The organism is Acidovorax sp. SRB_14 (genome assembly GCF_012932145.1).
Classification (GTDB): Bacteria; Pseudomonadota; Gammaproteobacteria; order Burkholderiales; family Burkholderiaceae_C; genus Simplicispira.
In genome coordinates, this window is the sequence record NZ_MWOK01000006.1 from 1 (window position 1) to 55,996 (window position 55,996).

The window sequence follows — 55,996 nt, forward strand, 5'->3', positions numbered from 1 at the left end:
AACCCGGCCGGCGGCCCCGTGGCCGCCGCCCCCGCAGCGCCGGCGTGCCTGCTGACCGAGCCGGCCGCGCGCGCCCTGCAGTCGGCCCAGGAAGAGCTGCGCGCGCAGGGGCTCTCGCTCAAGGTCTTGGGGTGCGACGGGTTCCCGAACGCGCTGCCCGAGCGCAGCGACACCGCCCCGGGCACCGCGGTCGACCTGACGCTCGTCGTGGTGCGCGCCCAGCGCGCCAGCGCCGCCGTGCGCGGTCCGCTGGCCGAGGGCGAGGAGGTGGACATGGGCACGCCGTTCGGCAGGCTCGGCGCACCCGCGCACACCGACCACCCCGCGCTCGCGCCCGACGTGCAGCACAACCGGCGCTGGCTGCGCGCCCTGCTGCAGCGCCACGGCTTTCGCAACCTGCCCCAGGCGTGGTGGCACTACACGCTGCACCGCGCGTCTTAGCGCGCGTCCCAGAGCGCGGACCTGGCCTTGCCCGGGCGCGGCCCTTTTTGCGGGGTGCTGTGGCTGCCTAAAATTTGTGCAGGTACAATTGCCGCCTCTTTTTTCAGCAATCCACCCGACTCCTTTTCATCCATGCAGATCGGCCCGATTCCCCTGGCGAACGCGCTGTTCGCCGCCCCCATGGCCGGCGTGACGGACCGCCCGTTCCGCCAGCTGTGCCGGGCCTTGGGCGCGGGCTATGCGGTCAGCGAAATGGTGACCTCGCGCAAGGACCTGTGGAACAGCCTCAAGACCTCGCGCCGGGCCAACCACGAGGGGGAGCCGGGGCCGATCGCCGTGCAGATCGCCGGCACCGATGCGCAGATGATGGCCGAGGCCGCTGCCTACAACGTGGCGCGCGGTGCGCAGATCATCGACATCAACATGGGCTGCCCGGCCAAGAAGGTCTGCAACAAATGGGCCGGCTCGGCGCTGATGCAGAACGAGGCCCTGGCGGTCGAGATCGCCGCCGCCGTGGTCGAGGCCTGCGCGCCGCACGGCGTGCCCGTCACGCTGAAGATGCGCACCGGCTGGTGCCAGCAGCACAAGAACGCCGTCGCGCTGGCGCGCCAGTTCGAGGGCGTGGGCATCCAGATGCTCACGGTGCATGGCCGCACGCGCGAGCAGGGCTACAAAGGCCAGGCCGAGTACGACACCATCGCCGCCGTCAAGGCGCAGGTCGCCATTCCGGTGGTGGCCAATGGCGACATCACCAGCCCCGAGAAGGCGCGCGACGTGCTGGCCGCCACGGGCGCCGACGCCCTCATGGTGGGCCGCGCCGCCCAGGGGCGGCCATGGATCTTCCGCGAGATCGGCCATTTCCTCGCCACGGGCGAGCATCTGGCGCCGCCGCGCGTGGCCGAGGTGCGCGCGCTGCTGCTCGAGCACCTGCAGGACCACTACAGCCTGTACGGCGCCTTCACCGGCGTGCGCACGGCGCGCAAGCACATTGCCTGGTACGTGCGCGCACTGCCGGGCGGCGAAGCCTTCAGACAACACATCAACACCATCGAGGACTGCGACACGCAGTGGCATGCGGTGGCCGCCTATCTGGACGCCCTGGGCGACCGGATGGAGCGCCTGCCCGCCGCCAGCGCCCACGCGGCCATCGATGAAGAACCCGAGGGATTGGCAGCATGAGCAAACAACACATAGAAGAATGCGTGCGCGAGAGCTTGCAAGGCTACTTTCGCGACCTGGACGGCGAGGCGCCCGATGGCATGTACGACATGCTGGTGCGGCTGGTCGAAAAACCGCTGCTCGAAGTGGTGATGGGCCACGCCGACAACAACCAGTCGCGCGCCGCCCAGTGGCTCGGGCTCAACCGCAACACGCTGCGCAAGAAGCTGGTCGAGCACAAGCTGCTCTGACGCCAGGCTTCAGACTCACTTATTTATAGCTGCCAGCGCTTTCCCCATAAGTGCTGGAGCCCGATTTCATTCCAATTTCAAACTCTGGCAAACCCCATGAAAGCACTTCTTTCCGTCTCCGACAAAACCGGCATCGTCGCGTTCGCCCAGCAGCTGCATGCGCTGGGCGTGCAACTGCTGTCCACCGGCGGCACCGCCAAGCTGCTGGCCGACGCCGGTCTGCCCGTCACCGAGGTGGCCGAGGTCACGCGCTTCCCCGAGATGCTCGACGGCCGCGTCAAGACGCTGCACCCCATGGTGCACGGCGGCCTGCTGGCGCGCCGCGACCTGCCCGCGCACATGGCGGCGCTGCAAGAGCACGGCATCGCCCCCATCGACCTGCTGGTGGTCAACCTCTACCCGTTCGAAGCCACGGTGGCCAAGGCCGGCTGCACGCTGGCCGACGCGATCGAGAACATCGACATCGGCGGCCCCGCCATGGTGCGCAGCGCCGCCAAGAACTGGAAGGACGTGGGCGTGCTGACCGACGCCTCGCAGTACGCCGACGTGCTGGCCGAGCTGCAGGCCACCGGCAAGCTGTCCGACCAGCTGCGCTTTGCGCTGTCGGTGGCCGCGTTCAACCGCATCGCCCAGTACGACGGCGCGATCAGCGACTACCTCTCGTCCGTCACCTTCGAGTCCGAGAAGCTCGCCGAGACCTACGTGCCCCGGCGCAGCCTGTTCCCTGGCCAGAGCAACGGCATGTTCACCAAGGTGCAGGACCTGCGCTACGGCGAGAACGCGCACCAGCAGGCCGCGCTGTACCGCGACCTCTACCCGGCCCCGGGCTCTCTGGTCACGGGCGTGCAGTTGCAGGGCAAGGAACTGTCGTACAACAACATCGCCGACGCCGACGCAGCCTGGGAGTGCGTCAAGAGCTTTGACGAGCCCGCCTGCGTGATCGTCAAGCACGCCAACCCCTGCGGCGTGGCCGTCGGACAGGATGCGCACCAGGCCTATGCCAAGGCCTTCCAGACCGACCCGACCAGCGCCTTCGGCGGCATCATCGCGTTCAACCGCTCGGTCGACCGGGCCGCGGCCGAGGCCGTGTCCAAGCAGTTCGTCGAAGTGCTGATGGCGCCCGACTTCACGCCCGAGGCCCTCGACATCTTCAAGGCCAAGGCCAACGTGCGCCTGATGAAGATCGCCTTGCCGGCCGGCGGTGCCAGCGCCTGGGACCAGGGCCGCAACGCCATGGACGCCAAGCGCGTGGGCTCGGGCCTGCTGCTGCAGACGGCCGACAACCACGTGCTGCAATTGGCCGACCTGAAAGTCGTCACCACCGTGCAGCCCACGCCCGCGCAGCTGCAGGACCTGCTGTTCGCCTGGAAGGTGGCCCAGTACGTCAAGAGCAACGCCATCGTCTTCTGCAAGGACGGCATGACCATGGGCGTGGGCGCGGGCCAGATGAGCCGCCTCGACTCGGCGCGCATCGCCAGCATCAAGGCCGAGCACGCCCAGCTGTCGCTGCAGGGCACGGCGGTGGCGAGCGATGCCTTCTTCCCGTTCCGCGACGGCCTCGATGTGGTGGTGGACGCGGGCGCGACCTGCGTGATCCAGCCCGGCGGCTCGATGCGCGACCAGGAGGTGATCGACGCCGCCAACGAGCGCGGCGTGGCCATGGTCACCACCGGCGTGCGCCACTTCCGCCATTGAGATACGGAGAAGGGGCCTTCGCCCCGCACAACAAAAAGCGGCCAGGGGCCGCTTTTTTGTTGCGCTGCAGGGCAGGGTGCCAGCGCGGAATCCGTATGGGGTTTGAGGTAAAAAGTGCCTAAAACACAAGACAGGCCTTCGCAGGCAGCTATCTATTCAGGAGTTGTGGAGTGCTGCGCGAGCAGCCGGTCAATGGCCCGGTCCTTGTCCTGCCAGATGCCGTCGAGCCAGGCCTGCAGAAGCGCGCGCTGTTTGGCATTGGCTTTGAGCAGCTCGGCGGGAATCGGCTGCTGGCGCACGAGCACTTCCACATCGCCCAGGCGTCCGCACAGCGCGTCGAGGAAGGTTGGCACCTTGCCGGGGTAGACGATGGTCACGTCGACCAGGCCGTCGAACAGCTCGCCCATGGTGCCCAGCGCCATGGCCATGCCGCCGGCCTTGGGCTGGAGCAGATGCCGGTAGGGCGATGCCTGCTGCGCATGCTTGGCGGCGGTGAAGCGCGTGCCTTCGGCAAAGCTCATCACCGAGGTCGGCAGCAGGCGGAATTTCTCGCAGGCCTGGCGCGCGTCGCGCAGGTCCTTGCGCGCGCTGCCGCCGCCGCTGCCGCGGCGCATGAACGGAAAGTCGAGCGCCCACCAGGCCAGGCCGAGCACGGGCACATAGATCAACTCCCGCTTGAGGAAGAACTTGAGCATGGGGATGCGCTGGTTCAATACGCGCTGGATCACCACGATGTCGACCCAGCTTTGGTGGTTGCAGGTCACCAAGTACCAGCCATCGCGGCGCAGGCCTTCGAGGCCCGAGACCTGCCAGCGGCCGCGGTTGACGGCGCTCAGCCAGAAGCTGTTGATGGCGATCCAGCCCTCGGGGATCTTGTTGAGCACGCGGTCGGTGAGGCGGCGCACGGGCGTGAACGGCAGCAGCAGCTTGGCCAGCGCGAACGGCACCATCAGGGCGCACAGGGCCAGGGTGTTGAGCACCAGGACCAGGGTGGCAAAACAGAACTTCAGTGCAGCAAGCATGGGCGGGCAGGGCGAAAAAAAGGCCGCCGGCGCGGGCCGACGGGGTTTGGAGCAGTTTTGGCCTCCAGCGCTTGCGCAGCAAGCGGGGGCAGCTCTTATTTTGCGAGCGACTTGAACACGTCCTGGGCGATGGCCACGGTCTCGGCAATGTCGGCCGGCGTGTGCGCGGCGCTCACGAAGCCGGCTTCGTAGAGCGCCGGGGCGATGTAGATGCCGCGCTCGAGCAGGCCGTGGAACAGCCGGTTGAAGCGCGCGCCGTCGCTCTGCATCACGGTGGCGTAGTTCTGCGGCAGCGTCGGCAGCAGGAAGAAGCCGAACATGCCGCCCTCGCAGTCGGCACTGAACGGCACGCCTTCATACGCCGCAGCGGCCACGAGGCCCTCGACCAGGCTATGAGTGGACGCCGACAAAGCCTCGAAGAAACCTGGTTTGCTGATCTCGCGCAGCGTCGCCAGCCCGCAGGCCGTGGCGACCGGGTTGCCCGACAGCGTGCCGGCCTGGTAGACCGCGCCGAGCGGCGCCAGCTGCTCCATGACGGCGCGCTTGCCGCCGAAGGCCGCCAGCGGCATGCCGCCGCCGATGACCTTGCCCATGACCGTGATGTCGGGCTCGAAGCCGGGAATGTCGCGCGCATAGACGCTTTGCGCGCCGCCGAGCGCCACGCGGAAGCCGTTCATGACCTCGTCGAACACGAACAGCGCGCCGTGCTGCGTGCACAGCTCGCGGCAGCGCTTCACGAAGGGCACGCTGGCGCGCACGAAGTTCATGTTGCCGGCGATCGGCTCGATCATCACGCAGGCGAGGTCGGCGCCGTACAGCGCAAAGGCTTCTTCGAGCTGCGCGACGTTGTTGTATTCGAGCACCAGCGTGTCCTGCACCACCTCGGCCGGCACGCCGGCGCTGGTGGCGTTGCCGAACGTGGCCAGGCCCGAGCCGGCCTTGACGAGCAGCGCGTCGGCGTGGCCGTGGTAGCAGCCCTCGAACTTGAGGATCTTCTTGCGCCCGGTGGCGCCGCGCGCCAGGCGGATCGCGCTCATGCCGGCCTCGGTGCCCGAGCTGACCAGGCGCACCATCTCGATCGAGGGCACGAGGGCGACGATGGCTTCGGCCAGCTCGACCTCGCGCTCGGTCGGCGCGCCGAACGAGAAGCCTTCGAGCGCGGCCTTTTGCACCGCTTCGAGCACGGCCGGGTGGCCGTGGCCCAGGATCATCGGGCCCCAGGAGCCGATGTAGTCGATGTAGCGCTGGCCGTTGGCGTCCCACATGTAGGCGCCCTGCGCGCGCTCGATGAAGCGCGGCGTGCCGCCGACGGCCTTGAAGGCGCGCACGGGCGAGTTCACGCCGCCGGGGATGAGCGCCTGGGCGCGTTGGAAGAGGGCGAGGTTGCGGTCAGTGCTTGGTGTCATGGGGAGGGAGTACAAAGCCGTCCACGGACGGCAGGTCAATGTCCTGGCCGGGCGCTGCGTCGTCGGCGCCTTCGGCGTCGTCGTCGGGCTCGGCCCAGAACAGGCGGTCGGGCACGATGTGGCCCATGCCGGGCCGAAAGCCATTGTCGAGGCAGCGGTCGAGGTAGCCGAGCGCTTCGCTGCAGGCTTCACCCAGGTCGCTGCCGCACGCGACCAGCGCGGTCAGGGCCGCCGACAGGGTATCGCCGGCGCCGGTGAAAGTGGCATCGAAAAGTTCGAAGCGTCCGTTGCCGAGCACGGTCTCGGGCGAGGCGAGCACGTTGTCGACGAACTGCTCGGGCAGCGGTATGCCGGTCACCAGCGTGTAGGGGGTGCCCATCTCGGCCGCGGCGGCCGCCAGGTCGCGCGCGGTCGGGCTGTGCTCGCGCCCCCATTCCGGCAGCAGCCAGCGCCAGAGCGTACTGTGGTTTCCAACCAACACCGTGGTCTGCGGCAGCATCAGTTCGCGAAAGGCGTCCAGGTACTGGTCGATCAGGCTGTCCTGCCACCACGACAGGTTGGGCATGTAGCTGATCACCGGCAGGTCGGCGTAGTCGGCGGTGAGCTCGGCAATGGCGCTGATGTTTTCCGGGCTGCCGACGAAGCCGACCTTGATCGCCTGGACCGGCAGGTCTTCCAGCGCGGCGCGCGCCTGGTCGGTCAAGGCCTCGTCGTCGAAGCTGTAGTGGTCGAAGATCTCGCTGGTGTCGCGCACATAGGCGCCTGTCACCACGGCGACCGGGTGGCCGCCGACCGAAGCGATGGTGGCAATGTCTGCCGTCAGGCCGCCGGCGCCGCTCGGGTCGCTGGCATTGAACACCATCACGCAGGCCGGGCTGGCGCCTTCGGGCGCCTCTTCCGGTGCGTCGCTCGTGGGGGTGGAAGGGCTGTGTGTCATGGACCAGTTCCGGGGTTGGGGGTGGCGCGGAAACGGCAGCCGACAGTGATGACTAGATACAATCGTTGCATTCTACGTGAAGGCCCTTTAAGCTGTGACAGACTCTAAAACTTGGATGTGTTTGATTTGCGGTTGGATTTATGACGAGGCTGCGGGTTCTCCCGAGCACGGCATCGCACCCAACACCCCATGGGAGCAGGTGCCCATGAACTGGACCTGCCCTGAATGCGGCGCCCGCAAGGAAGACTTCGAGATGATTGAGATTTGAAGCGCAGGCATTCGCCTGCGTTGTTTATTTTCCATCCGGAGTGCAGATAATTGACTACTACTGGTGCATGTTTCAAGGTTCTCGTGGTAGACGACAGCAATACCATTCGCCGCAGTGCAGAAATTTTTCTCAAGCAGGGCGGCCACGAGGTGTTATTGGCCGACGACGGATTTGACGCTTTGGCCAAGGTCAACGACTACCAGCCGCACCTGATCTTTTGCGACATCCTCATGCCCAAGCTCGATGGCTACCAGACCTGCGCCATCATCAAACGCAATGCGCGTTTTGCCGATATCCCGGTGGTCATGCTTTCGTCCAAGGACGGCGTTTTCGATAAGGCACGCGGACGCATGGTGGGCTGCCAGGAATATCTCACCAAACCATTTACCAAAGACCAGTTGCTGCAGGCTGTGCAGCAATTTGGTAATCGAAATCAAGGAGCCATGTAATGCCCATTCAGAAAGTTCTGGTCGTTGACGACTCGAAAACCGAGTTGATGTTTTTGACCGACTTGCTGCAAAAGAAAGGCATGCAGGTGCGCACCGCTGAAAATGCAGAAGAGGCATTCAAGCGGTTGGCAGAAGAAAAGCCCGACCTGATTCTCATGGACGTGGTAATGCCCGGGCAAAACGGGTTTCAGCTCACCCGCTCCATCACGCGGGACCCTTTGTACGCCGATGTGCCCATCATCATGTGCACCAGCAAAAACCAGGAGACCGACCGGGTTTGGGGCATGCGCCAGGGCGCGCGGGGCTACATCACCAAGCCGGTGGATGCGGCCGAGCTGCAGGCCAAAATCGACGCACTGAGCTGAGCAGCCCGCCCCTGCCATGGCCAACCGCGAAGCCCTCCGAGCGCTCCAGATACGCCTTGCCGATCGCCTGCAGGCCGCCAGAACTGAGGGCCTGACAGTATCTTCCTGGCTGGCCGTCGAGTCGGCCGGGCAGTTCTACCTGCTGCCGCTGGGCCATGCGGGTGAAATCTTTCCCTGGTCTGCGGTGCAGCCGGTCCCTTACACCCAGGAGTGGTTTTTGGGCGTCGCCAACCTGCGTGGCGGCTTGGCCGGGGTGGTCGACCTGGCCCGGCTGCTGGGTGCTGCGCCGGTGCGCTCTGAACAGGGCTTGGCCGAAGCCAGCCTGCTGGCTTTCAATGCGGCGCTGGAGGTCAACGCCGCCTTGCTGGTCGATCGGCTCGCCGGCTTGCGCGGCACCGAGGCCTTTGTCTCGTCCGAGCCTCCGGGCGAAGGCGCGCCCGCATTTTTTGGCACTGCCTACCTCGACTCCAGCGGTGTCCGCTGGCAGGAGCTGAATTTGCAGGTTCTCTCTCAACATCCCGAGTTTTTGAGCATCAGCGCTTGAGTTCTTTATTAAGGCCGCACCATGTCTGTCGTCAAACAATTTGGAAAACTGTTCAACCGCGTGCCGCAGAACTCGGACTCTGGCATGGGCACGGCCTCGGCCATGGACCAGGCTCTGCTGAGCGATGCGCCGCTGGACACGGCGCAGCTGCGCAGCACCTACCAGGGGGATGCGCTCCACAGCGTCCAAGGTGACCCGGGGGCCGTCGGTGGTGCGTCCGGCGGCGCGGTGACGGACGGGGACAGCGACCTCCTTTCCCTGCCGCTGCTGGGCCAGGCCAGCGCGAGCGCGCACCAGCGGCACTTGCTGATCCTGCTGGCCGTTGGCGTGGTGCTGTTGGCCCTAATTGCCGGGTGGGTGCTGCGGCAGGCGGACCGCTCAGCGCAGCAGTTGGCGGCGACCGGGCAGTCCCTGATGCAGTCGCAGCGGCTGGCCAAATCGGTGTCGCAGGCCTTGGTGGGCAGTCCCCAGGCGTTCCCCGACGTGGTGGAAAGCTCGGGGGTGCTCGCGCGCAACGTGCGTGCGCTCAAAGGTGGCGATGCCGAGCTCGGGGTTCAGGCCCTGGGTGAGTCCTTCCAATCGGACCTGGAGTCCATCAAACCCTTGATGGAGCGCGCAGAGCGCAATGCCAGCGTGGTCATGGGGCAGCAGAAAATCCTGATGCAGGTCGGCGACGCCCTGCGCACCATCAACCGGCAGTCGTCCGACCTGCTGGAGATCGCCGAGACCGTGTCTTCGCTCAAGCTGCAGCAGAACGCGCCGGCATCCGAGATTTCGGCTTCCGGCCAACTGGTGATGCTGACGCAGCGCATTGGCAAGTCGGCCAACGAGTTCCAGACCACCGAAGGCGTGAGCCCCGAGGCCGTGTTCCTGCTGGGCAAGGACCTGAACTCGTTCAAGGAAATCGCCCAGGGCCTGCTCGACGGCAGCGCCGAACTGCGACTGGCGCCGACCAGGGATGCGCAGACGCGCGAGCAACTCGACGCGCTGGTGAAGCTCTACGAGGATACGCGCACCCAAGCCAGCGCCATCCTGGGCAATCTGCAGGGCTTGGTGTCCGCGCGCGAAGCGCAGTCTGCCATCGTGGCCGACAGCGAACCGCTGCGCCGCCAGCTCGAAGGCCTGCAAAACAAGCTCTCGGCCCAGACCGGCATGGGTGCCGGGCAGTTTGCGGCCCTGACGCTGGCCGGCCTGTTCGTTCTGCTGTGCGGTATCGGCATTTCGCGCGTGCAGCTGCTCGACAGCCGCGGCCGCCAGCAATCGGCAGAGTTGCAGCACCGGGATGCGCAGCGCCAGGAGCAGGAAGCCAAGCGCGTCAACGATGCCAACCAGGCTGCCATTTTGCGGCTCATGAACGAGTTGCAGTCCGTGGCCGAGGGCGACCTGACGCAGGAGGCGACCGTGACCGAAGACATCACGGGTGCCATTGCCGACTCGGTCAACTACACGGTGGAAGAGCTGCGCCAGCTCGTGGGCAGCGTGCAAACCACCGTCACGCGGGTGGCGCAGACCACGGCTCAGGTGGACAGCACGTCGACCGAACTGCTGGCTGCGTCCACCGAGCAACTGCGCGAGATTCGGGAGACCGGCCGCTCGGTGCTCGACATGGCATCGCGCATCAACGAGGTGTCTGCGCAGGCGCAAGAGTCCGCCACGGTGGCGCGCCAGTCACTGCAGGCGGCCGACTCGGGTCTGCAGGCGGTGCAGAACGCCATCGGCGGCATGAACTCCATCCGCGACCAGATCCAGGACACCTCCAAGCGCATCAAGCGGCTCGGCGAGTCGTCGCAGGAGATTGGTGAAATCACCGAGCTGATCTCGGACATTACCGAGCAGACCAACGTGCTTGCGCTGAACGCCGCCATCCAGGCCGCATCGGCGGGCGAGGCTGGGCGGGGCTTCTCGGTGGTGGCCGAAGAAGTGCAGCGGCTGGCCGAGCGCTCGGCCGACGCCACGCGCCAGATCTCTGCGCTCGTGAAAGCCATTCAGACCGACACCCAGGATGCCGTGGCCGCCATGGAGCGCTCCACACAGGGCGTGGTGGAGGGGGCCCGCCTGTCCGACAGTGCCGGCACGGCGCTGTCCGAGATTGACCGCGTGTCGCGCCGACTGGCAGATCTGATCGAGCAGATTTCTTCGTCCACTTCACGCGAGGCCACGCTGGCCAACGAGGTGGCCGACAACATCCAGCACATTTTTGCCGTGACCGAGCAGACCGGCGAGGGCACGCGCACCACCGCCCAGCAGGTGCGTGAACTCTCGCACATGGCCGAGGAGCTGCTGCAGTCGGTGGCGCGGTTCAAGATTGCCTGACGCAGTGAACAACGAATGGGCTCTGTGCCGTCGGGAATGAATCCATGTCCTCCATTGATGCTGTAAACGCCGCCCTGACCGAGGGGGCCCAGGACGAGCAGGACCTCGGGCCGCTCGCGTGGGTCCTGGACGAATTGCGCAAATCGCTTGATGGTGCCGTCAAGGCCCTGCGCCGTTTCGTGCACGATGCCGAGCTGGCACGGGGCTCGGACCTCGCCGCGCTGGATGCGTCTGCCCTGCGCATCGCGCGCCAGCAGCTGCACCAGGCCTGCGGGGCGCTCGAAATGGTAGGCATGGCGTCTCCGGCCTTGGTGCTGCGGGCCATGGAAACAGCGGTGCAGCGCTTTGTGCAACGCCCCGAAATGTGCACCGACGACGCAGCAGGGGCCCTTGAACGCGCCAGTTTCGCGCTCAGCGAGTACCTCGAAAGCGTGCTGGCCGGCAAATTCGTCTCCGCGGTGACCCTGTTTCCCCAGTACCGCGATGTGCAGGCGCTGGCCGGCGCGGACCGCGTGCACCCGGCCGACCTGTGGCCTGCCGAGCGCCGTTTCCGTGAGCCGCAGAGCGATGCCTCGGCCGCTCCCGTGGCGTACGGGGTGCAGGCTCGCGCGCGCCTGGACCAGGCGGTTCTGCGCATGGTGAAAGAAGGCGATTTCGATGCGGCACGCGACCTGCGCGATGCATGCCTGGGCTTTGTCGCGGGGCAGAACGAACCGCAGGCGCGCGCCTTCTGGAAGATCGGCGCCGGTTTTTTCGAGGCCTTCAGTCTGGGCCTCTTGGCGCCCGATGTATACGTTAAGCGCGTGGCATCGCGCATCCTGATGCAGTACGCCACGCTGGCCAAGGGCGACCCGGACATCTCTGATCGGTTGGTGCAGGACCTGCTGTTTTTCTGCGCCCAGGCGCGCCCCACAGCGCCAGACCAGGCGCCGGCACTCGGCGCCGTGCGCGCGGCTTTTGCGCTGGATCGATTTGCTCCGGTGGACTACGAAGCCCGGCGTTTCGGCCGGTTCGATCCGGCCGTGTTGGCACAGGCCCGCAAGCGTATCGCTGCGGCCGCCGAGACCTGGTCCGCCTTGGCCGGCGGCGATCGCAACAAGCTCAAGCCGGCGGTCGATCAATTCAGCCTGGTGTGCGACTCGCTGCGCAAGCTCGATCGCAACAGCGAAAGCCTGGCGCAGGCTTTGACCCAGGCGGTGGGCCTGAGCACGCAGTCTGGCGAACCGCCGCCGGCGGCGTTGGCCATGGAGGTCGCCACCGCGGTGCTGTACCTGCAGGCCGTGCTGGAAGACCTCGATACATCCGACGAGCAGATGGCGGACCGGGCGCAGCGGCTGGCGGAGCGCCTGGACAGCGTATGCGGCGGTGCCGAGCCCGAGCCGCTGGAACTGTGGATGGAAGAGCTGTACCGCCGTGTCAGCGACCACCAGACCATGGGCAGTGTGGTCGATGAGCTGCGTGCGACGCTGGGCGAGGCCGAAAGGGCGATGGACCAGTTCTTTCGCAATCCCCAGGATGCCGCCCCTTTGACGGTCGTTCCGGGCCATATGGCTCAGATGCGCGGCGTGCTCTCGGTGCTGGGGCTGGACCAGGCCTCGCTGGCGGTGGTGCGCATGCGCGACACCGTGGAGCGTCTGCTCATCAACGAGCCCAGCGAGGAGGCACAGCGCAGCCAGACGTTTGAAAAGCTGGGCAACAGCCTGGGCGCCCTGGGCTTTCTGATCGACATGCTCAGCTACCAGCGCGCGCTGGCGCGCAAGCTGTTCGTCTATGACGAAGAGCTGGGCGAATTGCGCGCCCTCATGGGCCGCACCCGTTTGCATGCGACCGAGGGCAGCGGCATTGCACCGCAGCCGTTGCCAGAGCGCGTGCCTGTCCCCTTGCCAGAGGTTGCGCCACCGGTGCCGGCCCCGCCGGTTACCCCGGAAGCCGTGGACTTTGACTGGATCTTGCCGTCCGATGCCCCGACGGAGTCCGGCATGGACGCGGGTGCGCTGGCCGAGCCCGAACCGCTCGCAGTGCTTGTGCAGGAGGACCCACAGCACGGCCAGGGCGTTGACTCCGCCCCGGTGCTCGGCGCGGCTGCAGTGTCCAACACCGTGCCAGACACGGAGGACGATCTGCAGGAGGTCTTCCTGGAAGAGGTGCGCGAGGTGGTGGCAACCGGTTTTGCCGCCATCGAGGCCCTGCGGCAAGAGCCCGCTCAACTCTCCGAGCAGACGAGTTTGCGCCGCGCCTTCCACACGCTCAAGGGCAGCTCGCGCATGGTCGGGCTGCAGGAGTTCGGCGAAGCAGCGTGGTCGCTCGAGCAGTTGCTCAACGCCTGGCTGGCCGAGCAAAAGCCCATGCAGCCGCCTCTGCTGGACCTGGCAGCGCGTGCACTGCACGGCTTCAGCCGGTGGGCCGATGACATCGCGGCCGGCGATGCCGGTGCCTGGCAGGCGGCGCCGTTCGGCCATGCGGCCGATGGTCTGCGGCTGGAGGGCGCGGAGTTGCCCCTGATGTTGCCCGGCGACGAGGTGGGCGATGGACTTGTGGCATTTGCGCTAGAGGTGCCAGAGTGGAGTGCTGGCGCTGCCGAACCTGCCGCACCGCCTTTTGCCGAAGCGCCCTCCCGCGCCATGGATTTCTCCCAGACTGAACCCGAAGACGTTGCCGGCATGGACGCGTTCGACGGACCCGCCGATGACGAGATGGTGCTGGCGCTGGAGTTCCCGCCGCTTCCCGTGTCCGTGGAAGAGGCCGAGACGGCATCTGAACTGTCCATGCGGCCTGCCGAGGCGCAGGAGATCGACTTTGCCGCGTTCTCCGCAGCCTTGGAGGACACGGCGCAGCCCCCAGTGTCTGATGTCGATTTCTCTCCGAACATGGTGCCGTGGGCAGACGACGAGCACGCTGCCGCACCGACCACCGCGCAGACCGACGAACCAGCAGAGCTGGAAGCGCTCGCGTCTCCCGAGGCGCCGCCGCAAGGCTTCGACCCCCTGTCGGATGTGGAATTCGGGTTGGAGCCTTCGCCCGACGGCCTGGCCGCCAACGACAGCTCCGTCGCACACGCAGCGCAGCGCCCGTTCCTGCATGTCGTGGGCGACGGTGCCGAGCGCCTGGTGCAAGAAGCCAGCGATGAGGCAGTGAAGGTCATTGGTTCGCTGCGCATCGGCATACCGCTGTACAACGTCTACCTGAACGAGGCCGACGAATGGTCGCGCCGCTTGGTGACAGCGCTGCAAGAGTGGTCGCTGGAACTGGACCGACCCTTGCCCGATGTGGCCGTGGCGTTGGCGCATTCGATGGCCGGCAGCTCGGCCACCGTCGGTTTCACGGCGCTGTCGGATACCGCGCGGCTGCTTGAGCATGCGTTGGCCCATGTGCAACTGCAGCCCCAGGGCCTGCCTGAGCATGCGGCGGTGTTCACGGCAGCGGCCGACGAAATCCGCCGCTTGCTGCACCAGTTTGCGGCCGGCTTCCTCAAGGAAACCCAGGCACAGGTCCTGCATGATTTGCGCCAGATTCTCGCCACCGAGGTGGCGCATACGCTGTCGCCGCCCCTGGACGACAGCTCGAGCGCATCGGAAGCGGAGCTCACTGCCTGGCTGGACGGGCGGGACGATGGCCCAATCGTGCCTGCGGAGGCCCAGGCCCCGGCGCCCGTCGTGCAGACCGGCCATGTCGCTCCGCCCCTGTCGATCGTTCCCCCTGCGCCGAGCGCCGAGCCGGGGCAGCAAGGCGATCAAGCGCTTGCCCGTGCGGTGTCTTTGGGCACCGACATTGACGACGACATGGATGCGGTCGACCTCATTGACCCCGACCTGTTCCCCATTTTCGAGGAAGAAGCGACCGAACTGCTGCCCCATCTGGGCATGGCCTTGCGCCAGTGGACGGCCCGGCCCGACCACCAGGGTGCACGCAGCGAAGTGCTGCGCGCCCTGCACACCCTCAAGGGCAGCTCGCGCCTGGCCGGGGCCATGCGCCTGGGCGAAATGTCGCACCGCCTCGAATCGGCCATTGAGCAGCTCGGCGCGGACACCGTGCGCGCCGAGCAGATCGAGCCCCTGCTGGGCAGCTTCGACGGCCTGCAGGCCAGCTTTGACGCACTGCGCGCGATCAGCGCCCAGGCGTCTGCCGACGCCGAGGCAGCGATCGCACCGACAGCGGCAGCGGGTGAGCCGTCGCCAGCGCCCGAGGCAGCCCGGGTACTGGCACGCCCTCAAGGGCCGCTGGCGCTGGCGCCCTCGCGCGCCGCAGCCCACCAGTCGGTGCGCGTGCGCGCGCAGCTGCTCGACCGCCTGGTCAACCAGGCGGGTGAGGTCATGATCTCGCGCTCGCGGCTGGAAGCGCGCCTGGGCCAGCTCAAGGGTTCCATGGCGGACCTGTCGGGCAACCTCGACCGCCTGCGCCAGCAACTGCGCGATATCGAAGTGCAGTCCGAATCGCAGATGCAGTCCCGGCTGGCCCTGTCCAAGGATTCCGCTGCCGGTTTCGACCCCCTGGAGTTCGACCGTTTCACGCGCGTGCAAGAGCTCACGCGCATGATGGCCGAGTCGGTGAACGACGTGGCCACGGTGCAGCGCAACCTCCAGCGCGCCCTCGAAGGGACGGAGGACGAGCTGGTTGCGCAGGGCCGCCAGGCGCGCGAGCTGCAGCGCGATCTTTTGCGCACGCGCATGGTCGAGTTCGAGGCCATCTCGGAGCGCCTGTATGCCGTGGTGCGCCAGTCGTCCAAGGAAGCGGGCAAGCAAGTGAAGCTGGACATCACGGGCGGTTCGATTGAAATGGACCGCGGCGTGCTCGACCGCATGACGCCCGCCTTCGAACACCTGCTGCGCAACTGTGTCGCCCATGGCCTGGAGTCGCCCGAACAGCGGCTGGCGGCCGGCAAGAGCGCGGTCGGGACCATCACAGTCGATTTGCGCCACGAGGGCAACGACGTGTCCGTGGAATTCCGCGACGACGGCGCAGGACTGGACCTGGAGCGTATCCGCGCGAAGGCGCTCGCACAGGGGCTGATCGTGCCGGGCGATGCCGTGGGCGACGCGGAGGCGGCCAGCCTGATCTTCATGCCCGGCTTCACCACGGCCGCCGAGGTGACCGGGCTTTCGGGCCGCGGCATTGGCATGGACGTGGTGCGTTCGGAAATCAACGCCTTGGGCGGCCGCATCGAGACCCGCACGCAAAAAGGGCAGGGTGCCGCGTTCCGCATGGTGCTGCCCCTGACCACCGCAGTGACCCAGGTCGTGATGCTGCGCGCCGACCACCTGACGGTGGGCGTGCCGGCCAACGTCGTGGAAATCGTGCGCCGCGTGGCGGGGCCCGAGCTCGACGCGGCCTACCGCACGGGCTTTTTCGAGGTGGCCGGCGAACGCTTGCCGTTCTACTGGGCCGGCGCGTTGCTGCAGGCCTCGCAGCGCAGCAGCGAACCGGGGGGCAAGACCCGTCCGGTGGTGGTGTTTCGCAGTGCCTCGCAGCGCATGGCCCTGCACATCGACGAAGTGCTGGGCAACCAGGAAGTGGTGGTGAAGAACCTGGGGCCCCAGTTGTCGCGTTTACCGGGCCTGGCAGGCATGTCGGTGCTGGCGTCCGGGGCCGTGGTCCTGATCTACAACCCGGTGGCGCTCTCCACCGTCTATGGCGAGCAGGTGCGCGCCGCGGGCAGCGTGGCCCCCGAAAGGGCAGAGCTTGCAGTCACCGACATGCCGGCCGACAAACCGCCTGTGTTGCCCGCGCTGCCTGCAGCGGGCCAGGTGCCTCTGGTGCTGGTGGTGGACGACTCCATCACCGTGCGGCGCGTCACCCAGCGCCTGCTGCAGCGCGAAGGCTACCGCGTGGCGCTGGCGGCCGATGGCCTGCAGGCCCTCGAGCGCCTGCAGGCAGAGCGCCCCGCCGTGGTGCTCTCGGACATCGAAATGCCGCGCATGGACGGCTTCGACCTGGCGCGCAACATCCGTGCGGACGAGGCGACACGCGACCTGCCCATCATCATGATCACCTCGCGCATTGCCCAGAAGCACCGCGAGCATGCCCTGGAGCTGGGCGTCAACCACTACCTGGGCAAGCCGTATTCGGACGAAGAGCTGCTGAGCCTCGTGCAGCACTACGCCCGACTGGCGATCGCCCAGGCAGAGGCCTGATTCGGGCCTGCACGCCGCGCGGTGCGTGCAGGTTGCGGGTGCTGGCGCCTTCCCGGAGGGGCGGCGGGTTCGCCGCTAAAATTGGCCCATGCCAGCCAATAGCGCGTCCATGAACCTGACGCACCACTTCCTGATCGCCATGCCGGGCCTGGAGGACTCCTCCTTCGCGCGCAGCGTGGTGTACCTGTGCGAGCACAGCGACCGCGGCGCGCTGGGCCTGATCATCAACAAGCCCACCGACATCAACCTCAAAAACCTGTTCGACAAGGTCGACCTGACTCTGGGGCGCAGCGACCTGTTGGAGGCGCCGGTGTTCCTCGGCGGCCCGGTGCAGACCGAGCGCGGCTTCGTGCTGCACGACCCGATGCGCGGCGAGGCCCAGACGGACGAGGAATCCGCCTATGCCTCCACGATGCACATCCCCGGCGGGCTGGACATGACCACGTCCAAGGACGTGCTCGAAGCCCTGTCCACGGGCGCCGGTCCGCGCCGCGTGCTGGTCACGCTGGGTTACGCCGCGTGGGGCGAGGGCCAACTCGAATCGGAGCTGGCCGAAAACAGCTGGCTGACCGTGGCGGCCGACCTGGCCGTGATTTTTGACACCCCGGTGGCCCAGCGCTACGACAGCGCCCTGAGCCTGCTGGGCCTGCAGGCCTGGCGCCTGTCGCCCGGCGCGGGGCACGCATGAGCGCCGCGGCGTCGCCCGCGGCGGTCCCAGCGCAATTCCAGACCTTTCTCGCCTTTGATTTCGGCCAGAAGCGCACGGGCGTGGCGGTGGGCAACCGCATGCTGGGCACGGCCAGCCCGCAGGCCACGATCCGCGCCGAGGGCGATGCGCGCTTTGTCCAGGTGGCCGAGCGCATTGCCGAGTGGCAGCCCGACGCGCTGGTCATCGGCGTGCCCTTTCACCCCGATGGCGCGAGCCACGAGAACACGGTGCGTGCGCTCAAGTTCGGCCGCCAGCTGCGCGGGCGCTTTGGCCTGCCGGTGTTCGAGGTCGACGAGCGCTACAGCACCACCGAAGCCCTGGCGGGCGGCGCGCGCGACGCCGACGCGGCCTCGGCCTGCATCATCCTGGAACAGTTTTTGAGGAATCTTTCATGACCGCAGAACCCTCTGCCCGCGGCGGCAGCCTGGTGCTGGACGCCGAGGCCCTGTACGGAGAGCTGCTGCGCGGCGTGCGCAGCCTGCGCGCCGGCGAGACGCGGCTGGCCGGCATTGCCTCGGGCGGCGCCTGGCTGGCCGAGCGCCTGCAAAAAGACCTGGGGCTCGAAGGTGCCGCCGGCGTGCTGTCCTCGGCCATGCACCGCGACGACTTTGCCCAGCGCGGCCTGGCCGCGAGCGCCCAGACCAGCCTGCCGTTCGACGTGAACGGCGCCGACATTCTGGTGCTCGACGATGTGCTCTACACCGGCCGCACGGTGCGCGCCGTGCTCAACGAGCTCTACGACTACGGCCGCCCGGCGCGCGTGCGCCTGGCCGTGCTGGTGGACCGCGGCGGGCGCGAGCTGCCCGTGCAGGCCGATTTCGCCGCGGCGCGCGTGGCCCTGCCCGCGAGCCAGTCGCTGGCGCTGGCGCGCACCGACGCCGGCGCCTTCCATTTCCAAGTCCAAGAGGCCTGAGCCGTGCTGCACCAGCGCAACCCCCAACTCAACCGCCACGGCGAGCTGATCCACCTGCTGTCCATCGAGGGCCTGCCGCGCGACATCGTCACGCACATCCTCGACACCGCCGCGAACTTCGTCAGCGTCAACGACCGCGAGGTCAAGAAGGTGCCGCTCCTGCGCGGCAAGAGCGTGTTCAACCTGTTCTTCGAGAACAGCACGCGCACGCGCACCACGTTCGAGATCGCGGCCAAGCGGCTGTCGGCCGACGTGCTCAACCTCGACATCGCGCGCAGTTCGGCGAGCAAGGGCGAGTCGCTGCTCGACACCATCGCCAACCTCTCGGCGATGGCGGCCGACCTGTTCGTGGTGCGCCACAGCGAGTCGGGCGCGCCCTACCTGATCGCCCAGCACGTCGCGCCACATGTGCACGTGATCAACGCCGGCGACGGCCGCCATGCCCACCCCACGCAGGGGCTGCTGGACATGTACACCATCCGCCACTACAAGAAGGACTTCAGCAACCTCACGGTGGCCATCGTCGGCGACGTGCTGCACTCGCGCGTGGCGCGCTCGGACATCCACGGCCTGACGACGCTGGGCTGCGCCGAAGTGCGCGTGGTCGGCCCGCGCACGCTGGTGCCGTCCGACATGGCGCAAATGGGCGTGCGCGTCTGCCACACGCTCGAGGAAGGCATCCGCGACGCCGACGTCGTCATCACGCTGCGCCTGCAGAACGAGCGCATGAGCGGCGCGCTGCTGCCGTCGAGCCAGGAGTATTTCAAGAGCTTCGGCCTCACGCCCGAGCGCCTGCAGCTGGCCAAGCCCGACGCCATCGTCATGCACCCCGGCCCGATCAACCGCGGCGTCGAGATCGACTCCGCCGTGGTCGACGGCCCGCAGAGCGTGATCCTGCCGCAGGTCACCTTCGGCATCGCGGTGCGCATGGCCGTGATGTCCATCGTCGCCGGGAACGAAGCGTGACCCCGTGCGTCGCTTCGCGCCTTCCCCCAAGGGGGGACGCCACCGGTGGCCCGGCAAAGCCGGTTCCACGGTGGCGCTGGCCTGGTGTCTGCTGCGGCGCAGACCGCGTCTGGCATGGCTGCAAGCGATGGATTTACTCTGTTTTCATAGCTGCTTGCGCTTGCTGCATAAGCGCTAGAGGCCCATTTGGCACCAAACCATGAAGATACTGATCCAGAACGGCCGTGTGATCGACCCGGCCAGCGGCTTCGACCAGACCTGCGACATCGCACTGGCCGCGGGCCGCATCGTCGCCATCGGCCGCGTGGCGCCCGACTTTGCGCCTTACCGCACCATCGACGCCACGGGCTGCCTCGTGCTGCCCGGCTTGGTCGACCTGGCCGCGCGCCTGCGCGAGCCCGGCCACGAACATGAGGGCATGCTCGAGTCCGAGATGGCGGCCGCCGTGGCCGGCGGCGTGACCAGCCTGGTCTGCCCGCCCGACACCGACCCGGTGCTCGACGAGCCCGGCCTGGTCGAGATGCTCAAGTTCCGCGCCGAGAAGCTGCACCAGGCGCGCCTGTTCCCGCTCGGCGCGCTCACGCGCGGCCTGGCCGGCGAGGTGCTGACCGAGATGGCCGAACTGACCGAGTCGGGCTGCGTCGGCTTTGGCCAGGCCGAGGTGCCGCTCTCGAGCACCCAGGTGCTGCAGCGCGCGCTGCAGTACGCCGCCACCTTTGGCTACACCGTGTGGCTGCGCCCGCAGGAGCTGCACCTGGGCCGTGGCGTGGCCGCCAGCGGCGCGCTGGCCACGCGCCTGGGCCTATCGGGCGTGCCCGTCGCGGCCGAAACGATTGCGCTGCACACCATTTTCGAGCTGCTCAAGACCACCGGCGCGCGCGTGCACCTGTGCCGCCTCAGCAGCGCCGCCGGCGTCGAGCTGGTGCGCCGCGCCAAGGCCGACGGCCTGCAGGTGACCTGCGACATCAGCATCAACACGCTGCACCTGACCGAGAACGACATCGGCTTCTTCGACAGCCGCGCACGCCTGTCGCCGCCGCTGCGCCAGCAGCGCGACCGCGACGCGCTGCGCGCGGCGCTGCTCGACGGCACCGTGGACGCGCTGGTGTCCGACCACACGCCGGTCGACGAAGACGCCAAGACCCTGCCGTTTGCCGAGGCCGAGCCCGGCGCGACCGGGCTCGAGCTGCTGCTCTCGTTGGCGCTCAAGTGGTCGCAGGACAGCGGCGTGCCGCTGGCGCGCGCGCTGGCGGTGGTGACGAGCGCGCCGGCGCAGGTGCTGGGCAGCGCTTTGGGCACGCTGCAGGCCAGCGTCGGCCGGCTGGTCGAAGGCGGCGTGGGCGACGTCTGCATCGTCGACCCGCGCGCGGCCTGGACGGTGCAGGACGCGGCGCTGCGCAGCCAGGGCAAGCACACGCCGTTCACCGGCTACGAGCTGCCCGGCCGCGTGCGCCATACGCTGGTGGCGGGCCGGGTGGCGTTTGAGCGCGGCTGAGCGCCGCGGCGCACTCGGCGCCCGGGGCCGCGCATGAGGCAGCTGTGCGCCTGCTGGCGCCTGCTGCGCGTGCTCGGCCACATCGGCATCGGGCTGTGGACCGTGGCGCTGCGCTTTCCACGGCTGTCGCCCGACCAGCAGGGCGTGCATGTGCAAGCCTGGTCGATGGCGCTGCTGGGCCACCTGGGCATTGCGCTGCAGGTGCGCGGCCAGCCGCCGCTCGCCGGCCCCGTGCTGCTGGTGGCCAACCACCTCTCCTGGCTCGACATCACGGTCATGCACGCGGCGCGCCACTGCCGCTTTGTCTCGAAATCCGACGTCCAGGGCTGGCCGCTGATCGGCGCGTTGGCCACGGCCGCGGGCACGCTCTACCTCGAACGCGGCACGCGGCGCGACGCAATGCGCGTGGTGCACCAGATGGCCGACGCGCTGCGCGCCCGCGAGGTGCTGGCCGTGTTCCCCGAGGGCACGACGGGCGACGGCCGCAGCCTGCTGCCCTTCCATGCCAACCTGCTGCAGGCGGCGGTGTCGGCCGACGCGCCCGTGCTGCCGGTGGGCCTGCGCTTCGTCGACCGTGCCTCGGGCGCCGTCAGCCATGCGCCCAGCTATGCGGGCGACGAGACGCTGTTGGGCTCGATCTGGCGCACCGCATGTGCGCCGCCCCTCATGGCGGTCGTGCACTACGGTACGCCGCAGCACGCGCAGGGGCGGGACCGGCGCGCGTGGAGCGCGCACCTGCAGCGCATGGTGGACGGACTGCGCCAAGGCTGAATCCAGTGAGTGCGGGCTCAGAGCCGTGGGCACGGAGGCTCAAAACGCCGCCGGCCGCCATTTCAACAAGCGTTTTTCGATCTGGCTGAGCAGGTAGTCTGCCGCCAGCGCCACCACCGCCAGCACGATCATGGCGGCAAACACGCCGCTGGCATTGAAGGCGCCTTGCGCGGTGGCGATCAGCAGGCCGATGCCTTGCTTCGCCCCCAGGAATTCGCCGACCACCGCGCCCACCAGGGCAAAGCCGAAGCTCACGTGCAGGCTGGCCAGAATCCACGACATGGCCGATGGAATCACCACCGACGTTGTGACCTGGCGCGGCGAGGCGCCGAGGATGCGCGCGTTCGCGATCAGGTATTTGTCGGCCTCGCGCACGCCCTGGAAGGCGTTGCCGAAGACGACGAAGAACACCATCACCACGGCCAGCGCCACTTTGGACGCCATGCCCAGCCCGAGCGCGATCACGAACACCGAGCCCAGCACCACGCGCGGGATCGAGTTGGCGATCTGGATGTAGAGGCTGAACACGTCCGACAGCAGCTTGTTGCGGCCCAGCAGGATGCCGCAAACGATGCCGCCGATGCCGCCGATCAGGAAGCCGATCACAGTTTCCTCCAGCGTCACCGCCACCTGCACCCACAGCGGGCCTTGCGAGGTGCCGTCGCGCGTCCATTCAACGATCTGCGCCCAGATCAGCGAGGGCTGGGAGTAGAAGAACGGGTCTATCCACTTGCGGGCGGCAGCCAGTTCCCAGCCGCCGAGCACCAGCACCAGCACCAGCACGCGCAGGCCGATGATCATGTGGCGGTAGCGGCGCATGCCGGCTTGCGCCGCGGCGGACTCGCGCGCCAGCGCCTCGTCGCTGAGAGAGGTGGGCAGGGCAAGATCGGTCATGGAAGGCTCCGGTGGCGGGCTTTACTGGATCACGACCTCTTCGCGCAAATCGTCCCAGATCTGCCGGGACAGCGCGATGAACCGCGGGTCGTAGCGCACCTCGGACATGGCACGCGGGCGCGGCAGGTGGATGTCGTAGACGCGCTTGAGCCGGCCCGGGCGCGCCGACAGCACGAACACGCGGTCGGCCAGCGCGATCGCCTCGTCGATGTCGTGCGTGACGAACACCACCGAGCCACCGGTGCCCGACCACAGCTTGAGCAGCTCGTCCTGCATCAGCGTGCGGGTCTGCATGTCGAGCGCCGAGAAGGGTTCGTCCATCAGCAAGATCTCGGGCTGGTTGATGAAGGTCTGCGCCAGCGCCACGCGCTTGCGCATGCCGCCCGAGAGCTGGTGCGGGTAGTGCTGGGCGAACTTGGACAGGCCCACGCGCTGCAGCCACTGCTGTGTGAGCGCCATGGTTTCTTTGTGGGATTTGCCCCGGAACTGCGGGCCGGCGGCGACGTTGTTTTCGACGCTGCGCCACGGGAATACGGCGTCGGCCTGGAACACAAAGCCAATGCGCGGGTCGATGCCGGTGACCGGCTGGCCCATCACCCGCACCTCGCCCACGGTGGGGCGCAGCAGGCCGGTGACCATGTTCAGCGTGGTCGACTTGCCGCAGCCCGTCGGGCCGACGATGGCCACGAACTCGCCGCGTGCCACCGACATGCTGAAGTTGCGCAGCGCCACCGTGGCATTGCCGTCCTGCGAGATGAAGCGCAGCGACACATCGTGGAAGTCGATGGCCGATGCCGCGGCCACGCTGGCGGCCGCCGTGTCTGCGGGCAGATCGTTTTTCATGGCTGCCGGGCTGTCAGGTAGGCGTTGGTGTAGGTCTTGGACAGGTCGATGTTCTTGCCCTTGACCTGTGGCTTGTAGGTGGCCAGCACCTTGAGCACGGTTTCGGGGCCGCCGACGGGCATCTTCGCGTCGGTGGTGAACATGGGCAGCGAGGCTTTGAGCGCCTGCACATACAGCTCCTTGTCGCTGCCGTAGTAGTCGCGCGGCACCAGCTCGGTGATCTGCTCGGCCGTGTGACTGTGGATGTAGGCCATGGTGCGGGCAAAGGCGCGGGCCAGCTTGCCGGCCTGCTCCGGGTGGGACGCGGCCCATGCGTTTTGCACGTAGAGGCTGGCGGCCGGGTACAGCCCGCCAATCGCCGCGTTCGTGCCCTGCTCGGTGCGCAGGTCCACCAGCACCTTGGCGTCGCCGCTCTTGAGCAGCTGCGAAACCGTCGGCTCGGTCGTCATGCCGCCCTGGATGCGGTCTTGCTTGATGGCGGCGATGAAGGTGTTGCCGGCGCCCACTGGCAGCAGCGAATAGTCCTTCGAGGCCACACCCTGGCGCGCGGCCAGGTAGCGCGTCAGAAATTCGGTCGACGAGCCCAGGCCGGTCACCCCGAGCGTCTTGCCCTTGGCATCGGCCATTGACTTGAACGTGGGGGCCGCCTTGGTCGACACCATCTCGACCTCGCCCGGCACCTTGCAGAACACGGCGATGGCCTCGATCTCCTTGCCCTTGCTCTGCAGGTCGATGGTGTGGTCGTAAAAGCCCACCACGCCCTGCACGGCGCCGGCGATCAGCTGGTTCTCGGCGTCGACGCCAGCCGGCTGCGATTGCAGCTCCACCGCCAGTCCCTCGTCCTTGAAATAGCCCAGCGCCTCGGTCAGCTTGGCCGGCAGGTAGATGATCTTGTTGATGCCACCCACCATGATGATGAGGGGCGCATCGGCCGCCTGCGCCCACGGCGTGGCCGCGGCAAGGGCGGTGCAGAGGGCGGCGGCCAGCAGGGTACGGCGTGAGGCGGTCATGGTGACTCCTGGGGTGCGAGAGACAACCTGCGCGCAGCGGCCGCAGGACGAATCCAGTCTAGAAAGCCGTACCCTTCGGCCAGCTTTCGCTGCACTGCGGCATTTGCTGGGGTTAACCCTGATTCCAAGACGCTGGATGGCACCGGCTCCTAGAATCGGTCGCCGCCCCGCCCATGCCATGAAGCTCCTGCTCATTGAAGACAACCTGCAGCTCGCCCACTGGCTGGCCAGCCTGCTGCGCGAGCAGGCCTTCGTGGTCGACCATGTAGCCGAGGGCGACGCCGCCGACCTGTTGCTGCTGCGGGCGCGCTACGACGTGGTGCTGCTCGACCTGAACCTTCCGCAGCTTTCGGGCAAGGCCGTGCTGCGGCGGCTGCGCGAACGCGGCGATGCCGTGCCGGTGATCATCCTGACGGCCAGTGCCTCGCTCGACCAGAAGGTGCTGTGCCTGGAGATCGGCGCCGACGACTACCTGGTCAAGCCCTTTGAAGCGAGCGAGCTGGTGGCGCGCATCAAGGCGCTGGTGCGCCGGCAAATGCCGGGCAAGACCAACGACATCGCCTGCGGCGATCTGCACTACGACCTGCGTACGCGGCAGTTCGCGCTGGCGGGCGTCGAGCTGGCGCTGCCGCCGCGCGAACGCAGCGTGCTCGAGACGCTGGTGCTGCAGGCCGGCAGCACCGTCCCCAAGCAGGTGCTGATCGACAGCATCTTTGGCCTGGACGACGAACCCAGCGCCGATGCGCTCGAGCTCTACATCCACCGCCTGCGCAAGAAGCTCGAGGCCAGCGAGGCCACCATCATCACTCTGCGCGGCGTGGGCTACCTGCTGCGCACCCGCGATGATGGCTGAGCTGTTCGGGCCGCACGTTCGGGCCAGCCTGCGCCTGCGCCTGGCGCTGTGGCTGCTGCTGCCGCTGTCGGTGTTCGTGGCGCTGTGCGGCTATCTGAGCTGGCGCAACGCGGCGGCGGTGGCCGACTATGTGCAAGACCACGACCTTTTGTCTTCCGCCAAGGTGTTGGCCGACCGGCTGATTTGGGAAGACGACAATGTGCAGGCCAGTGTGCCGCCCTCGGCCCTGAGCCTGTTCGTATCGCCCGACCGCGACCGCGTCTTTCTGAGCGTGACCAGCGCCGCGGGCGAGCTGCTGGCGGGCTCGCCGGATTTCCCGCTGCCCGCGCAGCGCCGGCCCGAAGGCGTGGACCATGCGCAGTGGTACGACACGCGCCTAGAGGGCCTGCCTTTGCGCGCGGTCATCACGACGCGCTCGATGTTCGACGTGGCAGGTGCGCGCGAGATCACCATTGCCGTGGGCAAGACCACTGCCAGCCGCGACCACATGCTGCGCCGGCTGTGGTGGCCCACGATGGAGTACTTGCTGGTGGCGCTGCTGCTGGCCATTGCGCTCGCCACCCTGGCCCTGACGCTGGAGCTGCGCTCGCTCGTGCGGCTTGGCCGACAGCTGGCGCAGCGCGACCCGCTGCACCTGGACCTCGTGGTGGACGCAGGCAGCCTGCACACCGAGCTGCGCCCGATCGCCGACACCCTCAACCACTTCGTGCAGCAGCTCAAGGCGCATTCCGAGGCACAGCGGCGCTTCATTGCCGACGCCGCCCACCAGCTGCGCACGCCGCTGGCGCTGCAGGCCTCGCAGATCGAGTACGCGCGCTACATGCGCCAGCACCGGCAGGAATGGGACACCCGGCGCGCGGACATGGATGCGCTGTGGCTGGCCATGCAGACCAGCAACCGCCGGCTGATCGATGTGACCAACAAGCTGCTGCTGCTGGCCCAGGCCGAGCACAGCGATGCCCACACCCAGCTCGAACCGGTCGATCTCGCCGCCGTGGCGCTGCGCGCCGTGGAGCAATTGGCCGCGCTGGCCGATCGCCGGCGCATCGACCTGGGACTGGACCTGGCGGCCGCGCCGGCGCACGCCCTGGTGATGGCACAGACGGCCCTGCTCGATGCGCTTGCGGCCAACCTGCTGGACAACGCGCTGCGTTATACGCAGGAGGGCGGCCGCGTCACCGTGGGGGTGCGCCGTTGGGACGCGCACGACGGTGCGGTCGTCGAGCTGTGGGTGGAGGACAACGGCCCGGGCATTGCGTCCGAGGCGCGCGAGCGCGTATTCGACAGCTTCTACCGCGCTTCGCACGACACCGAGGGCACCGGGCTGGGGCTGGCCATCGTGCAGCAGATCGCGCGCGCCTATGGCGCCAGCGTGAAACTGTCGAGCAACCCGCACGAGATCCATGGCCTGCGGGCAACGGTGCGCTTTGCTGCGGCTTGAGGCTCAGATCTCGCGCGCGAAGGTCACCACGTGGTCCATCTGCGCACGGATGCCGATCCACTCGCCCAGCTCGTGGTCGTGGTGGCTGGGCACATGGGCCAGCATGGTCTGGCCGCTGGCCAGGCGCAGGGTGTAGAGGAATTCGGAGCCGCGAAACGCCTTGCGCAGGATCTGCGCTTTCACTGGCGCGTCGTCGTCGTGCACGATGTCGTCGGCGCGCAGCAGCAGGTCGCATTCGCCGCCGGGGTAGAGCGAGGGCAGGGGGCATTCGGTCAGGTTGGCCAGGTCGCCCAGGGGCGTGTGCACGACCACGCCGCTGTCCTGCTGCTCGAGCGTGGCCGGCGCGAACACGCCGTGGCCGATGAAGTCGGCGACGAAGCGCGTGTCCGGGCGGTGGTAGAGCGTGTAGGCATCGTCCCACTGGTGCAGCATGCCGTGGTGCATGACGCCGATCACGTCGCCGATGGCAAACGCTTCGAGCTGGTCGTGCGTGACGAACAGCGCCGTGGCACCGGCCTCTTTCAGGATGCCGCGCACCTCGTGCGCCAGGCGCTCGCGCAGGTCCACGTCGAGGTTGGAGAAGGGCTCGTCGAGCAGCATCAGTTGCGGGCGCGGCGCCAGGGCCCGCGCCAGCGCCACGCGCTGCTGCTGGCCGCCCGAGAGTTCGTGCGCAAAGCGCCCCTCGCTGCCCTCGAGGCCGACGAGCTGCAGCACCTCGGCCACGCGCGCGGCCTGCTCGGCGCGCGGCAGGGTGTGAATGCCGAAGGCGACGTTGCGGCCCACGCTCAGGTGCGGGAACAGCGCGTAGTCCTGGAACACCATGCCGATGCGCCGCTCCTCGGGCGCCAGGCTGTGCCGCGGGCTGCCCACCAGCTGCTGGCCCAGGTGGATGGTGCCGGCGCTCACGGGCTCGAGCCCGGCCACGGCACGCAGCAGCGTGGTCTTGCCGCAGCCCGAGGGGCCGATCAGCACGCCGATATCGCCGGCGCGCAGGCCCAGCGTGACGCCGCGCACGGCCGGTTGCGCCTGTCCGGCATAGCGCACGTCGAGTTGGTTGACCGCCAAAAACATGCTTGCCATTGTAGGGCGGGGCGAATGCTTAGAATTCGCATTTGCATTGCTGAGCAGCGGGGGCGTCCCCCACCGTGCGCTGCGCCAGCGTCTGCGCCCGTCCGATTTCCCACCGAGTCCATCCCTTGCCCCGCTCCACTGCACCCGCGCGCGCCCTTCCCATGATGCTGCTGGCGGGCCTGCTGGCCTTGCCCATCCTCGCGCTGCTGGCGTCCTGGCTGCCCTGGGGCCTGGCCGAGGCCGACAGCGGCGCCATCCTGCGCGAGATGGCCGCCACCGTGCTGCCCGGCTACCTGTGGACCACGCTGTGGCTGGGCCTGTGGGTGGCCGTGGGGGCGGCCGTGGTGGGCACGGCGACGGCGGCGGCGGTGACGCTGTTCGAGTTCCCGGGGCGGCGCGTGTTCGAGTGGCTGCTGCTGCTGCCGCTGGCCATGCCGGCCTACGTCACGGCCTATGCCTACACCGACTTTCTGCAGTTCAGCGGCCCGCTGCAGGTCGGCCTGCGCGAGGCCTTCGGGCTCGAGGGGCGCCTGCTGCCCGAGGTGCGCAGCCTCTGGGGCGCGATCTGGGTGTTCACCTTTGCGCTCTACCCCTATGTGTACCTGCTGGCGCGCTCGGCGCTGGGCGAGCGCGCGGCGCACCTGATGGAGGCCGCGCGCCTGCTGGGCGCGCCGCTGTCCCGCCGCATCGCCACCATTGCGCTGCCGCTGGCGCGCCCGGCCGTCGCCGCCGGCGTGGCGCTGGCGCTGATGGAAACCCTGGCCGACTTCGGCGTCACCAGCTACTTCGGCATCCAGACCTTCACCGCCGGCATCCTCAAGGCCTGGCTGTCGCTGGACAACCGCACCGCCGCCGCCCAGCTGTCCACCATGCTGCTGGCGCTGGTGGTGCTGCTGCTGTGGCTGGAGCACCGCGCCGAGCGGCGCATGCGCTTCACCGCCAAGGGCGCGGGCCACGCCGGCGCCACCGAGGCCCAGCCCGTGGCCCTGCGCGGCGCGGCGCGGGCCCTGGCCTGGGGCGTGTGCGCGCTGCCCGTGCTCATGGGCTTCTTCGCGCCGGTGGCCTTCATGCTGCGGCCGCTGGCGTCCGACTGGTCGGTGCTGCCCTGGGACCGTTTCGTCGAATGGGCCTGGAACAGCGTGCGCCTGGGCGGCATCACCGCCGGCCTGGCCGTGGCCGTGGCGCTGGCGCTGGCCTTTGCGGTGCGCCGCCGCCCCGACCTGCCCACGCGCGGCGTGGTGCAACTGGCGAGCCTCGGTTATGCCGTGCCCGGCGCGGTGATCGTCGTCGGGCTGCTGCTGCCCGTGGGCTGGCTGCAGCAGGCCGCGCCGCAGTGGGGCGTGGGCGCGCTCGTCACCACCACGGCGGTGGGCATCGTCTGGGCCTACCTGGTGCGCTTTTGCGCCGTGGCGCTGCAGTCGGTGCAAAGCGGCTATGCGCGCATTCCCGCCAGCCTCGACGATTCGGCCCGCATGCTGGGCGCCGGCAGCGCGCGCCTGATGGCGCAGGTGCACTGGCCGCTGCTCAAGCGCTCCACCGCCGCCGCCGCGCTGCTGGTGTTCGTCGACGTGATGAAGGAGCTGCCCGCCACGATGGTGCTGCGCCCGTTCAACAGCGACACCCTGGCCGTGGTCGCCTACCAGCTCGCGCGCGACGAGCGCCTGGGCGAGGCCGCGCTGCCCTCGCTCGCGCTGGTGGCCGTGGGCCTGCTGCCGGTGCTGCTGCTCAGCCGCACGCTGCGCGCCGCGCCCCCGCCTGCACGCGCCGGCGCCGCCGCAGCGGTGGACGCGGGCAGCGCGCAGGAGGCCGCCGTGGACGAGACGCGTTCGCTCGTGGCCTGAGCCGGCATTGGATTTTTTGACCTGTTGAGGGGAGCCCGTCCATGGACGACCAGATCACGATCTACCACAACCCGCGCTGCAGCAACTCGCGCGCCGCGCTGGCCCTGCTGCAGGAGCGCGGCCTGGCGCCGCGCATCGTCGACTACCTGAAGACCCCGCTGGACCGCGCCGCCCTGCAGGCCCTGGTGGCGGCCACTGGCGTGCCGCTGCGCGAGCTGCTGCGCAGCAAGGAGGCGGCCTACGCGGCGCTGGGCCTGGGCGATGCCGCCTGCACCGAGGCACAGCTGCTCGACGCCGTGGTGCAGTACCCCGAGCTGCTCAACCGCCCCATCGTCGTGGCGCCGCGCGGCGCGCTGCTGTGCCGCCCGCCCGAGCGCGTGCTGGAGCTGCTGCCCCCGCTGTGATTCGGGGTCTTTTTGGCTACGGGCGCTGTCTGGGCAAGCGCTGGCTGCTATCACATTGGATGCCAGCACAGCCTGGCAAACGGTCTAAGCCTCGCCTAAGTCTGCCGGTTCAGACTGCCTTCCATTGCTCCTGTTTTGGAAAGGCACACACCATGAACTCCCTGCTTTCTTCTCCCCGCCGCCTGGTGCTGGCCCTGGTCGCCGCCGGCGTGGTGGGCGCTTCGGGCGCGGGCCTGGTCAGCGGCATGCACGCGCACGCCATTGCGGGGCCCGCTGCGCCCGTGGCCGCCGCTGCGGCGCCGGCCCCGATGGCGCTGCCCGACTTTTCGGACATCACCGCGCGCAATGGCCCGGCCGTGGTCAACATCAGCGTCAGTGGCATGACCAAAACCGCACTCGACGGCGGCGAGGGCGCCGGCGCCCAGCGGCGCGGCGTGCCGGGCATGGACCCGAACGACCCGTTCTATGAATTCTTCCGCCGCTTCGGCATGCCCGGCAGCATGCCGAACCAGCGCCCGGTGCCCACGCGCGGCGAAGGCTCGGGCTTTATCCTCAGCCCCGATGGCGTGATCCTGACCAACGCCCACGTGGTCGACGGCGCCACCAATGTCAGCGTCAAGCTCACGGACCGGCGCGAGTTCCAGGCCAAGGTGCTGGGCACCGACCCCCGGACCGATGTGGCCGTGCTCAAGATCGATGCCAAGAACCTGCCCGTGGTCAAGCTGGGCAGCACAAGCGACCTGCGCGTGGGCGAATGGGTGCTGGCGATCGGCTCGCCCTTCGGCTTCGAGAACAGCGTCACGGCTGGCGTCGTCAGCGCCAAGGGCCGCTCGCTGCCCGACGACGGCTTCGTGCCCTTCCTGCAGACCGACGTGGCCGTGAACCCCGGCAACTCGGGTGGCCCGCTGTTCAACGCGCGCGGCGAGGTCGTGGGCATCAACTCGCAGATCTACAGCCGCAGCGGCGGCTACCAGGGCGTGTCGTTCGCGATACCGATCGAGGTCGCAAGCCGCGTCAAGGACCAGATCCTGGCGACCGGCCAGGCCAGCCATGCGCAGCTGGGCGTGTCGGTGCAGGAGGTCAACCAGGCCTTTGCCGACTCGTTCAAGCTCGACAAGCCCGAGGGCGCGCTGGTGGCCAGCGTCGAACCGGGCAGCCCTGCGGCCAAGGCCGGGCTGGAGCCGGGCGACGTGATCCGCCGGCTCGACGGCAAGCCCATCGTGGCCTCGGGCGATCTGCCGGCCCTGATCGGCCAGGCCCTGCCGGGGCAAAAGGTGCAGCTGGACATCTGGCGCCAGGGCCAGGGCAAGCAGCTCACCGCCACGCTGGGTGACGCCGGCGACAAGGCGGCCAAGGCCGAGCGCACCGCGCAGGCCGCGGACCAGGGCAAGCTGGGCCTGGCCCTGCGGCCCCTGGCCACCGAAGAAAAGCGCGAGGCCGGCGTCGACTCCGGACTGCTGATCGAAGACGCGAGCGGCCCCGCCGCCAACGCGGGCGTGCAGGGCGGCGATGTGCTGCTGGCCATCAACGGAACGCCGGCACGCAGCGTGGACCAGGTGCGTGCGGCCGTGGCCAAGGCCGGCAAGACGGTGGCGCTGCTGGTGCTGCGCGACGGCAACAAGATCTTCGTGCCGGTTCGCATCGGCTGAGCGCCCGCAGCGCCGCCGCCCGGGGTCGGGGGCAGGGCAGCACGGTTTCAAGCCAAAACAGGCCGCAGCGCAATGCCAGCCAGCGCGGGCAGCTATGGTTTTTGCCTTCGGTGCGCGCGCTTGGCCCGCAGCACGCTATGCTGGGGTGTGCCCCGCGGCCGCCCGGCCGGCCGGGGCGCAGCACTGGACAAGGTGGGCCCATGCGACTGTTGCTGGTGGAAGACGACGCCATGATCGGCGAGGCCGTGCAGGACCTGCTGCGCGCCGAGCACTACGCCGTGGACTGGGTGCGCGATGGCGACCTGGCCGAGACGGCGCTGCGCACGCAGGCCTATGACCTCGTGCTGCTCGACCTGGGCCTGCCCCGGCGCGACGGACTGGAGGTACTGCGTTCCCTGCGCGCGCGCAAGAACCGCACGCCGGTGCTCGTGCTCACCGCGCGCGACGCAGTGGCCCAGCGCATCGCCGGGCTCGACGCCGGCGCCGACGACTACGTGCTCAAGCCCTACGACCTCGACGAACTGCTGGCGCGCATCCGTGCGCTGCTGCGCCGCGCCGCCGGCCGCTCCGACACGGCCTACACCTACCAGGGCGTGGCCATCGACCCGGCCACGCGCGAGGCCGCGGTGGACGGCGCCCCGGTGGGGCTGTCGGCGCGCGAGTGGGCCGTGCTCGAAGCGCTGCTGGCGCGCCCGGGCAGCGTGCTCTCGCGCAGCCAGCTCGAAGAAAAGCTCTATGGCTGGGGCGACGAGATCAACAGCAACGCCGTCGAGGTCTACATCCACGGCCTGCGCAAAAAGCTCGGCGCCGCGCTGATCCTGAACGTGCGCGGCGTCGGCTACATGGTGCCCAAGCCATGAGCCTGCCGCTGTCCCACTCGCTGCGCACGCGCCTGCTGGCGTTCCTGCTGGCGGCCATCGCGCTGGCCGCGCTGGCGCAGGTGGCCGTGGCCTACCGCACGGCGCTGGCCGAGGCCGACGAGATCTTCGACTACCACATGCAGCAGATGGCGCTGGCGCTGCGCTCGGGCCTGCCCGCGGGCGGCGGCGCAGGCGGAGCGCCGGCGCACGAGGAAGAGAACACCGAATTCGTCGTCCAGGTCTGGTCCGCCGATGGGCTGCGCGTGTTCGAGTCGGCCGCGCGCGTTGCGCTGCCGCAGCGCGCGGTGCTCGGGTTTTCGAACGTGGCCGCGCACGGCACGACCTACCGCGTTTTTTCGGTGCAGACGCGTGCCCAGGTCATCCAGGTGGCGCAGGACATGGCGGCGCGCCGCGCCATGGCGCGCACGCTGGCGCTGCGCACGGCCGCGCCCATCGCCTTCATGGCGCCGCTGCTGGCGCTGGCCATCTGGTGGGTCGTGAGCCGGTCGCTGGCGCCGGTCGAGCGCGTGCGCCGCCAGGTCGCCAGCCGCCAGGCCGACGACCTCTCGCCCGTCAGCGACGCCGACCTGCCCGACGAGGTGCGGCCCCTGGTGCAGGAGCTGAACCTGCTGTTCTCGCGCGTGCAGCAGGCCTTTGCGGCGCAGCAGCACTTTGTCGCCGACGCCGCGCACGAGCTGCGCTCGCCGCTGGCCGCGCTCAAGCTGCAGGTGCAAGGGTTGCAGCGCGCGGGCGACGACGCGGCGCGCGGCGTGGCCGTGGCGCGCCTGGCGGCCGGCATCGACCGCGCGGCCCGCCTGGTCGCGCAGCTGCTGGAGCTCGCGCGCAGCGAGGCCGGCGCCGCACCCGAGTCCGAGCCCGAGCCCGTGGCGCTTGCCGAGGTGGCGCGCCTGGCCCTGGCCGATGCCATGCCCGCGGCTCAGGCGCGCCAGATCGACCTGGGCCTGGGCGCGGCCGACGCCGCCACCGTGCCCGGCCAGCGCGAGACGCTGCGCATCCTGGTGCGCAACCTGCTCGACAACGCCGTCAAGTACACGCCCGCGGGCGGCCGCGTCGACGTGGGCGTCCGTGCCGACGCGGGCGCGGTCGTGCTCACCGTGGAAGACAGCGGCCCCGGCATCGCGCCCGGCGAGCGCGCGCGCGTGCTCGACCGCTTCTACCGCTGCGAAGAGGCCCAGGCCGGCGAGGTCCAGGGCAGTGGCCTCGGCCTCGCCATCGTGCAGGCCATTGCGCAGCGCCACGGCGCCGAACTGGCGCTGGACGCCTCGCCGCGCCTGGGCGGCCTGCGCGCGACCGTGCGCTTTGCCGGGGCCGCGGCCCCGCAGGGCGCGGCATGACGCGGCTGGCGCTGCTGTCGGGCCTGGGCCATGCGGTGCTGGTCGCCGCCAGCCTGCTGCTGTACGTGATGGCCACGCGCATCGGTCAGCAGCGCCGCCACCCTTCCACGGCGCTGGCCTGGGTCGTGGGCCTGGTCGCGTTCCCGTACGTGGCGCTGCCGCTGTTCCTGCTGTTTGGCACGCGCAAGTTCGCCCGCCCTGCGCGCCACCAGCGCGCGCCCGCGCCCGCGGCGGACATGCCCGCCGGCGCGCCGGCCTGGGCCACGCGCCTGCTCTCGGGCATGGAGCTGGCACCGGCCGTGCCCAACGACGCCGTCGCCTTCCACGCCGATGGCGCGGCCTCGCTGCAGGCGCTGATCGGCCTGATCGACTCGGCCGAGCACAGCCTCGATCTGTGCACTTTCCTGTTCGGCAACGACGCGGTGGGCCGCAGCGTCACCGACGCGCTGCTGCGCTGCGCGCGCCGCGGCGTCACCACGCATGTCCTGCTCGACGCCGTGGGCGGCCTGCAGACGCCCGCCCCGGTGCTGCGCCAGTGGGCGGGGGGCGGCGTGCGCGTGCGCCGCTTCATGCCGCTGCTGCACAACCCGCTGCGCGGGCGCACCAACCTGCGCAACCACCGCAAGCTGGCCGTGGCCGATGGCGTGCGCCTGTGGAGCGGCGGCCGCAACCTGGCCAGCGAGTACTTCACCGACCGCCCCGGCCGGCCCGCCTGGACCGACCTGAGCTTCACCGTGCACGGCCCGCTGGCCGCCCAGGCCCTGGCCCAGTTCCGGACCGACTGGCGCGCCGCGCGCGGGCGCCCGCACCGTGCCGCGCGCATCCTGGCGCCGCCGGTCGCGCCCGAGCGGTCCGGCGGCGCGCTGGCGCAGTGGGTGCCCAGCGGCCCCGACCATGCCGACGACACGCTGCACGCGCTGCTGATGTCGGGCGCCTACCAGGCCCAGCAGCGCATCTGGGCCGCCACGCCGTACTTCGTGCCCGACGACGCGCTGCTCGACGCCTGGTGCCTGGCCTGCCGGCGCGGCGTGCAGGTGCGCCTGCTGCTGCCGCGCCGCTCCAACCACCGCCTGGCCGACTGGGCGCGCGAGCGCGCGCTGCGCCAGCTGGTGGCCGCCGGCGGCGAGGTGTGGCTGGCGCCCACCATGCTGCACGCCAAGACCGTGCTGATCGACGGCGAGCTGGCCCTGTGCGGCTCGCTCAACCTCGACGCGCGCAGCCTGTTCCTCAACTACGAGGCCATGGCCGCGTTCTACGGGCTGGGCGAGGCGCAGTGGCTGTCGGACTGGTTCGAGCACCAGCGCGCGCTGGCCCAGCCCTACCGTGCGCGGCCCCCGTCGTGGGCGCGCGACATTTTCGAGGGCGTGGTGCGGGCGGTGGGGTTTCAGCTGTGAGGTCCCGGGGTGGTGCGGCGGGGACTTTGTGAAGGCCCTGCCCCGGGGTTGCTTCTATTTTGATAGCTTATGGCGCTTGTGTACCAAGCGCCGGAGGCCGATTTGACCATGGGTGTCTGGTGGTCCCCTCGACAGGAATCGAACCTGTATCTAGCGCTTAGGAGGCACTCGTTCTATCCATTGAACTACGAGGAGGACGCGCGGTATTGTAGGGCGCCGGTCAGAGGGGCCGACCGGCCTCAATCGGTCGGCACGGTGTAGATGATGTCGACCGCGCTCTGCACGCCGGTCTGGCCGCGCAGCGTCAGGCGCTGGGACAGGTCGTAGAAGATGTAGATGGCGCCCAGCGCGCCCGAGAGGCTTTGCTCGTAGGTGACATAGAGCTTGCTCGAGAGCCGCTTGCCCAGCGTGATGGCCGCGCCGCTGGCGTCGTTGCCGCTGCCCGGTCCCTTGAAGCCGACTTCGTCGAGCCCCAGGCGCTGGGCGAAACTGCCGGTGCCGCGCCCGCCGCCGCCCAGCAGGGCCAGCGCGGCCTGTTGCAGCAGCGCAGCCTCGGCGCCGCCGCCCGCGGTGCTGCGGCCCACCACCACCCACGAGAGTTTCTCCGCGTCGGGCAGGTCGGGGTCGGAATACAGGCGCACGCGCGGCGCCTGCGCCGAGCCCGTGACCTGCACGCCGGCGCGCACGCTGATGTTCGGGCGGATTGCCAGGATGTCGAGCGAGGGGTTGTTGTAGGGACCGTTGAAGCGCGCAATGCCGGTTTCCACGTCGAGCACCTGGCCCCAGGCGCGGTAGCGCCCCTGCACGGTGCGCACCTCGCCGGTGATGCGCGGTGGGGCGCTGGCCACGCTGCTGCCGCGCACCTGCAGCGCGCCTTCGAGCCGGGTGGTGATGCCAAAGCCCTGCAAGGCAAAGTCGCGGCCCAGGTCGAGCGCGACGTCGATGTCGGGCACCCGGGTGGTCTGGGCGCGGGCGGCAGACTGGCCGGCGCGCTGCGCCTTGTCGGCGTTGACGCGGTCGATGGCGGCCGAGCGCACCACGACGTCGCTGCCGAGCTTCGGTGTCGAGGCCTCGGGCAGGATGATGGTCGCCCGGTCCACGGTGAGGTTGCCGCGCACGGTGATCTGGCCCTGCTGCAGGCCGGCGCGCAGCGTGCCCGAGACGCTGGCCTGGCGGTCGGCGCGCACCAGCACCTGCAGCGCGCGCAGCTGCGCCGTGAAGTCCAGTGCAACCCCGGAGCCGCCGGCCGCGTTCGCGCCGCGGGGTACGCCCCAGCGCAGGGTGCCGCTGCCTTGCAGGCTGCCGCCGTCCTGCGGCGGGCGCGTCAGGTTGCCGCTGTAGCCGGCGATGCGCGCCTGGCTGCCTGGGCCGCCGCGCAGGCTCAGCTCGGTGATGTCGAGCTGGTTGCCGCGCAGGGCTGCGCGCAGGCGCCCGTCCTTCAGGTCCACGCCGTCGAGCAGCGACTGCACGGTGATGCGGTCGGCGCCCAGCGTGCCCTGCCACTGTGGCGCGTTCAGGCTGCCGCTCAGCGTGGCGTCGGCGTCCAGCGTGCCGTGGATGCGCCAGCCGGGCGGCGCCAGCGCCGACCACACGCCCACGTCGGGCAGGCGGGCGCGCACCCGCGCGTTCAAAGGCGCGTCGGGCGACCAGGTCCAGCCGCCGCCCTGGCGCGTGAGCGTGCTGCTGGCCTGGGCATCCACCTCGCCGGCGCGCTCGCTGTCCCACTGCAGTTGCGCACGCACCTGGCTGCCCTCGGCATGGAGCTCCAGGCGCGCCGCGCGCACGCCGGCGGCGGTGTCGGCGTCTGCGGCGGCGGAGGTGGCGGTGGTGGGCTGGGGTTGGCTGCCGCTGCTGCGCACGCTGGTGACCGGGGCGGGGCCGCCGGTCAGCAGGCGCAGGTCGCCACTGGCGCGCTCGAGCACGGCGCTGGCGCGCAGCGTGTCGGCGGCGTTCACGTCCCAGCGGCCGTTGAACACCAGGTTGCCCGCCAAGCCCACCGTCTCCAGCGGCGACTCGCCCGGCGCGGCCAGCGCATCGACCCAGGCCAGCGGCAGGCCGGTCAGCTCGCCCTGGGTTTGCAGCTGCATGCCCCCCTCGGCCGACTGCGCCCAGCGCAGCGGCTGCCAGCGCACGGCCACGGCGCCGGGTACCGGGCCGCTGACCTGCGCCTGGCCGGCGCCGGCTTCCACGGTGTGGCTGGCAGCGGCGCCGCGCGTCTGGCGCAGCGTCAGCGCCAGGGGGTCCTGCAGGCGCAGTGCCCAGGTGCCGGGCCGCGCGGCGTCCTGCAGTTGGAGCTGCAGCGTGGCCACATTGGCGCGCCACTGCGCGGCCGTGGCGCTGGACGCGGCCAGGCCGCCGCTGAGCTGCGTGTTCAAGGTGATGCGCCGCTCGCCGAGCACGGCCTGCCCGTCCAGCGCCAGCGTAGCCTGCGCGAGCGCGCCGGACAGCTGGGCGTTGAAGCGGCTGAGCTGGAAGCGCGTGGCGGCCACGCTGTCTTTGGGCGCAGGCAGGGCGATGTCCATGCTGGGCGCGCTCAGTGTGGCCTGCAGCGTGAACGGTGTCTCGCCGCGCGCCGGGCTGGGCGCCGCAGCGCCGCCCGCGTGGTGCAGCTGCTGCTGCAGGCTGCGCAGGCCCCCGCGCCAGCGCGCGTCCAGGCGTGCCTGGCCCTGCACGGTGGTGCCTTGCCGCGCCGTGGACAGGCCGGGCAGCGATTGCAGCCAGGCTTGCACGCGTTCGGCCGAGGCCACGTTGAGCTGCAGCTCGCCTGCGCCGTTGGCCTGCCCCAGCTCGCCCTGGGTGCGCGCGGTGGCGCCCGGCACGGTGAGCGCCAGCTTGCCGCGCACTGCCAGGGCGTCGCCCAGCGTGGCTTCGATCTGCTGGCCGCGCAGCTGCGCCTGCAGCGCATCCACGTCCAGTTGCTGCAACGTCAGCTGCGGCGCAGCCCAGCGGCCGCTGGCGCGCACGGTCTGGATGCGCAGCGGGGCGCTGGCGGCCCTGCGGGCTGGCGCGCGCGCGGGCGCGGCGCGGCCGCTGGCACGCAGGTCGGCCTGAAAACGCACCGCGCCGTCCTGCACCTGCGCGCGCAACTGGCCGTTCAGGGGGGCAGCGTCGAACTGCGTGTGCACGGCCGCGGGGCTCAGGGCGCGCACGTCAGCGCTGCCTTCGACCGCGCTGCTCGCCACCGTGTAGCTGCCCTGTGCCGTGATGCGTCCGTGGCCGACGCGCAGCTCGGCCTGGGGGACGCGCCACCGCGCGCCGTCGTAGTCCGCTTGGGCGTCCAGGCCGCTGACCGGCAGGCGCCCCTGGTCCCACGGACCGGGCAGGGCGTTGCTGAGCTGCGCTGCCACCTGCCAGCCGCTGTCCTGCGGACCGGCCTGCACGCTGCCGTCCAGCGCGGTGGCGGGGGCCTGAGGCCACAGCGCTGCGAGATTGAGCGCGCGCAGCTCGGCGCTGGCCTGCCGCAGTGGCTGCGCCGCCCAGGGCGCCAACTCGGCGCGCACGTCGGCCTGCATGGTATTGGCGGGCGGGGGCGGGGGGATAGCGGGGGCTTTGGCGGCAGCCGTCCGGGTATTTCTTGCGGTGGTCGGAGGGCGCTTTTCTGGCGCGGGGGGCACCGGTGCGGGGGCCGCAGCAGCGCCTGCGGCAGACGGGCGCAGCTGGGCCGCCACCTGCAGGCGTGCGGCCGCCGTGGCCAAGCTGCCATTCACCGTGGCGTGGGCCGCCAGCTTCAGCGGCTGGTCGCTGCCCGGCGTCGCGGTCTGCACCTGGCCCTCCACAGTGGCCTTCACGGCCATGGGCGCGCGGGCCTGCACGGTGGCTTCAACGCTGTAGTGGCCCTGGGCCAGGTCCACGCCGTCGATCGTCAGTGCGTGCTGCACGCGGTCGTAGCGGTAGCGGCCTGCGAGCGCATGGGCCTGCACCGCTGGGGGGCCGGCCCATTCCAGCAGGTCGATCTTGAACGGCAGGTCGATGCGGACCGGCAGCACCAGTTGCTCCAGGGGCTCGGGTGGGGGCGCATCGGGCTTCGGGGTCGAGGTGATGCGCACGCGGGCGGCGTGCACCTCGCCCAGCGTCAGGCTGCGCTGCAACAGCGGCGCCAGGCTCCAGCCGATGCGCGCGCCCTCCACCTCCACCGCCAGGGTCGGGCTGCTCCAGCGCAGCCAGCCGATGGTGCCGCCGCCGCGTAGGGAGCCGCTCACATCGCGCGTTTGCAGCTGCTGGTCGGGCGGCAGCCAGCGCGCCGCCTGCGCCAGCGTGGCGGCCAGCGAGGTGCCGCGGCCCGACCAGATCCAGGCGCCTGCGCCCAGCAGCACCACGGACAGCACCAGCAGCGCGAGCAGGCCGGCGGCCAGACGCCAGACGCGCGGGCGCTGGCGCGGCGGCACGGCCGCGTGCCGGGCCGAGGCGGCCGCAAAGGGGTTGGCCGGGGGCGGGCCGCTGGCGGCAGCGGCAAACGTGTCCGCGCCAGCGTCGGGAGGGGTGGGTTTGCGCGTGGCCATGCGTGCCGGTCTTAAAAGGTGAAGCCCAGGCGCAAATGCAGGCGCAGGCTCTTGGCCTTGAGGCCATAGGCCAGGTCGGCCTGCAGTGGCCCGACGGGGCTGCGCCAGCGCACGCCCGCGCCCACGCCCACCTGCGGGCTCAGGTCGCCCACGCGGTCGGCCACGGCCCCGGCGTCGGCGAACACGGTGCTTTCCCAGTCGGTGACATTGCCGCGCACCGCAAACGGGCGCTGCCACTCCACGCTGGCCACCGCCAGGTAGCGGCCGCCGAAGAGCAAATCGTTTTCCTTGCGTGCGCCGATGGTGCGGTAGCCGTATCCGCGCACCGTGGTGTCGCCGCCGGTCAGGAACAGCTGGGTGACCGGGATCTGCGCGCCGCTGCGCGCCAGCAAGGCGCCGCCTTCGGCGCGCAGCGCCAGCCGGCTGTCGCGCGGCAGGCCGCTGTCGAGCTGCACCTTGCCCAGCGGCACAAAGTGCAGCCAGCGCGCCATCGCGCGCACGAACGGGTCGCGCTGCGGCGTCAGCGTGGTGCCCGCGCCCAGTTCCCAGGCCACGCCGAAGCCGCGCGTGGGCGTGGTCGGGCTGTTGAAGTAGCGCCCGGTCCAGCTGTAGTTGGCGGTCACGGCGGTGCTCGACGGCGGCGCGCTCGGCCCCTGGTTGTGGGCGTAGTCGTATTGCAGGAACGCCGTGCGGTCGATGCGGTCGTCGCTGCGGGTGCGGCCGCCGCGCAGGCGCGCGCTGTTGACTTCGTAGCTGCCGGTAGCCTCGCGCTGCACCTGAGCGCCGCTGAACCAGCGCCAGCCGTCGTCCGCCGGCAGCGCCGTCCATTCGGTGCTGAGCAGCTTGTTCTTGCGGTCGAGCTGCAGCTTGTTGAGCGCGCGCCAGCCGATGCCCGGCAAGCGGTTGTGCGTGTGGTCCACGCTCAGGCGCGGCCCGCTGTCGGTGGACACGCCCACGCCGAACACCCACTTCTGCAGCTTGGCTTCGCGCACCTGCGCGGTGACGGGTGCGGCCTCGGGGTCGGTGCCGTCGGTGTCGAGCGTCAGGAACACGGCGTCGTAATAGCCGCTGCTGGCCAGGCGCTGCTGTGCGTCCAGCAGGCGCGCTTCGCTGTAGACGGCGCCCGTGGGCAGGCGCGCGAGCCGGCGCGCGCCGTCGGGGTCGTAGCGCTCGCTGCCTTCCACGCGCAGCGGGCCAAAGCGGTAGGCCGGGCCGGAGTCGTAGTTGACCGCCAAATCCGCCTCGTGGCGGTCGGCGTCCACTTCGGCGCGGCTGTTGGCAATGCGCGCGGTGGGGTAGCGGCGCGCGCGCAGCGTGCGCAGGCCCTGGTCCTTGGCGCCGTCCCAGTCCGATTGCGTGAACGGCTGCCCCGGCGGCAGCGCCCATTCGTTCTGCACCCGGGCCCGCTGTGGCGCGGCCTCGGCCGAGGTGGCGGCGGGGCCCGTGACGTCTATCGTGGCGCTGCGGATGTGCGTTTGCGGGCCCGGTGCCACGGTCAGCACGATGCGCCGCGGCGCCTCGGCGCCCGGGGTCTCCTGCATGTCCAGCGCCAGGGTCGGGGCGAAGTAGCCGAGCGTGGCCAGCAGCTCGCGCGCGTTGCTGTCGGCGGCGCCGAGCAGGCGCGAGAGCTCGCGTGCCTCCAGGCCCGGAAAGCGCCGAAAGCGCTGCAGTTCCAGGTTCTTCGTTAGGTAGGCCTCGATGTCGCGCGGCGCCTGCACGTCGAGCGTGAACGCCAGCGGCGCGTCGTCGGGCACGCCGGCCACGTCAGGCGCCGTGTCGCGCGGTCCGCCGAGCGAGACCGGCAGCAGGCTGCACCCCGCCAGGCCCAGCACGCTAAAAAGCAGCAACGCCGGCCATCGGGCCGGCGTGGAGGGGGGCGGACGCGCAATCATGGGGTCATTTTGACAGCATGCGCATCGCGTCTTCGAGGCCTTTCAAGGTCAGCGGGTACATGCGGTCGCCCATCAGCTGCTGGACGATGCTGATGCTCTGGCGGTACTGCCACACGCCCTGGGGCTCGGGGTTGATCCAGGCGAACTTGGGGAAGGTGTGCGTGAGGCGCTGCAGCCATTCGGCGCCGGCCTCCTCGTTGTTGTATTCGACGCTGCCGCCGGGCTGCAGGATCTCGTACGGGCTCATGGTCGCGTCGCCCACGAAGATCAGCTTGTAGTCCTTGTTGTACTTGCGCAGGATGTCCCAGGTCGGGAACTTCTCGGCGAAGCGGCGCCGGTTGTTCTTCCAGACGAAGTCGTAGACGCAGTTGTGGAAGTAATAGAACTCCAGGTGCTTGAACTCGGTCTTTACGGCCGAAAACAGCTCCTCGACGCGCTGGATGTGCTCGTCCATGGTGCCGCCCACGTCCATCAGCAGCAGCACCTTCACGTTGTTGTGGCGCTCGGGCACCATCTTGATGTCGAGCCAGCCGGCGTTGGCCGCCGTGCTGCGGATGGTGTCGGGCAGGTCGAGTTCGAGTTCATGGCCTTCGCGCGCGAACTTGCGCAGCCGGCGCAGCGCCACCTTGATGTTGCGCGTGCCGATCTCCTGCGTGTCGTCGTAGTCGCGGTAGGCGCGCTGCTCCCACACCTTGACGGCGCTCTTGTTCTTGCCGGCGCCGCCGATGCGGATGCCCTGCGGGTTGTAGCCGCCGTGGCCGAACGGGCTGGTGCCGCCCGTGCCGATCCACTTTCTGCCGCCCTCGTGGCGCTCTTTCTGCTCTTCGAGGCGCTTTTTCAGCGTCTCCATCAGCTCGTCCCAGCCCATCTTCTCGATCGCGGCCTTTTGTTCGGGCGTGAGCTCGCGCTCCAGGAGCTTGCGCAGCCAGTCGGCGGGGATCTCTTTCGTGAAGTCGGCCACCATCTCCACGCCCTTGAAGTAGGCGGCAAAGGCGCGGTCGAACTTGTCGTAGTGCTTCTCGTCCTTGACCAGGGCCAGGCGCGACATGAAATAGAAGTCGTCCAGGCTCCAGGCGTTGTCGGAACGGGGGCCGACCACGCCGGCCTCCAGCGCTTCGAGCAGTGTGAGGTATTCCTTGACCGACACGGGCAGCTTGGCCGCGCGCAGGGTGTAGAAGAAGTCAATCAGCATGTTTTTGGCCTCCAGCGCTTATCCAGCCTGCGCATGCTGCTCTAATAAAGAGAGCATCTGGGCGCGCGACTCGGGCCATTCGCCGGCGCGCAGGCTGTACATCACGGTGTCGCGGGTGGTGCCGTCGCGGCGCAGCGCGTGGCCGCGGAGCACGCCGTCCTTGCGCGCACCCAGGCGCTCGATTGCGCGCTGGCTGGCAAAGTTGAAGTTGTCGGTGCGCCAGCCCACGACGTGGCAGCCGAGCTGGTCGAAGGCGTGGCCCATCATCAGCAGCTTGCAGGTGGTGTTGACGTGGCTGCGCTGTGCGCTGCGGGCGTACCAGGTGTAGCCGATCTCGAGCCGGCGCACGGCCGGCAGGATGTCGTGGTAGCTGGTGCTGCCGAGCACGCGGTCTGTGGCCTCGTCGACCACGGCAAAGGCAAAGCGGCTGCCCTGCTCGCGCATCTGCAGCGCGGTCTCGATGTACAGGCGCGTCTCCTGCGGCTCGGGCACCGAGGTCACGCGCAGCTTCCAGAGCTCGCCGTCTGCAGCGGCGGCGGCCAGGCCGTCTTCGTGCGCCAGGGCAAGCGGCTCCAGCCGCAGGCCGCGGTCGCGCAGCACCACGGGTTCGACGAAAGCCATGTCAGTCCTCTGCTTTTTGGCGCTGCAGCGCGCGCCAGCGCCGCGCCGCGTGCAGCCCCAGGCCGCCGCCAACGCCCACGAGCGCAATGCCCAGCAGGCTGGCCGTGCCGTAGCCGGCGGCAAACACATCCAGGCCGAAGGCCTGGCCGAGACCGAACCCCGCCAACGCGCCGCCGACGAAGCCCACGGCGTCCGAGACGCCTTCCAACAGTAAACGCTTGCCCGCGCCCATGGCGTCGCCGCCGTCAGCGGTTGCGCTGGTTCATGAACACCAGCTTTTCGAACAGCGACACGTCCTGCTCGTTCTTGAGCAGCGCGCCGACCAGCGGTGGCACGGCGACCTTGTTGTCGGCGCTTTGCAGCGCTTCGAGCGGAATGTCTTCGGCCACCAGCAGCTTGAGCCAGTCGAGCAGTTCGGAGGTCGACGGCTTCTTCTTGAGGCCCGGCAGGTGGCGCACGTCGTAGAAGGTCTTCATCGCCACCGTGAGCAACTCGCTCTTGAGCGTGGGAAAGTGCACGCCGACGATCTGGCGCATCGTCTCGGCCTCGGGGAACTTGATGTAGTGGAAGAAGCAGCGGCGCAGGAACGCGTCGGGCAGTTCCTTTTCGTTGTTCGAGGTGATGAACACCAGCGGGCGGTGCTTGGCGCGGATCAGCTCGCGCGTCTCGTAGCAATAGAACTCCATGCGGTCGATCTCGCGCAGCAGGTCGTTCGGGAATTCGATGTCGGCCTTGTCGATTTCGTCGATCAGCAGCGCCACCGGCTCGTCGGCCGTGAAGGCCTGCCAAAGCACGCCCTTGACGATGTAGTTGCGGATGTCCTGCACGCGTTCGTTGCCGTCCACGCCGCCGAGCTGGCTGTCGCGCAGGCGGCTCACGGCGTCGTATTCATAGAGGCCTTGCTGCGCCTTGGTGGTCGACTTGATGTGCCACTGCAAGAGCGGCATGCCCAGGGCCTGCGCCACCTCCTCGGCCAGCATCGTCTTGCCGGTGCCGGGCTCGCCTTTGACGAGCAGCGGGCGCTGCAAGGTGCTGGCTGCATTCACGGCCAGCATCAGGTCTGGGGTGGCGACATAGTTCTGGGAGCCTTGAAATTTCATGGAGCTAAAACACCGAATCGTTGACAAATGGGCTTGACAGGTGCTGGCTATAATTGCCTGCTCAATCCTGAGCCCTCAAGCTGAACTTCCACGAGAGATTGTGCGCGCAAAATGAACAAGACGTTGACCACGATATTTGCCCTGGCTGTCGCTTCCGTGACCGCCTTGTCCCACGCCCAGGAAGTCAAGGGCGATGCGAAGGCCGGAGAGCAGAAGGTCGCCATGTGCATCGGATGCCATGGCATCGTGGGCTACCAGTCGAGCTTCCCCGAGGTCTACAAGGTGCCCATGATCTCGGGCCAGAGCGCGAACTACATCAGCGCTGCGCTGCACGCCTATCAGAAGGGCGAGCGCCGGCACCCCACCATGCGCGCCATCGCCGACTCGCTGACGGAACAGGACATTGCCGACGTCGCCGCCTACTATGCCCAGCACGGCAAGACCGAGGTGCAGCTGCCGCCCAAGCCCGCGCGCGAGCCCAGCGTGCAGGTGGCCGAGCTGCTCAAGAAGGGCGCTTGCGTGTCCTGCCACGGCGACAACTTCGCCAAGCCAATCGACCCGTCGTACCCGCACATCGCCGGCCAGCACGCCGACTACCTGTTCGTCGCGCTCAAGTCGTACAAGGTGGAAAAGAACGCCAACGTGGGGCGCGGCAATGCCATCATGGGCGGCGTCGCAAAGCAGTTCAGCAATGCCGAACTGAAGGCATTGTCCAGCTACATCAGCGCGGTCCAGGGCGACCTAAAGGTGGTGCCCGAGTCGCGCTTCCGCTGAGCGCGCTGCGCACGCTCTGACCGCAAAACCCGCTTCGGCGGGTTTTTGCATTTCATGGTGTTTTGGCCTGCAGGGCCCAACTGGTAAGCGCTGATAGCAATCGAATCGATAGCTTTCGGCCTGGCGCCTCAGTCGCGCGTGGCGCGCCGCTGCACGGCCGCGATGTAGGCGTCGCCGTCGGGCGGTCGGCCCGAGCGCTGGCTCTCCCACAGCATCTCGCCCAGGCATTCCATGGCGGCGTGGTGCGCGTCGTGCAGCGAGTCCAGGCGCTTGGCCAGCAGCTCGACCGCCTGGCGGATGCCGCGCGGCTGGTCGATGCTGCACTGCTCGCTGATCGACAGGTGCATCGACAGGTGCAGGAACGGGTTGGTGTGCTGCGGCGTTTCGTCGTAGTTGCGCGCCAGGGCGGCATCGGTATCGGCGAGGTCGGCGTGGTATTCGGGGTGCTCGGCGATCCAGAGGCTGGCCAGCGTTTCGATGGCCTCCATCGGGGCGCCGGCCTGGGTTTTGGCATGCGTGGCGCAGAAGAAGCGCCGCACATCGGCTTGGGACGGGTTGAACATGCGGGCAAGCGTAGCACGCACGGGAAGGTGCGCGCGGGGCGGCAGCGGCGCCGTCCTACGCTGGCGGCGCAGCGCGGCCCTTACATTGGCCTGGGCCGGCGCAGAGGGCTGCCCCGCCAGTGCCAGACCTGTCCCTTTACCAGACCGAGGAAATTTCCCCATGAATGCTTTGAGAATCACCGGCCTGGTGCTGATCGTGCTGGGTCTGGCCGGCTTCTTCACCGGAGGGTTCAGCTTCACCAAGGACACCACCCAGGCCAAGCTCGGACCGCTGGAGCTGACCGTGACGGAAAAAGAGTCCGTTAATGTGCCCCCATGGCTGAGCCTGGGTGCCATGGCGCTGGGGGCCGTGGTGCTGGTGCTGGGCTTTCGCCGGCGCTAGCCCGGCGCGCGGACGCCGCAAGCAGCGGGTCAGCGGCCCGGTGCGCCCAGCATCTGCGAGATGGCCTGCGCTGCCTCCAGCAGCGGGGGCAGCATGCCGGCCTGCATGGCGTCGGCGCTGGTGCGGTTGGCCTGGCCGCTGATGTTCAGCGCCGCCACGGTCTGGCCGGCGCGGTTGGTCAGCGGCGCGGCCACCGAGATCAGGCCCTCTTCGAGCTCCTGGTTGACGAGGCACCAGCCCTGTGCGCGCGCCTGCCGGATGTGCGCCAGCAGCGCGGAGCGGTCCACCGTGGTGTGCTGGGTGAGCCGCTGCAGTGGCACGCTCTCCAGGCGTGCGCGCAGCACGTCGTCGGGCAGGGCCGCCAGCAGCACGCGCCCCATTGAGGTCCAGCAGGCCGGCAGGCGTGAGCCGATGGCCAGGTGGTTGCGCATGATCTTGTGCGTGTGCACGCGCATCACATAGACGATCTCCAGGCCGTCGAGCACGGCGGCCGAGCAGGACTCGCGCACCTGGTCCACCAGCGTCTCCATCACGGGCTCGGCCAGGTTCCACAGCGGCATCGACGACAGGTACGAGAAGCCCAGCTCCAGGATGCGTGGGGTCAGGCGAAAGAGCCGGTCGTCGCTTTCGACATAACCCAGGGTTTGCAGCGTCAGCAGGATGCGGCGCGCGCCGGCGCGCGTGAGGCCCGTGCGCGCGGCCACTTCGCTAAGCGTCTGCTGCGGCGCCTCGGCGCGGAACGAGCGGATCACTTCGAGCCCGCGCGCGAAGGACTGCACGTAGCTGTCACCGGGCCGGGGACTTTGGGGGAAATTGGGGGGGGGCATCGGCGTGCGTCCTATAATTCATTATACGAACATTTGTTCTTATAGCGAACAAATACCGGGTTTTGAATTTACCAGGAGCGCATCCATGATCAACAAGATTGCCGACTCGGTGGCCCAGGCGCTGTCCGGCGTGAAAGACGGTGCCACGGTGCTGATTGGCGGCTTCGGCACCTCGGGCAACCCGGTCGAGCTGATCGACGGCCTGATCGCCCACGGCGCGCGCGACCTCACCGTGGTCAACAACAACGCCGGCAATGGCGAGACGGGCCTCGCGGCCCTGCTCAAGAGCGGCCAGGTGCGCAAGATCATCTGCAGCTTCCCGCGCCAGGTGGACAGCTGGGTGTTCGACGACCTGTACCGCAGCGGCAAGGTCGAGCTCGAACTGGTGCCCCAGGGCAACCTGGCCGAGCGCATGCGCGCCGCCGGCGCCGGCATCGGCGCGTTCTTCTGCCCCACGGCCTACGGCACCGAGCTGGCGGCCGGCAAGGAAACCCGCGAGATCAATGGCAAGCACTACGTGCTCGAGTACCCGATCTACGGCGACGTGGCGCTCGTGAAGGCCGAGCAGGGCGACCGCTGGGGCAACCTGACCTACCGCATGTCGGCGCGCAACTTCGGCCCCGTCTGCGCCATGGCGGCCAAATACACCGTCGCCACCGTGCACGAACTGGTGGAGCTCGGCGAGATGGACCCCGAGGCCGTGGTCACCCCCGGCATCTATGTCAGCCAGGTCGTCAAGGTGCCGCGCGTGGCCACCCAGGCCGGCGGAATCAAGCAGTAAAGCCCGTTCAGCCCAAGGAGATACAGCGTGAGCAGCTACCAAAAACGAACCAAGGATGAACTGGCAGCCCGTGTGGCCCAGGACATCTACGACGGTGCCTATGTGAACCTCGGCATCGGCATGCCCACCAAGGTGGCCAACCACATCCCCGCTGGCCGCGAAGTGGTGCTGCATTCCGAAAACGGAATTCTGGGCATGGGGCCCGCACCCGCCGCAGGCCAGGAAGACTACGACCTGACCAATGCCGGCAAGCAGCCCGTGACGCTGCTGCCCGGTGGCAGCTACTTCCACCACGCCGACAGCTTCGCGATGATGCGCGGCGGCCACCTCGACATCTGCGTGCTCGGCGCGTTCCAGGTGTCGGCCACGGGCGACCTGGCCAACTGGAGCACCGGCGAGCCCGGCGCGATTCCCGCCGTGGGCGGCGCGATGGACCTGGCCGTGGGCGCCAAGTCCACCTGGGTGATGATGGATTTGCTGACCAAGACCGGCGAGTGCAAGGTGGTCAAGGAATGCAGCTACCCGCTCACGGGCCTCGCCTGCGTCAAGCGCATCTACACCGAGCTGTGCACGCTCGAATGCACGCCCGAAGGCCTGCGCCTGATCGACACCGTGCCCGGTCTCTCGCACGAGGAACTCGAGCGCATCGTCGGCCTGCCGATCCAGCCATAAGCATCAAAACCGGCTCCAGCCTTTATCCCATAAGCGCTGGAAGCTCACTTTTTTGAAATCATCCCTTTCGGAGACACCATGAACAACGCCCCCCAAGCCTTCATCTGCGACGCCATCCGCACCCCCTTCGGCCGCTACGGCGGCGCCCTCTCGGGCGTGCGCACCGATGACCTGGGCGCCATCCCGATCAAGGCGCTGATGGAGCGCAACCCCGGCGTGGACTGGGCCGCCGTGACCGACGTGATCTACGGCTGCGCCAACCAGGCCGGCGAAGACAACCGCAACGTGGCGCACATGTCCAGCCTGCTGGCCGGCCTGCCGATCGAAGTGCCCGGCGCCACCCTGAACCGCCTGTGCGGCTCGGGCCTGGACGCCGTGGGCACGGCCGCGCGCGCCATCAAGTCGGGCGAAGCGCGCCTGATGATCGCCGGCGGCGTCGAAAGCATGAGCCGCGCCCCGTTCGTCATGCCCAAGGCCGAGAGCGCGTTCAGCCGCAACAACGCCGTGTACGACACGACGATCGGCTGGCGCTTCGTCAACAGGCTGATGAAGGCGCAGTACGGCGTCGACTCGATGCCCGAGACGGCCGAGAACGTCGCCGACGACTTCAAGATCGAGCGCGCCGCGCAGGACCGCATGGCGCTGGCCAGCCAGACCAATGCCGCCGCCGCGATCGCCGCCGGCCACCTGGCGCGCGAGATCGTGCCGGTGACCATTGCGCAAAAGAAGGGCGACGCCATCGTGGTGAGCCAGGACGAGCACCCGCGCGCGACCACGCTCGAGGCGCTGGCCAAGCTCAAGGGCGTGGTGCGTGAGGGCGGCACGGTGACGGCCGGCAATGCCAGCGGCGTCAACGACGGCGCCTGCGCGCTGCTGCTGGCCGACGAAGCCAGCGCCGCGCAGTACGGGCTGACGCCGCGCGCCCGCGTGGTCGGCATGGCCACGGCCGGCGTGGCGCCGCGCATCATGGGCTTTGGCCCGACGCCCGCCACGCTCAAGGTGCTGGCGCAGACCGGCCTGACCATCGACCACATGGACGTGATCGAACTCAACGAAGCCTTCGCCGCGCAGGGCCTGGCCGTGCTGCGCGCGCTGGGCCTCCAGGACGACGACGCCCGCGTCAACGCCTGGGGCGGCGCGATTGCGCTGGGCCACCCGCTGGGTGCCAGCGGCGCGCGCCTGGCCACCACGGCCGTGAACCGCCTGCACGCCACGGGCGGCCGCTACGCGCTGTGCACTATGTGCATTGGCGTGGGGCAGGGCATTGCGGTCATTCTCGAACGCGTCTGACGTCCGGGGCTGCGGCCCTTTTGCGCGCCTTGCGCAGCATTTTTTCAGGAATTTTCACCATGAGCATCACCTTCCGCACCCCCTCGCGCCGCCAATTTGCCCTGCAGGCCGCTGCCGCCTCCCTGGCCCTGCTGGGCACTGTGTCGGCCCTGGCGCAAACCGCGTTCCCGACCAAGCCGATCACCATCGTCGTGCCGTTCTCGGCCGGCGGCACCACCGACATCCTGGCGCGCCTGATGGGCCAGTACCTCTCGACCGAACTGGGCCAGCCCGTGGTGGTCGACAACAAGGCCGGCGCGGGCGGCAACATCGGCGGCGCCCTGGCCGCCAAGGCGCCGGCCGACGGCTACACCCTGTTCATGGGCACGGTGGGCACGCACGCCATCAACGCCGCCCTGTACAAGAAGATGCCCTTCGACCACATCAAGGACTTCGCGCCGCTGTCGCGCGTGGCCAACGTGCCCAACCTGCTGGTGGCGCACCCCGCGGAGCCGTACAAGACCGTGCCCGAGATGATCGCCTACGCCAAGGCCCATCCCGGCAAGATCAACTTCGGCTCGCCCGGCAACGGCGCGTCGCCCCACCTGTCGGGCGAACTGTTCAAGTCGATGGCCAAGGTCAATCTGACGCACATCCCCTACAAGGGCAGCGCGCCGGCCGTCTCCGACCTGCTGGGCAACCAGATCTCCATCATGTTCGACAACATGCCTTCGGTGATCCCGCATGTGCGCTCGGGCAAGCTGCGCGCGATTGCCATCACCACCGCCAAGCGCTCGCCCGAGCTGCCCGATGTGCCCACCATCGCCGAAGCCGGCGTGCCGGGCTACGAGGCCGTGTCGTGGTTCGGCATGTTCGCGCCGGCGGGCACGCCCGCGCCGGTGCTGGCGACGATCAGCGCGGCGCTGTCCAAGGTGCTGGCCAACCCCGAAGTGCAAAAGAAGATCAGCGCCCAGGGCGGTGAGACCGTCAACGAAACGCCCGCGCAGTTTGCCGCCTTCATCCGCGCCGAAACCATCAAGTGGGGCAAGGTCGTGAAGGAGTCGGGCGCCAGCGTCGACTGATCGGCTATCAAAAACAATAGCTGCTGGCGCTTATCCCATAAGCGCTGGGGGCTGTTTTAGGCTGTATCCCTGGGGGCGCTTTCGGCGCCCTCTGTGCCGTCTGGGGCCGCGGAGGCCTTGGACGCCGCCTGGAGCGCGCGCTCCTGGCGCTCCTTGGCCATCTGCTCGGCCAGCTGGCTGCGGCCCTCGCGCGCCACCGCGATCGACTTGGCGCGGTCCTGGTAGTACGGGTACATGCGGTCGACCAAAGCGATGTTGTGCTCGCGGAAGCGCCGCGTGATGGCGCTGGCCTCGGGGGCCGGCAGGCCCATCAGTTCGAGCACGGTGTGCGCGCTGCACAGGCTCGATTCGAACAGCTCGCGCTGCACCAGCGCCACGCCCACATCGCGCAGCCGGTTCCAGTGCGTCACGTCGCGCGCACGCGCCACCACCTGCAGCTGCGGAAAATGCTCGCGCGCCAGCCGGGCGATCTGGAGCGACTGCTCCGGGTCGTCCACCGCAACGACCAGGATGCGCGCCTGACCGGCCCCGGCGATGCGCAGCAGGTCCAGCCGCGTGGCGTCGCCATAGAACACGCGGTAGCCAAAGGTGTGCGCCACTTCCAGCATTTCCACGCTGTGGTCCAGCACCGTCGTCGGAATGCCCTGCATCAGCAGCACGCGCGCGACGATCTGGCCGTAGCGGCCAAAGCCGGCGATGAGCACGGGCGCTTCCTGCGGCTCGGAAATCTCCTCGGCCTGCGGCGCCTTGACCTCGGCGTAGCGGCGCAGCAGCGCGCGGTCGAGCAGCGCCAGCAGCAGCGGGCTGAGCAGCATCGACAGCGCCACCGCGCCGATCAGCAGCGAGGCCACTTCGGGCGAGAGCGCCTTGGCGCCCGCTGCGGTCTGGAACACCACGAACGCGAACTCCCCGCCCTGGGACAGCAGCAGCGTGAACACCGGGCGCTCGCGGTAGGGGATCTTGGCGCCCGTGGCCAGCGTGTAGATCACCACTGCCTTGATCGCCAGAAAGCCCAGCACGACGGCGGCCATGGTCCACGGCGAGCGCATCAGCACGCCGAAGTCGATGGTCATGCCCACGGCCATGAAGAACAGGCCGAGCAGCAGGCCCTTGAACGGTTCGATGTCGGTCTCGAGTTCGCGCCGGTATTCGCTGTCGGCCAGCAGCACGCCGGCGAGGAACGCGCCCAGCGCCATCGACAGGCCGAGCTGCACCATCAGCATGGCAATGCCCACGACCAGCAGCAGCGAGGCGGCGGTGAAGATCTCGGGCGTCTTGCTCTTGGCGATCCAGCGCAGCAGCGGGCGCAGCAGCAGGCGTCCGCCGACCACGATGGCGCCGACCGCGCCGACGATTTTTGCGGTTTCCCACACCAGCTCCATCGGCTCGTGCTCGGCCTGCGCGCCGGCGGCCGCGCCCAGCAGCGGCAGCAGCGCCAGGATGGGGATCGCCGCCACGTCCTGGAACAGCAGGATCGAGAACCCGGCCTGGCCGCTCTGCGTGCGCATCAGATTGCGCTCCTGCAGCGTCTGCAGCGCGATGGCGGTTGAGGACAGCGCCAGCCCCAGGGCCCCCACCAGGCCCACGCGCCAAGGCAGGCCTGCCGCCCAGGCCATGGCAAACAGCGGCGCCGCGCACAGCAGCATCTGCGCGCTGCCGAAGCCGAAGATCGGGCGGCGCATGCTCCACAGGCGGCTGGGCTGCAGCTCCAGACCGACCAGGAACAGCATCAGCACCACGCCAAACTCGGCAAAGTGCAGGATGTCCTGCCCATTGCTCACCAGCGCCAGGCCCCACGGTCCGATCGCGATGCCGGCGGCCAGGTAGCCGATGATGGCGCCCAGGCCGAGCGCGCGCGCAATGGGCACGGCCAGCACGGCGGCCGCCAGGTACAGGAATCCGTAGGTGAGCCAGGTCGGGGCGTGGGCCATGGTGGTGTGTGCAAAGTCCGCTGGCGCGGGGGCGGCAGGGGAGCGGCGATTTTCGCACCCGGCGCGCTGGGGCGGTTGGCGTGGGCGTGAAATGCTCTTTAAATAATAGCGCGTGGCGCATACCCCATATGCGTTGGAAGGCTTTTTTACCATTTTTTTGGCGCTGCGCCGGCCGGCGTTGATAAGATGCCAGCCTCCTTCTGAAACACCACCCCACCGATGGACTTGCACACTTGGTTGGCCTTTTTCGCGGCGGCGTGCGTGATCGCGGTGTCGCCGGGTTCGGGCGCGGTCCTGTCCATGAGCCATGGTCTGTCGTACGGGGTGCGCCGCACGGGCGCCACCATCGCGGGCCTGCAGTTGGGGCTGCTGTTGATCTTGCTGATCGCCGGCGCGGGCGTGGGCTCGCTGCTGCTGGCGTCCGAAGTGGCGTTCAGCACCGTCAAGGTGCTCGGCGCGTGCTACCTGATCTATGTCGGCTGGAGCCAGTGGCGCGCCAGCGGCGCCGTGGCCCTGCCGGGCAGCGCGGGCGCCGCGCCCGCCAGCCGCTGGCAACAGCGCTGCATGACGGGGTTTCTGACCAACGCCACCAACCCCAAGGGCATCATCTTCATGGTCGCGGTGCTGCCGCAGTTCCTGACCGAGCAGCGGCCGCTGGCGCCGCAGCTGCTGATCCTCGCGGCCACCATGGTGGCCGTGGACGTCGTGGTCATGCACGGCTACGCGGCCAGCGCCAGCGCGCTGCGCCGCCTGCTGCGCAGCGCGCGCGCCGTGCGGGCGCAAAACCGGGTGTTTGGCGGCCTGCTCATGGCCGTGGGCGCCGGGCTGTTTTTTGTGCAGCGCGGCACCCGCACGGGTTGAGCGCCCGGCATTAGCTATTGTTTCAATAGCTTAAAACGTCCTGGGGACGGGCGTTGATGGCGTTTTTGCCATGAAAACGGGCCTGCCCGCGGCAAGCGGGCGGGCCCATGCACTTCCAAGGAGGCCACGATGGCTTGGATGGACAGCCCCGAGGAACTGGCACCTGCCGCGGTGCCCACCGCAGAAGCGCACGGGCCGCACGCCGACCTGGCCGCCGGCCTGCTGGCCACGCCGGCCACGGCCTCGCCCAAGTACTTTTATGACGCGCGGGGTTCGGCGCTGTTCGAGCAGATCACGCGCCTGCCCGAGTACTACCCCACGCGCACCGAGCAGCACATCCTGTCCACCCACGCCGTGGCGTTGGCAGGCGAGATCGCCCCCGGCGCCACCGTGATCGAATGGGGCGCAGGCAACTGCGACAAGGCGCGCCAGCTGTGCAGCCTGCTGGCGCCGGCCCGCTTCGTCGCGCTGGACATCTCGGTGGAGTGCCTCCGCGAGGGCGCGCGCCGCCTGCAGGCTGCCTGCCCGGCGGTGCAGGTGAGCGCGCTGGCGGCCGACCTGACGGCCGAGCTGGCGCTGCCAGCCGACGTGCCGTGCGAGCGGCGCGTGGTGTTCTATCCCGGGTCGTCGATCGGCAACTTCGACCCGCCGCAGGCGCTCGACCTGCTGCGGCGCATGCGGCGGCTGCTCGGCCGCGACGGCGCACTGCTGCTCGGCGTGGACCTGCTCAAGCCGGTGCCCGTGCTGGAAGCCGCCTACAACGATGCCGCGGGCGTCACCGCGGCGTTCAACCGCAACCTGCTGCGCCACGCCAACCGCCTGCTCGGCAGCGATTTTGCCGAGCGCGACTGGGAGCACCACGCGTTCTTCAACGCCGCGCACGGGCGCATCGAGATGCACCTGCGGGCGCTGCGCGATCTGGTCGTGCGCTGGCCCGGGCACGCGCGCGCCTTCCGCCGGGGCGAGTCGATTCACACCGAAAACAGCCACAAGTACAGCCTCGGCGGCATCACCGACCTGCTGGCGCGCGCCGGCTTTTCGCAGGCGCAGCCGTGGATCGACGCGCAGGGCTGGTACGCCGTGCTGTTGGCGCGGCCTTGAAGCGGGAGCCGCGCGTGTCTGCCCCTACCGCCATGGCCGCGATGCCCTCGGAACACGACTACCGCGCCGTGCGCGCGCGCACGCTCTCGTTGGCCGCGCCGCTGTCGGCCGAGGACTGCTGCGTGCAATCGATGCCCGACGCCAGCCCCGCCAAATGGCACCTGGCGCACACCGCCTGGTTCTTCGAGACCTTTGTGCTCGAAGCCTGCGAACCGGGCTTCCAGCCGTTCGACAGTGCGTTCCGCGTGCTGTTCAATTCGTATTACCAGGCCGTGGGCGCGCGCCACCCGCGCCCACAGCGCGGCCTGCTCACGCGCCCCAGCCTGGCGCGCGTGCTCGAGTACCGTGCCGACGTGGACCGGCGCATGGGCGCGGTGCTTGCGAGCGGGCAGACACAAGAGCTGGCTGGTGTCGTGGCGCTGGGCCTGCACCACGAGCAGCAGCACCAGGAGCTGCTGCTGACCGACATCAAGCACCTGCTCTGGTGCAACCCTTTGAACCCGGCCTACGCAGGCGCGCCGCGGCCCGTGGCAGCGCCGGCGCCGCTCGCGTGGCACCCGTTCCCCGGCGGGGTGGTGGAGATCGGCCACAGCGGCAGCGGCTTTTGCTACGACAACGAACTGCCGCGCCACTGTGTCTACCTCGCGCCGTATGCGCTGGCCTCGCGCCTGGTGACGAATGGGGAATACGCCGCCTTCATCGCGGCCGGCGGCTACGCCGACCCGGCCTGGTGGCTGTCGGAAGGCTGGGACTGGCGCGCGGCCGAGGGTCTGGCGCACCCGCGCTATTGGCACGACAGCGGGGCCGGCGGCTGGCACGAGTTCACGCTGGGCGGCCTGTGCGCGCTCGATGCCAACGCGCCGGTGGTGCATGTGACGTACTACGAGGCCGACGCCTTTGCGCGCTGGAGCGGCGCGCGCCTGCCGACCGAGGCGGAATGGGAGCACGCGGCCGCTGCGCTGCCGGTGCAAGGCCCGTTTGCCGATGCCGGCCGGCTGCACCC

Annotated in this window: 49 protein-coding genes and 1 tRNA gene (1 of these 50 cut by a window edge); 33 read left to right on the top strand and 17 right to left on the bottom strand. The window is 69.4% G+C overall.

The genetic code is table 11. The features are described from left to right. The 4 genes from B2J86_RS06335 to purH form a co-directional block, all read left to right on the top strand. Positions 1-441: M15 family metallopeptidase (locus tag B2J86_RS06335; RefSeq protein WP_305792577.1), on the top strand; the 441-nt coding region annotated here is incomplete at its 5' end. Positions 442-573: 132 nt separating this feature from the next. Then, complete coding sequence (dusB, locus tag B2J86_RS06340; protein WP_169168656.1) at positions 574-1,620, top strand: tRNA dihydrouridine synthase DusB; 1,047 nt, start codon at positions 574-576, stop codon at positions 1,618-1,620. Further along, positions 1,617-1,850 carry a Fis family transcriptional regulator gene (locus tag B2J86_RS06345; protein ID WP_169168655.1) on the top strand — a complete coding sequence of 78 codons (234 nt, stop codon included), beginning with the start codon at positions 1,617-1,619 and terminating at the stop codon, positions 1,848-1,850. The genes dusB and B2J86_RS06345 overlap by 4 nt, the downstream gene beginning before the upstream one ends. Positions 1,851-1,946: 96 nt before the next feature. Continuing rightward, positions 1,947-3,545 (top strand): bifunctional phosphoribosylaminoimidazolecarboxamide formyltransferase/IMP cyclohydrolase, encoded by a 1,599-nt coding sequence (purH, locus tag B2J86_RS06350; protein ID WP_173024996.1) that lies wholly within the window; start codon positions 1,947-1,949, stop codon positions 3,543-3,545. Between the two features lie 152 nt (positions 3,546-3,697). On the opposite strand, the gene B2J86_RS06355 is transcribed toward purH, so the two are convergent. The 3 genes from B2J86_RS06355 to B2J86_RS06365 form a co-directional block, all read right to left on the bottom strand. Continuing rightward, positions 3,698-4,567: an acyltransferase gene (locus B2J86_RS06355; protein WP_169168653.1), complete on the bottom strand. Its 870-nt coding sequence runs from the start codon at positions 4,565-4,567 to the stop codon at positions 3,698-3,700. Between the two features lie 95 nt (positions 4,568-4,662). Then, complete coding sequence (gene hemL / locus B2J86_RS06360) at positions 4,663-5,973, bottom strand: glutamate-1-semialdehyde 2,1-aminomutase (RefSeq protein WP_173024997.1); 1,311 nt, start codon at positions 5,971-5,973, stop codon at positions 4,663-4,665. Then, positions 5,957-6,910 carry a bifunctional hydroxymethylpyrimidine kinase/phosphomethylpyrimidine kinase gene (locus tag B2J86_RS06365; RefSeq protein WP_173024998.1) on the bottom strand — a complete coding sequence of 318 codons (954 nt, stop codon included), beginning with the start codon at positions 6,908-6,910 and terminating at the stop codon, positions 5,957-5,959. Before B2J86_RS06365 ends, hemL begins: the two co-directional genes overlap by 17 nt. A 94-nt stretch (positions 6,911-7,004) precedes the next feature. On the opposite strand from B2J86_RS06365, the gene B2J86_RS06370 reads away from it, so the two are divergent. The 12 genes from B2J86_RS06370 to B2J86_RS06425 all read left to right on the top strand — a co-directional run bounded on the left by B2J86_RS06370 (position 7,005) and on the right by B2J86_RS06425 (position 21,831). Then, positions 7,005-7,178: a rubredoxin gene (locus B2J86_RS06370; RefSeq protein ID WP_169168650.1), complete on the top strand. Its 174-nt coding sequence runs from the start codon at positions 7,005-7,007 to the stop codon at positions 7,176-7,178. A gap of 50 nt (positions 7,179-7,228) precedes the next feature. Continuing rightward, positions 7,229-7,627: a PleD family two-component system response regulator gene (locus tag B2J86_RS06375; RefSeq protein ID WP_169168649.1), complete on the top strand. Its 399-nt coding sequence runs from the start codon at positions 7,229-7,231 to the stop codon at positions 7,625-7,627. Further along, positions 7,627-7,992: a PleD family two-component system response regulator gene (locus B2J86_RS06380; RefSeq protein WP_169168648.1), complete on the top strand. Its 366-nt coding sequence runs from the start codon at positions 7,627-7,629 to the stop codon at positions 7,990-7,992. Before B2J86_RS06375 ends, B2J86_RS06380 begins: the two co-directional genes overlap by 1 nt. A gap of 16 nt (positions 7,993-8,008) precedes the next feature. Continuing rightward, positions 8,009-8,536, top strand: coding sequence for a chemotaxis protein CheW (locus B2J86_RS06385; RefSeq protein WP_169168647.1), 528 nt, complete (start codon positions 8,009-8,011; stop codon positions 8,534-8,536). 21 nt (positions 8,537-8,557) lie between these two features. Next, positions 8,558-10,849 carry a methyl-accepting chemotaxis protein gene (locus B2J86_RS06390; protein WP_173024999.1) on the top strand — a complete coding sequence of 764 codons (2,292 nt, stop codon included), beginning with the start codon at positions 8,558-8,560 and terminating at the stop codon, positions 10,847-10,849. Positions 10,850-10,893: 44 nt separating this feature from the next. Next, positions 10,894-16,977 (top strand): Hpt domain-containing protein, encoded by a 6,084-nt coding sequence (locus B2J86_RS06395; protein ID WP_173025000.1) that lies wholly within the window; start codon positions 10,894-10,896, stop codon positions 16,975-16,977. An 88-nt stretch (positions 16,978-17,065) separates the two neighbouring features. After that, entirely contained in the window at positions 17,066-17,665 is a 600-nt protein-coding gene (locus B2J86_RS06400; protein ID WP_169168644.1) for a YqgE/AlgH family protein, read from the top strand. Continuing rightward, positions 17,662-18,081, top strand: coding sequence for a Holliday junction resolvase RuvX (gene ruvX, locus B2J86_RS06405; RefSeq protein ID WP_173025001.1), 420 nt, complete (start codon positions 17,662-17,664; stop codon positions 18,079-18,081). The genes B2J86_RS06400 and ruvX overlap by 4 nt, the downstream gene beginning before the upstream one ends. Continuing rightward, on the top strand, positions 18,078-18,599 hold the full coding sequence (gene pyrR, locus B2J86_RS06410) for a bifunctional pyr operon transcriptional regulator/uracil phosphoribosyltransferase PyrR (RefSeq protein WP_173025002.1): 522 nt from the start codon (positions 18,078-18,080) through the stop codon (positions 18,597-18,599). The genes ruvX and pyrR overlap by 4 nt, the downstream gene beginning before the upstream one ends. A 3-nt stretch (positions 18,600-18,602) precedes the next feature. After that, positions 18,603-19,565 (top strand): aspartate carbamoyltransferase catalytic subunit, encoded by a 963-nt coding sequence (locus B2J86_RS06415; RefSeq protein WP_169168641.1) that lies wholly within the window; start codon positions 18,603-18,605, stop codon positions 19,563-19,565. A 199-nt stretch (positions 19,566-19,764) separates the two neighbouring features. Continuing rightward, complete coding sequence (locus B2J86_RS06420) at positions 19,765-21,060, top strand: dihydroorotase (protein WP_173025003.1); 1,296 nt, start codon at positions 19,765-19,767, stop codon at positions 21,058-21,060. Positions 21,061-21,093: 33 nt separating this feature from the next. Further along, complete coding sequence (locus tag B2J86_RS06425; RefSeq protein ID WP_169168639.1) at positions 21,094-21,831, top strand: 1-acyl-sn-glycerol-3-phosphate acyltransferase; 738 nt, start codon at positions 21,094-21,096, stop codon at positions 21,829-21,831. Between the two features lie 39 nt (positions 21,832-21,870). On the opposite strand, the gene B2J86_RS06430 is transcribed toward B2J86_RS06425, so the two are convergent. Genes B2J86_RS06430 through B2J86_RS06440 form a run of 3 tightly spaced genes read right to left on the bottom strand, consistent with a single transcriptional unit; the run spans position 21,871 to position 24,578 of the window. Continuing rightward, the gene (locus B2J86_RS06430) at positions 21,871-22,725 is read right to left on the bottom strand and encodes an ABC transporter permease (protein ID WP_169168638.1); all 855 of its coding nucleotides are present in this window, start codon (positions 22,723-22,725) and stop codon (positions 21,871-21,873) included. Between the two features lie 21 nt (positions 22,726-22,746). Beyond that, the gene (locus B2J86_RS06435) at positions 22,747-23,568 is read right to left on the bottom strand and encodes an ABC transporter ATP-binding protein (RefSeq protein WP_169168637.1); all 822 of its coding nucleotides are present in this window, start codon (positions 23,566-23,568) and stop codon (positions 22,747-22,749) included. Beyond that, complete coding sequence (locus tag B2J86_RS06440; RefSeq protein ID WP_173025004.1) at positions 23,565-24,578, bottom strand: ABC transporter substrate-binding protein; 1,014 nt, start codon at positions 24,576-24,578, stop codon at positions 23,565-23,567. The genes B2J86_RS06435 and B2J86_RS06440 overlap by 4 nt, the downstream gene beginning before the upstream one ends. 178 nt (positions 24,579-24,756) lie before the next feature. Here B2J86_RS06440 and B2J86_RS06445 point away from each other — a divergent pair, with 178 nt between their 5' ends. Then, complete coding sequence (locus B2J86_RS06445; RefSeq protein ID WP_169168635.1) at positions 24,757-25,431, top strand: response regulator transcription factor; 675 nt, start codon at positions 24,757-24,759, stop codon at positions 25,429-25,431. Next, positions 25,424-26,872: a sensor histidine kinase gene (locus tag B2J86_RS06450; RefSeq protein ID WP_173025005.1), complete on the top strand. Its 1,449-nt coding sequence runs from the start codon at positions 25,424-25,426 to the stop codon at positions 26,870-26,872. The genes B2J86_RS06445 and B2J86_RS06450 overlap by 8 nt, the downstream gene beginning before the upstream one ends. Before the next feature lie 3 nt (positions 26,873-26,875). Here the strand turns inward: B2J86_RS06450 and B2J86_RS06455 are convergent, their stop codons facing one another. Continuing rightward, positions 26,876-27,943, bottom strand: coding sequence for an ABC transporter ATP-binding protein (locus B2J86_RS06455; RefSeq protein ID WP_169168633.1), 1,068 nt, complete (start codon positions 27,941-27,943; stop codon positions 26,876-26,878). A gap of 161 nt (positions 27,944-28,104) precedes the next feature. Between B2J86_RS06455 and B2J86_RS06460 the strand changes: the two genes are divergently transcribed. The 6 genes from B2J86_RS06460 (at position 28,105) to B2J86_RS06485 (ending at position 35,446) form a co-directional block, all read left to right on the top strand. Next, positions 28,105-29,784 (top strand): iron ABC transporter permease, encoded by a 1,680-nt coding sequence (locus B2J86_RS06460; protein ID WP_169634280.1) that lies wholly within the window; start codon positions 28,105-28,107, stop codon positions 29,782-29,784. 41 nt (positions 29,785-29,825) lie between these two features. Further along, positions 29,826-30,188 (top strand): arsenate reductase (glutaredoxin), encoded by a 363-nt coding sequence (gene arsC, locus B2J86_RS06465; RefSeq protein ID WP_169634279.1) that lies wholly within the window; start codon positions 29,826-29,828, stop codon positions 30,186-30,188. A 152-nt stretch (positions 30,189-30,340) separates the two neighbouring features. Continuing rightward, the gene (locus B2J86_RS06470) at positions 30,341-31,837 is read left to right on the top strand and encodes a DegQ family serine endoprotease (RefSeq protein WP_173025006.1); all 1,497 of its coding nucleotides are present in this window, start codon (positions 30,341-30,343) and stop codon (positions 31,835-31,837) included. Positions 31,838-32,037: 200 nt separating this feature from the next. After that, positions 32,038-32,697 carry a response regulator transcription factor gene (locus tag B2J86_RS06475; protein WP_169168630.1) on the top strand — a complete coding sequence of 220 codons (660 nt, stop codon included), beginning with the start codon at positions 32,038-32,040 and terminating at the stop codon, positions 32,695-32,697. Then, complete coding sequence (locus tag B2J86_RS06480; RefSeq protein WP_169168629.1) at positions 32,694-34,052, top strand: ATP-binding protein; 1,359 nt, start codon at positions 32,694-32,696, stop codon at positions 34,050-34,052. Before B2J86_RS06475 ends, B2J86_RS06480 begins: the two co-directional genes overlap by 4 nt. Continuing rightward, positions 34,049-35,446 carry a phospholipase D-like domain-containing protein gene (locus B2J86_RS06485; RefSeq protein ID WP_173025007.1) on the top strand — a complete coding sequence of 466 codons (1,398 nt, stop codon included), beginning with the start codon at positions 34,049-34,051 and terminating at the stop codon, positions 35,444-35,446. Before B2J86_RS06480 ends, B2J86_RS06485 begins: the two co-directional genes overlap by 4 nt. Before the next feature lie 120 nt (positions 35,447-35,566). Here B2J86_RS06485 and B2J86_RS06490 read toward each other — a convergent pair. The 7 genes from B2J86_RS06490 to B2J86_RS06520 form a co-directional block, all read right to left on the bottom strand. Further along, positions 35,567-35,641 (bottom strand) — tRNA-Arg (locus B2J86_RS06490). 44 nt (positions 35,642-35,685) lie between these two features. Next, on the bottom strand, positions 35,686-39,945 hold the full coding sequence (locus tag B2J86_RS06495; protein WP_173025008.1) for a translocation/assembly module TamB domain-containing protein: 4,260 nt from the start codon (positions 39,943-39,945) through the stop codon (positions 35,686-35,688). An 11-nt stretch (positions 39,946-39,956) separates the two neighbouring features. Next, the gene (locus tag B2J86_RS06500; RefSeq protein ID WP_173025009.1) at positions 39,957-41,837 is read right to left on the bottom strand and encodes an autotransporter assembly complex family protein; all 1,881 of its coding nucleotides are present in this window, start codon (positions 41,835-41,837) and stop codon (positions 39,957-39,959) included. 4 nt (positions 41,838-41,841) lie between these two features. Then, positions 41,842-43,029: a VWA domain-containing protein gene (locus tag B2J86_RS06505; protein WP_173025010.1), complete on the bottom strand. Its 1,188-nt coding sequence runs from the start codon at positions 43,027-43,029 to the stop codon at positions 41,842-41,844. An 18-nt stretch (positions 43,030-43,047) separates the two neighbouring features. After that, entirely contained in the window at positions 43,048-43,650 is a 603-nt protein-coding gene (locus B2J86_RS06510; RefSeq protein ID WP_173025011.1) for a GNAT family N-acetyltransferase, read from the bottom strand. Between the two features lies 1 nt (position 43,651). Then, the gene (locus tag B2J86_RS06515; RefSeq protein WP_169168623.1) at positions 43,652-43,882 is read right to left on the bottom strand and encodes a hypothetical protein; all 231 of its coding nucleotides are present in this window, start codon (positions 43,880-43,882) and stop codon (positions 43,652-43,654) included. A 13-nt stretch (positions 43,883-43,895) separates the two neighbouring features. Next, positions 43,896-44,750, bottom strand: a complete 855-nt coding sequence (locus B2J86_RS06520; protein ID WP_169168622.1) for a MoxR family ATPase — start codon at positions 44,748-44,750, stop codon at positions 43,896-43,898. A 111-nt stretch (positions 44,751-44,861) separates the two neighbouring features. On the opposite strand from B2J86_RS06520, the gene B2J86_RS06525 reads away from it, so the two are divergent. Continuing rightward, positions 44,862-45,524, top strand: coding sequence for a cytochrome c (locus B2J86_RS06525; RefSeq protein ID WP_169168621.1), 663 nt, complete (start codon positions 44,862-44,864; stop codon positions 45,522-45,524). Positions 45,525-45,652: 128 nt separating this feature from the next. Here the strand turns inward: B2J86_RS06525 and B2J86_RS06530 are convergent, their stop codons facing one another. Continuing rightward, positions 45,653-46,087: a DUF1841 family protein gene (locus tag B2J86_RS06530; RefSeq protein ID WP_169168620.1), complete on the bottom strand. Its 435-nt coding sequence runs from the start codon at positions 46,085-46,087 to the stop codon at positions 45,653-45,655. Positions 46,088-46,247: 160 nt separating this feature from the next. On the opposite strand from B2J86_RS06530, the gene B2J86_RS06535 reads away from it, so the two are divergent. Continuing rightward, positions 46,248-46,469 (top strand): hypothetical protein, encoded by a 222-nt coding sequence (locus B2J86_RS06535; protein ID WP_173025012.1) that lies wholly within the window; start codon positions 46,248-46,250, stop codon positions 46,467-46,469. 29 nt (positions 46,470-46,498) lie between these two features. Here B2J86_RS06535 and B2J86_RS06540 read toward each other — a convergent pair whose 3' ends face one another. Next, positions 46,499-47,296 (bottom strand): IclR family transcriptional regulator C-terminal domain-containing protein, encoded by a 798-nt coding sequence (locus B2J86_RS06540; RefSeq protein ID WP_169168619.1) that lies wholly within the window; start codon positions 47,294-47,296, stop codon positions 46,499-46,501. An 85-nt stretch (positions 47,297-47,381) separates the two neighbouring features. Between B2J86_RS06540 and B2J86_RS06545 the strand changes: the two genes are divergently transcribed. The 4 genes from B2J86_RS06545 to B2J86_RS06560 all read left to right on the top strand — a co-directional run bounded on the left by B2J86_RS06545 (position 47,382) and on the right by B2J86_RS06560 (position 51,100). Further along, positions 47,382-48,077, top strand: coding sequence for a 3-oxoacid CoA-transferase subunit A (locus B2J86_RS06545; protein WP_169168618.1), 696 nt, complete (start codon positions 47,382-47,384; stop codon positions 48,075-48,077). A 27-nt stretch (positions 48,078-48,104) separates the two neighbouring features. Then, positions 48,105-48,749: a 3-oxoacid CoA-transferase subunit B gene (locus tag B2J86_RS06550; RefSeq protein WP_169168617.1), complete on the top strand. Its 645-nt coding sequence runs from the start codon at positions 48,105-48,107 to the stop codon at positions 48,747-48,749. A gap of 78 nt (positions 48,750-48,827) precedes the next feature. After that, positions 48,828-50,039, top strand: coding sequence for a 3-oxoadipyl-CoA thiolase (gene pcaF, locus B2J86_RS06555; RefSeq protein WP_169168616.1), 1,212 nt, complete (start codon positions 48,828-48,830; stop codon positions 50,037-50,039). 59 nt (positions 50,040-50,098) lie between these two features. After that, positions 50,099-51,100 (top strand): tripartite tricarboxylate transporter substrate binding protein, encoded by a 1,002-nt coding sequence (locus tag B2J86_RS06560; protein ID WP_169635986.1) that lies wholly within the window; start codon positions 50,099-50,101, stop codon positions 51,098-51,100. Between the two features lie 56 nt (positions 51,101-51,156). On the opposite strand, the gene kefC is transcribed toward B2J86_RS06560, so the two are convergent. Next, positions 51,157-53,031: a glutathione-regulated potassium-efflux system protein KefC gene (gene kefC, locus B2J86_RS06565; protein WP_173025013.1), complete on the bottom strand. Its 1,875-nt coding sequence runs from the start codon at positions 53,029-53,031 to the stop codon at positions 51,157-51,159. A gap of 219 nt (positions 53,032-53,250) precedes the next feature. Here kefC and B2J86_RS06570 point away from each other — a divergent pair, with 219 nt between their 5' ends. The 3 genes from B2J86_RS06570 to egtB all read left to right on the top strand — a co-directional run. Further along, the gene (locus B2J86_RS06570; RefSeq protein ID WP_169168613.1) at positions 53,251-53,892 is read left to right on the top strand and encodes a LysE family transporter; all 642 of its coding nucleotides are present in this window, start codon (positions 53,251-53,253) and stop codon (positions 53,890-53,892) included. Positions 53,893-54,030: 138 nt separating this feature from the next. Beyond that, positions 54,031-54,993, top strand: coding sequence for an L-histidine N(alpha)-methyltransferase (egtD, locus tag B2J86_RS06575; RefSeq protein ID WP_173025084.1), 963 nt, complete (start codon positions 54,031-54,033; stop codon positions 54,991-54,993). 32 nt (positions 54,994-55,025) lie between these two features. Next, a protein-coding gene (gene egtB / locus B2J86_RS06580; RefSeq protein ID WP_173025085.1) for an ergothioneine biosynthesis protein EgtB crosses the window boundary here: on the top strand, positions 55,026-55,996 show its 5' portion. Its footprint extends 262 nt past the window's final position; 971 of the gene's 1,233 nt are visible here — the first part of the coding sequence; it begins with the start codon at positions 55,026-55,028; its stop codon lies beyond the right edge, outside the window.

Bases quoted from the DNA above. Each gene is read 5' to 3' on its own strand.
- pyrR (WP_173025002.1), top strand. From the start codon at position 18,078: ATGACCGCAGAACCCTCTGCCCGCGGCGGCAGCCTGGTGCTGGACGCC.
- B2J86_RS06390 (WP_173024999.1), top strand. From the start codon at position 8,558: ATGTCTGTCGTCAAACAATTTGGAAAACTGTTCAACCGCGTGCCGCAG.
- B2J86_RS06365 (WP_173024998.1), bottom strand. From the start codon at position 6,910: ATGACACACAGCCCTTCCACCCCCACGAGCGACGCACCGGAAGAGGCG.
- B2J86_RS06455 (WP_169168633.1), bottom strand. From the start codon at position 27,943: ATGTTTTTGGCGGTCAACCAACTCGACGTGCGCTATGCCGGACAGGCG.
- B2J86_RS06355 (WP_169168653.1), bottom strand. From the start codon at position 4,567: ATGCTTGCTGCACTGAAGTTCTGTTTTGCCACCCTGGTCCTGGTGCTC.
- B2J86_RS06480 (WP_169168629.1), top strand. From the start codon at position 32,694: ATGAGCCTGCCGCTGTCCCACTCGCTGCGCACGCGCCTGCTGGCGTTC.
- kefC (WP_173025013.1), bottom strand. From the start codon at position 53,031: ATGGCCCACGCCCCGACCTGGCTCACCTACGGATTCCTGTACCTGGCG.
- B2J86_RS06420 (WP_173025003.1), top strand. From the start codon at position 19,765: ATGAAGATACTGATCCAGAACGGCCGTGTGATCGACCCGGCCAGCGGC.
- B2J86_RS06495 (WP_173025008.1), bottom strand. From the start codon at position 39,945: ATGGCCACGCGCAAACCCACCCCTCCCGACGCTGGCGCGGACACGTTT.
- B2J86_RS06545 (WP_169168618.1), top strand. From the start codon at position 47,382: ATGATCAACAAGATTGCCGACTCGGTGGCCCAGGCGCTGTCCGGCGTG.
- B2J86_RS06505 (WP_173025010.1), bottom strand. From the start codon at position 43,029: ATGCTGATTGACTTCTTCTACACCCTGCGCGCGGCCAAGCTGCCCGTG.
- B2J86_RS06400 (WP_169168644.1), top strand. From the start codon at position 17,066: ATGCCAGCCAATAGCGCGTCCATGAACCTGACGCACCACTTCCTGATC.
- B2J86_RS06460 (WP_169634280.1), top strand. From the start codon at position 28,105: ATGATGCTGCTGGCGGGCCTGCTGGCCTTGCCCATCCTCGCGCTGCTG.
- B2J86_RS06520 (WP_169168622.1), bottom strand. From the start codon at position 44,750: ATGAAATTTCAAGGCTCCCAGAACTATGTCGCCACCCCAGACCTGATG.
- pcaF (WP_169168616.1), top strand. From the start codon at position 48,828: ATGAACAACGCCCCCCAAGCCTTCATCTGCGACGCCATCCGCACCCCC.
- B2J86_RS06470 (WP_173025006.1), top strand. From the start codon at position 30,341: ATGAACTCCCTGCTTTCTTCTCCCCGCCGCCTGGTGCTGGCCCTGGTC.
- B2J86_RS06395 (WP_173025000.1), top strand. From the start codon at position 10,894: ATGTCCTCCATTGATGCTGTAAACGCCGCCCTGACCGAGGGGGCCCAG.
- B2J86_RS06525 (WP_169168621.1), top strand. From the start codon at position 44,862: ATGAACAAGACGTTGACCACGATATTTGCCCTGGCTGTCGCTTCCGTG.
- B2J86_RS06530 (WP_169168620.1), bottom strand. From the start codon at position 46,087: ATGTTCAACCCGTCCCAAGCCGATGTGCGGCGCTTCTTCTGCGCCACG.
- B2J86_RS06540 (WP_169168619.1), bottom strand. From the start codon at position 47,296: ATGCCCCCCCCCAATTTCCCCCAAAGTCCCCGGCCCGGTGACAGCTAC.
- B2J86_RS06450 (WP_173025005.1), top strand. From the start codon at position 25,424: ATGGCTGAGCTGTTCGGGCCGCACGTTCGGGCCAGCCTGCGCCTGCGC.
- B2J86_RS06440 (WP_173025004.1), bottom strand. From the start codon at position 24,578: ATGACCGCCTCACGCCGTACCCTGCTGGCCGCCGCCCTCTGCACCGCC.
- hemL (WP_173024997.1), bottom strand. From the start codon at position 5,973: ATGACACCAAGCACTGACCGCAACCTCGCCCTCTTCCAACGCGCCCAG.
- B2J86_RS06515 (WP_169168623.1), bottom strand. From the start codon at position 43,882: ATGGGCGCGGGCAAGCGTTTACTGTTGGAAGGCGTCTCGGACGCCGTG.
- B2J86_RS06430 (WP_169168638.1), bottom strand. From the start codon at position 22,725: ATGACCGATCTTGCCCTGCCCACCTCTCTCAGCGACGAGGCGCTGGCG.
- B2J86_RS06475 (WP_169168630.1), top strand. From the start codon at position 32,038: ATGCGACTGTTGCTGGTGGAAGACGACGCCATGATCGGCGAGGCCGTG.
- B2J86_RS06445 (WP_169168635.1), top strand. From the start codon at position 24,757: ATGAAGCTCCTGCTCATTGAAGACAACCTGCAGCTCGCCCACTGGCTG.
- arsC (WP_169634279.1), top strand. From the start codon at position 29,826: ATGGACGACCAGATCACGATCTACCACAACCCGCGCTGCAGCAACTCG.
- B2J86_RS06570 (WP_169168613.1), top strand. From the start codon at position 53,251: ATGGACTTGCACACTTGGTTGGCCTTTTTCGCGGCGGCGTGCGTGATC.
- B2J86_RS06435 (WP_169168637.1), bottom strand. From the start codon at position 23,568: ATGAAAAACGATCTGCCCGCAGACACGGCGGCCGCCAGCGTGGCCGCG.
- B2J86_RS06535 (WP_173025012.1), top strand. From the start codon at position 46,248: ATGAATGCTTTGAGAATCACCGGCCTGGTGCTGATCGTGCTGGGTCTG.
- B2J86_RS06385 (WP_169168647.1), top strand. From the start codon at position 8,009: ATGGCCAACCGCGAAGCCCTCCGAGCGCTCCAGATACGCCTTGCCGAT.
- B2J86_RS06510 (WP_173025011.1), bottom strand. From the start codon at position 43,650: ATGGCTTTCGTCGAACCCGTGGTGCTGCGCGACCGCGGCCTGCGGCTG.
- B2J86_RS06345 (WP_169168655.1), top strand. From the start codon at position 1,617: ATGAGCAAACAACACATAGAAGAATGCGTGCGCGAGAGCTTGCAAGGC.
- purH (WP_173024996.1), top strand. From the start codon at position 1,947: ATGAAAGCACTTCTTTCCGTCTCCGACAAAACCGGCATCGTCGCGTTC.
- B2J86_RS06560 (WP_169635986.1), top strand. From the start codon at position 50,099: ATGAGCATCACCTTCCGCACCCCCTCGCGCCGCCAATTTGCCCTGCAG.
- B2J86_RS06380 (WP_169168648.1), top strand. From the start codon at position 7,627: ATGCCCATTCAGAAAGTTCTGGTCGTTGACGACTCGAAAACCGAGTTG.
- egtD (WP_173025084.1), top strand. From the start codon at position 54,031: ATGGACAGCCCCGAGGAACTGGCACCTGCCGCGGTGCCCACCGCAGAA.
- B2J86_RS06500 (WP_173025009.1), bottom strand. From the start codon at position 41,837: ATGATTGCGCGTCCGCCCCCCTCCACGCCGGCCCGATGGCCGGCGTTG.
- B2J86_RS06485 (WP_173025007.1), top strand. From the start codon at position 34,049: ATGACGCGGCTGGCGCTGCTGTCGGGCCTGGGCCATGCGGTGCTGGTC.
- dusB (WP_169168656.1), top strand. From the start codon at position 574: ATGCAGATCGGCCCGATTCCCCTGGCGAACGCGCTGTTCGCCGCCCCC.
- ruvX (WP_173025001.1), top strand. From the start codon at position 17,662: ATGAGCGCCGCGGCGTCGCCCGCGGCGGTCCCAGCGCAATTCCAGACC.
- B2J86_RS06425 (WP_169168639.1), top strand. From the start codon at position 21,094: ATGAGGCAGCTGTGCGCCTGCTGGCGCCTGCTGCGCGTGCTCGGCCAC.